Origin of the sequence: Algoriphagus aestuariicola, from assembly GCF_017254835.1 — a bacterium.
GTDB classification, from domain to species: domain Bacteria; phylum Bacteroidota; class Bacteroidia; order Cytophagales; family Cyclobacteriaceae; genus Algoriphagus; species Algoriphagus aestuariicola.
Map to the genome: position 1 here is coordinate 1 of NZ_JAFKCW010000005.1, position 57,671 is coordinate 57,671.

A 57,671-nucleotide genomic window follows, 5' to 3' on the forward strand; every position below is an offset into this window, starting at 1 on the left:
GAATAGTAACACTTGTAAAAACAGTAAGTGAAAAGTACTGTGCCTAACAATGCATATAAATCATGCCGGCAGAAGTTGATGATTAATTATTAATTTGGTCTGCCGGCACGCTTTATATGCGAACGTTACTTCTTCCTCAACTCCAGTACCGTGATCTCCGGCCATATCCCTACCCGACCCGGAAAGGCCAAAAATCCAAAGCCGCGGTTGACATGCAGGTAGCGGCCCAGCTCCTTGTATAGCCCCGCCCATTTGGGATAGCGGAAGGAGACCGGGCTCCACTTGATAAGTCCGGGGATCTCTATTCCAAACTGCATCCCATGGGTATGTCCGCTAAGCGTGAGGTGGATAAATTGGGAAAAGCTTTTGACCTGCTCATCGAAGTGGGAGGGATCGTGGCTCATCAGGATCTTAAAACTTCGCTCGTTGAGGTTTGCGGTAGCTTTTGGCAGGTCTCCATGCTGCGCAAAGCCTTTTCCCCAGTTTTCCACGCCAATCAGGTCTATGCTGGAATTTCCCTTTTCAATTTGGACACTTTCGTTGCGAAGCAACCGAAAGCCCAGTTCTTTCTGGATTTCATAGAGCCGATCCAAATTCGCTCGCTTGGCTTCTTGGCTCGGCCAGGACATGTAGTCTCCATAGTCGTGATTGCCGAGGATGGAAAACTTGCCCATCGGAGCTTTCAGCTTGTTGAAAGTGTCGATCCAAGGCTCCATTTCGCCAGCATGGTTGTTGACCAGATCTCCGGTGAAGAGGATGACATCGGATCCCTGCTGGTTGATCAGGTCTACACCGTATTCCAGCTTCTTTTTGTTGTCAAAGCTTCCGGAGTGGATGTCCGAGATTTGGGTGATGGTGAAGCCGTCAAACTCCTCCGGTAGGTCGTCGAATTCCAGCGTATGATTGACCACCCGGTAGCGGTATTTGCCGATCAATACGCCGTGTAGTATTCCCAAGAAAGGGATCGCGGAGAGTACCAAGGCCGTTTGGCTGATAAATTTTCGTCGCTCGGGCAAAAAGCCCTCCCTGTCATTTCCGCTGACGGATTGAAATATTCCGGTGACAAAGCGAAGTACGTCTTCGCCAAACAGGATGGCAAGGATAATTAGCTTGGGAAGGATGGAAAGGACCAAAAGGGATATAAGCCTGCCAAAATTCAAGCCGATACTACCCCGGTCGAAGGTCATGAAAACAAAGATGGTAAACAGGTAGATGGCGATGGAAAAGAGCCAGAAGCCCACCTTAACCCAAGTTTGGGTTGGAAATAGCGTCTTGAATGCCTGGTAGGAATACCAGTCGATTAGTCCTAGAAAGAGCAGGAATATGAGAATTCGAAGAAGAACAGGGATCACTGGAGCAGGAGCTTGTTATAAAGGAATAGGTTTGAAGGGGCAATGCGCATTTTGGGCTAGAATATCTGAACGCAGTGGGAGAAAGCAGGTTGGGAATTCTGAATGGTAAAGTGGGAAGGCTGAAATCTGAAGTCTGAAAGCTGAATGATAGTTGGCAGTAGCAGTTGGTAGATCTGGTAATCGGAAAGTCGGAAGTCACAAGTCTGAAAAACGTCATCGCGGGGGAGGGGCAGGGAATTTTGGCACTGGCAGGCATGCTATTGGCCATTTTACTGAATTATCAATTCTCTTTTCCTTTTCTTTGCAGCGGAATTTTTTTCCAAACCTATTGACCTATGAGACAGCTACTCCTTAGACCCGGTGCTGAAGAACTGAACTATGAAATCCGCGGGATTGTAAAGAAAGCGAGGCAGATCGAAGCGCTTGGCTACACCATGACTTGGGAAAACATCGGCGACCCCATCCAGAAACACAATACGGTGCCAGCCTGGATGAAGGAAATCATTGCGGATCTGCTTAAGGAGGATAAGACCTACGGCTACGCAGATTCCAAAGGAGTGCTGGAAACCCGAAAATTCCTGGCCGGTCTCAACAATGAAAAAGGAGGTACGCTGATCTCCGCTGAGGATATCCTTTTCTTCAATGGGCTGGGTGATGCCATCGCCAAACTGTACCAGTTCCTGATTCCGACCGCCCGCATTATCGGGCCTTCACCGGCTTACTCCACTCACAGTTCTGCCGAAGCGGCACATGCCAATACCGCACCGATCACTTACAAGCTCGATCCAGACAACCAGTGGTTGCCGGATATGGAAGACTTGTACTTGAAGGTGAAATACAATCCGTCCATTGTCGGCATCCTGATCATCAATCCGGACAACCCGACGGGGATGGTCTATCCTAAGGAAGTATTGGAAGACTTTGTGAAGATTGCCGAAGAGTTTAACCTTCTCCTGATCACCGATGAGATCTACCAGAATATCACCTATAACGGGATCAAGGCTGTGGCTCTTTCCGAGGTGATAGGAACTCGGCCTGCGATTTCTCTCAAGGGGATATCCAAGGAATTTCCCTGGCCGGGAGCTAGATGCGGCTGGATGGAGTTTTATAACCGAGAGGCTTCCAAGGAATTTTCCAAGCTTTGCCAGACTTTGGAAAACGCCAAGATGATTGAGGTTTGCTCCACTATCTTGCCTCAATTGGCAATCCCGAGGATCATGAGTCATCCGGAATACCAAGCCTATCGAGAGCTGGCCAATGAACAGATCGGAAAGCGATCCGACTGGATGCGGGAGATTCTTGGCGATATTCCGGGGATCAAATTCAATCCAACGCAAGGGGCCTTTTACAACACCATCGTGTTTGACGAGAATCTGCTTTCTCCAAACCAGTCACTACCCGTCGAAGATCCGAAGCTTCAAGTGCTTCTTGATACTTGGCTGGATGACCCGGAAATGCCTTTGGATAAGCGCTTTGTATACTATTTGCTCGTCTCCGAGCGGATCTGTGTGGTGCCGATATCATCTTTTTGCTCAGATCTGAGAGGCTTCCGAGTGACGCTGTTGGAGGAAGATGAAGAGGTGTTCAAAGACACGTTTAGGAGACTGGGAAAAGCGATCGGACAGTATTTGAAGTCAGAAAGCTGAAGTGTGAATTCTGAAAGCTGAAGCGAGAAATCTGAAAAAGGCTCTTAGGAGTTCTTTTTTGCGTTTATGACCATGGTGGTAAATATCGCAGTCAATTCATCAGCTTCTTTTATAAGTGGTGAGGTGATTTCCTTTGAGGGCAATTCGCTCTCTTGGATAAGTTCAAGCCAAAATACAGTTTCGTCCGCTTCTTCCTGAACAATGGACAATTTGGAAATGAATTCAGCTCTGCTACGTCCCCTTTGGGAAGAACGATAATTGGCGCCAATAGAGGTGGCGGATCTCAATACCTGCCTCCCAAGTTCAAATCCAGCGGTGGTTTTCGGGAGCTCTGAAACAAACTTGATGATTTCCAAGGCAAATATTTTGGTTCTTGTTTTCAAGTCTCTATCCATAAGGTTGAATTAGTTGTTGTGGATTGTGTCTTCCAAATTCGGCTTTTTGACTTCAGCCTTCTCGCTTCAGCTTTCTCACTTCAGCCTTCTCGCTTCAGCTAATGCTCCCTGACCTTCAGCTTAGGATCTGCGTTTGTCTTTTCTTCTTCTACCGCAGTCTGCCCTAGAGTTTTCAAGTCCGGTTGTCCGGCATTGATCCAGGCGGTGTACCAAAAGTCGGCGATCATCTTGATGGATTTGCGCATTTGCCGTTCGACCATTCCATCCAATGCCTTGTCATAGGATTCGGTGAACTCCCTGGCGTATACCCGGACTGTCAAGCCATTTCTCTCCTCATAGCTGTATTTCTGGTCCTCCGGAAATTGCTGGCTGAGTTGCCTTTCCAAAGCCAAGACGCTGTCGACCTGAGAGTGGGCAATTGCCACGGCATCCCAGATCGCCAATTGGGGCTTTTCTACATATTCCGCTTTCCCTATCCAAAGCGAATAGTCGGAGGCAAGCAGTTCCGGTACGCGGCTCTCCCAAAAACCATGGATACCCTCCTGCCCGGTGAGTTGGCCATTGTAGTTTTTGGTGGTGTGAAGTGGGACGTTGAGGTCGCCGAGGTAATGGCCCAGATCTGCCGAAAACCTTAGAATAGCTGAGGCATTCTTTTCCTCAAAAGCGCTAGTGAGGCTTAGCATGGTCCGATAAGCGCTCCAGGGTCCTATCCCATGATTGCGCAGGCTGTCCTCCGTGAATTTTTCAATCGCTTCCGGCCAATATTTGGGGGGCAAGACCAAAGCGCTGTCCCCGTAGATATCCAGATCGATAAAGTGTTTTTCGGCCTCTCCGGCTACCGCATATCTTCTTTTGTCGGGATTGACCGCATTTTCAGCGATGAATTCGATGTGGCTTTTGTAAAACCCGACCATCTCCGGAGGAAGGGAGAATACCGCTTGTCTATTAATCAGGGAATGGGCGTAAAATCCCCAATCCCCATCTCCCCGGGGTAGAAAAAGAAGGAGAAATGCCCAGATCGTATAAAGCCTCATTCCTGAAAATAGTCAAAACAATTGTCTTTTTAAGGTTTAAAAAAGTCTATATTTGCAGCCTGTTTTGCTGTTTGGGCCAAATATTCTGGTTTGGGATAAGGCGGATAGAAAAGGAATGTTTAAAATTCCTTTGGCAGAATTAATTATTTACAATAACTTTGCACTCCAATTCGGAATAGGGGAACGTAAAGAAATTTAAGTTAAAAACGAGATATGGCAAATCACAAATCAGCTCTTAAGAGAATTCGTGCCAACGAAGCGAAGCGTTTGAGAAACAGATATCAAGCCAAAACCACTAGAACTTTCATCAAAAAGCTGAAAGCTGCTACGGACAAAGTAGAAGCGATGGAGCTTTACAAGAAGGTTGTTTCTATGCTGGACAAATTGGCGAAGAAGAATGTGATCCACAAAAACAACGCTAGTAACAAGAAATCTAGATTGGCCAAGTTCGTGAACGCGATGGCTTGATTTCTAAAAGACTTTCTTATCAAAACCCTGCCCGAAAAGCAGGGTTTTTTTATTGTGCTTTTATAGGTAGATTTAGTTCAACTTTTTTTAGGCATTACCTATGAATCAGGCGACTTCGATCAAGATTTCCGAATTGGCGGAAGAGGATCGGCCCAGGGAGAAACTTTTGCTCAAAGGAAAATCCGTGCTTTCGGACGCAGAGCTGATCGCCATTCTGATCGGTTCGGGGACTAGGACGATGAGCGCCGTCGATCTCTCCAGAATGATCCTTCGTGAAGTGAACTACGACCTGGCTTCGCTAGCCAAACTATCGGTGAAAGACCTGATGAAATTCAAGGGAATCGGAGAGGCCAAAGCTATATCTATTGTCGCCGCACTTGAACTCGGAAGAAGAAGAAAGGAGCAGGAGCCCACTCCGCGCGTTAAGATTAGCAGTTCACAGGATATTTATGAGCTGATGAGGCCCGATCTTTACGATGAGGTGGTTGAGCATTTTTACCTGGTGCTTTTGACTCGTTCTAATTTCGTAATCAAAAAACATCTGATCAGCCAAGGTGGGACGAGCGGCACTGTGGTGGATGCGAAGGTGGTATTCAAGATAGCGTTGGAGCATCTAGCCCAATCACTTATTTTGGTCCACAATCACCCGAGTGGAAGTTTGTCGCCTTCCGAGCAGGACAAAAAATTGACCGAGCGACTGGTGAAAATTGGCCGTGACTTGGATTTGCCCGTCTTAGATCATGTGATATTTTCGGATCGTGGCTATTTTAGCTTCGCCGATGAAGGCATACTCTAGTTCATGAAACGCTCAAGCTGAAAGCTTTTGCAGATGGGTTAAGTATCCAGCGCGTTCCATCTGGCCATAGAAAAATCAATTACAGACAGATGAAAGCAAGTCAGATTATCCTAATAGTAGTGGGAATTGTGGTTGTGACCGCGGTGGGCTACATGTTTACCGCAGGGGAGACGCCTGAAGACTACATCGAAAAGATAGAAAAGGAGCGCGAGCGCCAGTATAAGTTCATCAGATTCAATATTGACTCACCGCTTACCGAGGAGCAGAAGGCCAAGTTTGCCTCTTTGACCTTTTATGACATCGATCCCTCCTATAAGGTAAAAGCAAGGCTACTGCCCATAGAAAACAAGAAAGTTAGGGAAGTGCCACTCACCGACGGCTCGATGCAGCGATACATCGAGCATTCCTACGCCGAGTTTGAATTGGGCGGAAAGACAAACAAGCTACTCCTTCTTCAGGCGATGGACGAGGCGGACAAGCGCAATTTTTTCCTGGCTTTTGCCGACGAGACCAGTGCCAAGGAGACCTACGGCGGTGGGCGCTACCTCAATGTGCGCCAAGATGGGAAGAACAGTATCACACTGGATTTCAATTTGGCCTATAATCCCTACTGCGCTTACAATCCAGACTACGCCTGTCCCATTCCTCCCAAGGAAAACCTTTTGGATATCGCGATAGCTGCGGGCGAGAAAAATTACAAGGAATAGACAAGCCCTCCTGCAATTCTTTTAAATTTGCCGGACTGATTTTGAAAAGGTGCCAACGCACCTTTTTTGTTAAAGACCAGGACTAATTTCCTGCTAAAATTAAGCTGATGAAAATCTCTATCAATAGACTCAAAACTTATATTCCACTCCCCGAAAGTCCCGAAGAAATCGCCGCCCTACTCACCCGGTCAGGCTTGGAAGTAGAGGGAGTGGAGAAGTTTGTTTCGGTACCGGGAGGCTTGGAAGGAGTCGTCATCGGAGAGGTGCTTTCTTGCGAAAAGCATCCTGACGCGGACAAACTAAGCCTCACCTCCGTGGACATCGGTACCGGAATCGTGCCCATCGTCTGTGGAGCTCCCAATGTGGCCAAAGGCCAAAAGGTAGTGGTAGCCACAGTGGGGGCAAAACTATACCCTTCAGAAGGAGAGCCCTTTGAAATCAAAAAAGCCAAGATCCGCGGGCAAGTTTCTGAGGGAATGATCTGCGCGGAAGACGAGATCGGAATTGGCTCATCCCACGCCGGCATCATGGTGTTGGACACCGACCTTCCCAACGGGACACCTGCTTCCGAGTATTTTGAAGTTTCCCAGGACCATATCCTCGAGATTGGATTGACTCCCAACAGGGCCGATGCGGCTTCCCACCTTGGAGTTGCGCGCGATCTTCAGGCGCTATTGGGAAGAGAAGTGGCTTTGGGTCAAGAAGAACCGTTGGCTGTTGAGAAATCTGGTCCTTCCATTACGGTAGAGGTAGAAAATGCGATCGATTGCCCAAGGTATGCCGGTGTTGTATTGACTGATTTGAAAGTTGGTCCTTCTCCCCAGTGGCTGCAAAACTTCCTCCGGTCCCTCGATCTTGAGCCGATCAACAATGTGGTGGACATCACCAATTTTATCCTGCATGATCTAGGGCAGCCGCTCCATGCCTTTGACGCGGACAAGATTGCCGAAGGAAAAATCATCGTCGGAAAGCTTCCCAAAGGGACTCCTTTCGTGACACTCGATGGAAAAGAACGCAAGCTTTCAGGGGAGGAACTCATGATCAATGACGCCCAAGGAGGGATGTGCATCGCCGGAATTTTTGGAGGTGAGCATTCGGGAGTAAGTGAGGGGACCACTTCCATCTTTCTGGAATCGGCTTATTTCTCGCCGGACGTGATTCGGAAAGGCTCTCAGGTCCATGGCCTGAAGACCGACGCTTCCTTCCGCTTCGAGCGGGGAACTGATCCCAATATGCCGGTATACGCTTTGAAGAAGTCAGTGGCTTTGCTTCAGGAACTCGCCGGGGCAAAAGTCGCCTCGGAGATTGTCGATTTGTATCCGGACCCTATCCAGGACTTTGTCGTGGAGGTGAGCTACGGCCATGTCAATCGACTGATCGGAAAGAAAATTGAACCTTCCGAGGTCAAGTCAATCCTAGAAAGTCTGGAGATCAAAGTAGCAAATGAGACGGCCGATGGCTTTACCGCCATCGTCAAGCCTTACCGTGTGGATGTCACCCGCGAGGCGGATATCATCGAGGAAATTCTTAGGATCCATGGATTCCATCAAGTTGAACTTTCAGAAAATCTAAAGACGGATTACCTCGCGGAGCATCCGGTAAAAGATCTAAACAAACTTCAGTACCGCCTCAGCGAGATGCTGGCAGGACAAGGGTATTTTGAGTTGATCACCAACAGCCTGACCAAGCCCGTCTATGCAGAGAAGTCGGGTTACCTCGATCCCTCGGTCAATGTGGAGATCTTTAACAAACTCAGCGAAGACTTGGGCGTGATGCGGCAGACCTTGCTGTTTAGCGGACTGGAAGTTTTAGCTCACAACATCAACCGTCGTCAGACCGATCTCAAGTGCTTTGAGTTTGGTACGGTCTATCAAAAAGCAACTGAGGGATACAAAGAGGGGCGTAGGCTGGCAATTTTTCATTCCGGCAACCGTTCTTCTGAGAGCTGGATCGAGCCCGAGCGGGCTTTTGGCTTCTCGGATATCTATGCCACGGTCGAGCGAATCCTCGAAAGGCTGAATATAGACTTGGGACAGGTGAGCATGAAAGAGTCCGCACCTTTGGCTTATGGCTTGACTTTAAAGCTAGGAGAGAAGGAGCTGGGGACTGTCGGCCTTGTGGATGAGAAGATCCTGAAGCTTGCCGAAGTGCGTCAGGAGGTTTGGTTTGCGGAGCTGGATTGGGATCTTTTGGCTAAGAAAGCTTCCGGATTGAAGAAGTATGGCGAAATCTCCAAGTTTCCCGAGGTGCGCAGGGATCTTTCCCTGGTGATCGACCGCTCGGTCACCTACGCCGAGGTCAAAAATGTAGCCGAAAAAGCGGGAGGAAAGCTGGTGAAACGGATTGGCGTATTTGATGTATATCAGGGGGACAAGATCGATGCGGGCAAAAAAGCCTATGCCTTGAGCTTTCACCTACAGGACCAGGAAAATACGCTTACCGACAAGGTAATTGACAAAACTATGAGTAAATTGATTCAGGCCTTCCAGGATCAGGTGGGCGCCATCATCAGAAGCTAAAAATGATTCACGAGGAACTGCAAAAATTGGAAAAGCTAGCCGTGCAGGCGGGCAAAAAAATCGAGTCCATGAGTGCTGACAATGAGCAGTTAAGGGCTCGAGTGGCTCAGCTTGAGCAAGAAATCCATCAAAAAGAGCAGGAAATCCATCATTTTAAAAATAAGATTAAAATTAGTAACATTGTGGACAACCGACCGGTGAATCCAGAGGATGCCACCGAAATGAGTGACTTAATCAATAATTATATACAAGAAATCGATCATTTGATCACTTACCTTTCCGAATGATATGGAGACGCTGGCCATCAGAGTGAAAATCGGAGAAAGGGAGTATCCCATGCGTGTGCGGCCTGAAGACGAGGCTAAAATCAGACATGCGGGAAAACTGATTAATGAAAAATTGAGGAAGTATAAAGCCGAATTTGGTCTGGATGACGTACAGGATCTGCTGGCCATGGTCGCCTTTGACTGTATGGTAGAGTCACTAGAGACCAACGAGGTCAATGCCGAAGATAGCGAGCATATCCGCAAAAGCATTTCCCATATCTCAGCCTTGCTGACCAAGGCTGTTTGATTATTGATATCCACTTATTTCTGGGATTTTCGGAGCCGGTAGGGAGTATAACTATATAAACACCTATGGCAGACGTACTATTTATCATCCTTGCAGCCCTGGCGGGGCTTGGCGGGGGTGCCGCATTGGCGGGATTTTTCATCAAAAATAAAAATGCAAAGCTGGAAGAAGAAACCAAAGAGAGGGTAAAATCCATGCTTAGGGAGGCGGAACTTTCCGCAGAGACGATCAAAAAAGACCGCATTTTGGAAGCTAAGGAAAAGTTTCTAAAGCTTAAGAGTGAGTTTGATGAGGAGATGAACAACAAGAAGAGCATCATCATCACCAACGAAAACAAGGTCAAGCAACTCCAGCAGCAAGTTGCAAAAGAACAGGAAGTACTCAAGCGCAAAGAGGCGGAATTGGATAGCAAAAAAGAGAACCTCAATGCGCAGCTGCATGCGGTGCAGGTGAAAAAGGAAGAACTCGACAGGGTCACCAACCAACGCATCGCCGATCTGGAAAAGGTGGCCGGACTGACACGGGAGGAAGCGAGAGACCAGATCGTGACCATGCTCACCGAAGAGGCACAGACTAAGGCTTCTTCCCAAATCAAGGATATCCTCGACGAGGCCAAGCTGACTGCGACCAAGCAAGCCAAGAAGATCGTACTCGACACGATCCAGCGTACTGCCACAGAGCACGCTGTGGAAAACTGCGTATCCGTCTTCAACATCGAGAGTGACGATATCAAGGGCAAAATCATCGGGCGTGAGGGACGCAACATCCGGGCCCTGGAAGCGGCGACCGGCGTGGAAATCGTCGTTGACGATACGCCTGAGGCAATCATCATTTCAGGCTTTGATCCGGTGAGAAGGGAGATAGCCAGACTTTCCTTGCACAGACTGGTGCAGGATGGCAGAATCCACCCAGCCCGTATCGAAGAGGTGGTAGCCAAGACCGAGAAAAATATAGAAGAAGAGATCGTGGAGATCGGCGAGAGAACCTGCATAGACCTCGGTATCCATGGCCTTCATCCGGAGCTGATCAAAATGGTCGGCAGAATGAGATTCAGGTCCTCCTATGGACAAAACCTGCTACAGCACTCCCGCGAGGTGGCAAAGCTTGCCTCAACCATGGCGGCTGAGATGGGCTTGAACGCCAAACTTGCCAAGCGTGCCGGCTTGCTGCACGATATCGGGAAAGTTTGGCCTGAAGAACAGGAGCTGCCCCACGCCATCCTCGGGATGGAGCTGGCCAAGCGCTACAAAGAACATCCTGAAATCTGCAATGCCATTGGAGCCCACCATGATGAGATCGAGATGACTTCGATGATCTCGCCGATTGTACAGGCATCGGATGCGATCTCTGGTTCAAGGCCTGGGGCTCGTCGAGAGATCATGGACAGCTATGTGAAAAGACTGAAAGAACTGGAGGAACTGGCTCTTGGATTTGATGGGGTAAACAAATGCTTCGCGATGCAGGCCGGGCGTGAGCTTAGAATCTTGGTTGACGCTGACAATGTCGACGATCAAAAAGCAAGCAAACTCTCTTTTGACATTTCCCAGAAAATCGAAAAGGAAATGCAGTACCCGGGTCAGATCAAGATCACGGTGATTCGGGAAATGCGCGCGGTCAATTACGCGAGATAAGGGCTGGATCGCTATCAAAGAAAATGGCAACCTCAAATCGAGGTTGCCATTTTTGTTCGGGCAAGAGAGTGGGGATTACTTGGAAGACTCTCGGATGATAAGTTCCGGTTTCAGAATTGTCTTCTTTGAGACAGCTTCAAGAGCCTTGCTGTTCAGGATTTCGAAGAAGGTCTCGGCGGTGATCTTGCCCATCGCAATGCTTTTTTGATCTACCGTGGTGATGGTAGGATCGGTAAAGGAGGTGAAGGGCTCGTTTCCAAATCCTACCAGTTTGACTTTTCCGGGCACTGCGATACCGTGGCTTTTGAGGACTTGGAGGGCCCCCATGATAGCGTAGTCGGCGGATGAAAAGATTCCGTCAAAGTCGAGTTTCTTCTCCAGGATTTCCTCGGTGAGTCTTCTGCCGTCTTCCAGCTGCATACTTCCGTAGAGGATCAATGCGGGGTCGACTTCCAGTCCATTGGCTTTCAGGGCGTCTTCGTAGCCACGTTTCCTTTCCGTGTAAATGTTGATGCGCTGTAGGTTGGTAAAGTGGACAATTCTCCTGCATCCGCTTTTGATCAGGTGGTCAACCGCCTGATAAGCGCCGAGGTAGTCGTCAAGTATGACGTGGCTTACATCCAGCACATCCGCCGTTCTGTCAAAGAGCACCAAAGGGATTCCTTTTTCGATGACTTTCAGAAAGTGGTCAAAATTTTCGGTTTCCTTGCCAAATGAGGCGATGATTCCATCCACTCTCGCGTTAAGCAAGGCCTCTACGTTTTGGACCTCCTTTTCATATTCGTCGTAGGACTGGGAGATGATGATCTTGTAGTTGAAGACATTGGCGAGATCTTCAATTCCCCGGATCACTGAGGAAAAGAAATTTCTGTTGGCGGTAGGGACGATGACCCCGATCAGCCGGCTTTTGCCGCTGCGCAGCGCTGAGGCGATGTGGTTGGGCTGGTAGTTGATCTGCTTGGCTACCTTCTGTACTCTCTTTTTGGTCTCTTCCGAAATCCGCGGATTGTTGTTCAGTGCCCTTGAGACCGTGCTGGCTGTGATGTTGAGTTTCGCGGCGATCTCATGGATGGTTGCCTTTTTGTTTTTCATTAGATAGGTATGGGCGATTGTTAATGGCGCGAGGTCTAGGCTATTGTTCCCCGACGGGCTTTCCTATGGTAGCGAGTATGCCCCCGTCCACGTAGAGAATCTGGCCATTGATGAAATCGCTGGCAGAACTTGCGAGAAATACGGCGGCGCCTCCCAGGTCTTCGGGGTTTCCCCATCTGGCTGCGGGCGTGCGGTTGATGATGAATTCATTGAAAGGATGTCCGTCCACTCGTATCGGAGCCGTCTGCTCTGTCGCAAAATATCCGGGACCGATTCCGTTGACCTGAATATTGTACTTTGCCCATTCAGTAGCAAGGTTTCGGGTCAACATTTTCAATCCTCCTTTTGCAGCAGCATAGGCACTGACAGTATTTCGGCCCAATTCGCTCATCATCGAACAAATGTTGATGATTTTTCCCCCAGATTTGCGATTTATCATGGATTGTGCAACCCGCTGTGACATGATAAATGGAGACACCAAGTCCACGTCCAGAATTTTTCGGAAATCAGCAGGATCCATCTCCAGAGCCGGGGTGCGTTGGATCATGCCCGCGTTGTTTACCAGTATGTCTATCGGCCCTATTTCCCGCTCGATCCTCCCGATCGCCTGATCTACGGTCAGCGCGTCGGTGACATTGAAGAGAAAAGGATGGGCGATTATTCCGACCTTTTCATATTCTGCCAAGGCAGCTTCCATCTTGGATGGTGTATGGCCATTGACCACCAAAGTGGCGCCATAGCTTGCCAAGGCTTTGGCCATGGCCATCCCGAGTCCGTGCGTCGCGCCAGTTACCAACGCAACTTTTCCGCTGAGATCAAAATTCGGCTTCATGGTTATTTCAGTTCTGTAGGCTTGACCGCATCCATGTCTCCGTAGTCCATGTTTTCGCCGGCCATTCCCCAAATGAAAGTATAGTTTGACGTTCCCGCCCCGCTGTGAATCGACCAAGGAGGGGAGATGATCGCTTGGTGGTTTTTCATCCAAACCACGCGGGTCTCATCCGGACGCCCCATGAAGTGCGCCACTGCGTTGTTTTCACTCAAGTCAAAATAGAAATATGCTTCCATGCGCCGGTCGTGGGTGTGGCTGGGCATGGTGTTCCATACGGAGCCAGGTTTGAGTTCTGTCATTCCCATCTGCAGCTGGCAAGTCTCCACGACGGAATTCACCAAGAGCTTGTAGATGGTGCGATGGTTGGAATTTTCCAAGGAACCAAGAGTGACGACTTCTGCCTCGGCTGTGGTTATTTTCTTGGTTGGGCAGCTTTTGTGGGCTGGCGCGGAGTTGAAGTACAGGTAGGTGTCTCCGGATTTGCTAGGGTAGAAGATCACTTCCTTCACGCCCTTTCCGATATACAGCGCTTCTTTGTGTCCGAGTTCGTAGGTAGTCCCATCTGCCGAGATCTGCGTTGGGCTTCCTACGTTGATGATTCCGATTTCCCGTCTTTCCAGAAAAAACTTGGCCTTGTTCTGTTCGATCGCCGCCAAAGCTACGGGCTGATCCACGGGATGGATTCCCCCCACGATCAGTCTGTCCTCCAAACTGTATACACCGCTAAGCTGGTTAGGTTGGAAGATATCCCCGAGGAGGAACTTTTCTCTGATTTCTTTGGTAGAGTATTTCTTGAAATCCTCCGGATGTGAGGAATATCGGGTTGAAACAGGGTTAGTCATCTTGAGTTTGATGTAATCGTTTGCGCAATATATGATAATTTTTCACAATTGGAAAAATTGAATTCAAGCATTTATATCGCCATATTGTAAAGCGTAGAAGCTTTATTTTGATATTTCCTATGTTTTGACAAACAATATGGAATAAGACGGCTGTATTGAAATTTTTGATGAAAGGTTTTTATTTATACAATCGATTGTACAACTTGTTGCCCTCGAAGCATAGTTCGATCGAGTGTCCAGAAAGTTTTTAAGTATATTTCATGAACCCAAGATACCAACGAATAGTCAGCCGTGCACTCTGTGCAGGCGTTTATAGCCTTGTTGTTTTGCAGGCGGAAGGCGCTTTTAGCCAACAGGCCGTGAAGGAAGTGTCTCTGGTACTTACCAATCCCACGGATCTTCCGCGAGAGCATGGGATGGTCACGCTTTCCTCCGACATTCTCCCGGGCATTTCCAAAGATTCCGTATTTGTAGTCTATCAAGACGACTTAGAGTTGCCATCCCAATGGATCAGCGAACCATCATTTCAGGGCCTTGGCTTTGTGGTCCCAATTATCAACTCCGCCCAGTCGGTGGATATTCGGCTTAGGGCTTTTGCAAAAGATGCCAAGAAAAACTATCCCAAAAGAACTCAGGCCGAACTGTCGCACAAAGTTGGGGGGCATTTTGAAAACCGGGAATATATTGGAGGCCACTTCGTAAATGTGGACTCCCTGCACGTGCCCAAGGAGCACACCGACCATTCTTGGTTTATCCGCTATGAAGGGCCCGGCTGGGAGTCGGATTTGGTGGGCTATCGCTTCTATCTCGACTGGAGAAATGGCATCGACGTCTTTGGTAAAAAAGTAAAGAGGCCAGTTCTCCAGGATGTCGGCCAAGATGGTTTTGACTCCTACCACGAGCCGGCAGAATGGGGGATGGATGTATTGAAAGTAGGAAAAACACTCGGACTCGGAAGTATTGCCGTCTGGGAAAATGGACAAGCCCGGAGGGTAGACGAGACGGACAGCCTATATGCGGAGATTACCGAAAACGGCCCGGTGTACTCCTCGGTTTTGACCAACTATTATGGATGGAATCTGCAGGGTGGCAAAACGGATATCCGTTCGCAAATCTCTATCCACGCGGGTACGCGGCTTTCCAAAATACAACTGACTTCTTCCGCCCCTATCCAGAATTTTGCCACCGGTCTGATCAAAGACCCCAAAGCTGAATTGTTCAAAAGCAATTCGGATCTGCCTTTTGGCTACATCGCCACCTATGGAAAACAAAGTTTGGCGGACGATAACCTTGGCATTGCTGTAATCTTTCCCAAGGCCGAGCTATTGGAGCTGACAGAGGACACGCTTTCCCATGTAGCCGTATTTACCGGTGAAAAGAAGACGCTCACCTACTACATCCTCGCCGCTTGGGAGCAGGAGCCAGGCGGCATTAGGAGTAAGGAGGAGTTTGAAAAATACCTGAATCAACAGCTGCTGGAATTATCCTATCCGCTCGAGGTGAAGAGATAGCCTGAAGTTTTTGTAAAACGCTAGAAATCAAAATTCAATAAATCCCAAAACAAGTCCTATGAATAAAATCCTTAACCCAAAACCGGTGCAAAAGCTGGCGGCAATGCTTGCTGCCTCTTATGCTTCCAAATTATGGGTGGCAATTTTCTTTTTTGTCGCCGTGCAATCGATTGCCTTGGCCCAAACTAAGGTAGTGACAGGTAGAGTAACCACGCCTGACGACCCGGAGGGCCTACCAGGCGTGTCGGTAGTTTTGAAGGGAACTACGACAGGCACTACTACTGACCTGGATGGTCGCTACGAAATCCAAGTGCCAAATACCGGTGCGACACTTGTTTTTTCCTTTATTGGATTTGTTACCGAAGAGGAAGCTGTGGAAAACCGAAGCCAGATTGACGTACAGTTGAGTGCCCAACTGCAGGATCTCGGGGAGGTCGTCGTCGTGGGCTACGGAGTCGTCAAGAAGTCAGACTTGACCGGATCAGTTGTTTCTGTGAGAAATGAAGATCTGACCGCCATCCCCGTGACAAACGCACTGGAGGTCATGCAGGGCAAGGTTCCGGGTCTGGACTTGACCAAATCGAGCGGGCAGGCTGGAGCTGGTCTTAACCTGCGGATTCGCGGCAACCGCTCCCTCAATGCAAGTAATCAGCCATTGGTGCTGGTGGATGGGATCATCTACGGTACTTCCATGGACGTCAACCCAAATGACATTGCGTCCATCGAAGTGTTGAAAGACGCCGCTTCGACCGCGATATATGGTACGCTCGGCGCCAATGGCGTAATCCTCATTACGACCAAGCGTGGGTCCAAGGGCAAAGCCAAAGTCTCACTCAACAGCTATTACAGCGTTCAAAGTCTGGAGAGCTACGACCACATCATGACCGCATCTGAGTGGGTGGACCTACGTAGGGAGTCGAGAAGGACAGTCGGTGAGTGGTCAGGGCCAGAGGATGATGCCAATATCTTTGTGCCCCAGCAATTGGAAAACTTCCAGAATGGAATCTATTCCGACTGGGCTAGCGAACTGCTCAGCAACGGATCCCAGCAAAACCATCAGGTGAGCGTGGCCGGAGCCGACGACAAAGTCAGCTACTACTTTTCAATGGAATACTTTGACGAGAAGAGCTTGTTCAAAAACGATGAATTCGAGCGCTACAGTGGCCGGATGGCGGTAGACTACAAGGTTTCCCCCAAACTCCAGCTTTCCACGAGCCTCATGTACACCCTGCGGGACCAGGATAGGAGAAGGGATCCGCTCAACTGGGCCAACAAAATCAGCCCATTAGGACCCGCCTACGACGAAGAAGGAAATGTCATCCCGTTGCCTTTGGGCGATGCGACGACGGTCAACCCACTCAATGACGAGCAGCCCGGAAACTATGTGGACAATGAGGTCAACCGTAGGTTTTTCGGAAACATCAGCCTCGACTGGAAGCCGACAACAACAGTCGCTTTCACGTCCAGGTTGGGACTTGACAACACCAATTCCAGACGTGGTGTCTTCATGGGCGTGAACACAATTGACGTGGGGCCTGACGGCATGACCGTCGCAAGGGCCACAAATAACCTGTTTTCGCGCCTGACTTGGGAGAATTTTGCGACCTACAGCAAGGGCTTTGGCGACCATGACCTGCAAGTGCTATTGGGGCAAAGTATCTGGAGAACCAATTCGGAAAGCTACTTCGCCGAAGGACTCGACCTCTTGTCACCTACCATGTTGTTTTACAATCTTGGGGCCGCACAGCAGGGCATCAGGATCAACAGTTCGCTGAGCGAGAGTGCCTTGGCGTCGTTTTTTGCCAGAGTCAACTACAAATACAAAAACAAATATCTGTTTAACGGAGTCCTGAGAACTGATGGCTCATCCGTCCTCGCACCAGGAAACAAATGGGGCTTTTTCCCTTCTGCTGCCGTCTCGTGGATCATGAAGGAGGAGGGCTTTTTGGCCAACAGCTCCACGGTCAGCGAGATGAAAATGCGACTCAGCTACGGCGTCTCCGGCAACTCCGGGGTGGATCCTTACCAGACCTTGGGTGGGCTGAGCAAAAGCACCTATGCCTGGGATCAGGGTTCTTCTGAAGTCGCTGCCTTCGGATACTACCCTTCTCTGATCGCTGCCTCCAATCTGGGCTGGGAAGAGACCGCTTCACTCAACATTGGGCTTGACTTCGGGTTTTTCAACAACCGTCTCACCGGTACCCTCGACCTCTATGAACAAAACACCAGCGGCTTGCTCATGGAGCGTGCCGTACCTGCCACCTCCGGTTTCACCAGCTCCTGGGACAATATTGGCAAAACCCGTAACCGGGGAGTGGAAGTAATGCTGAGCTCCGTCAACGTAGATTCTCGGAGCGGATTCAGCTGGAATACCGATGTGACTTTTGCACGCAACAAAGAAGAAATCATCGAGTTGGTCGAAGGCGATCGGGACCTTGCCAACGGATGGTTTGTCGGCTATCCGATTTCCTCCTACTTCGACTACGAGAAAATCGGGATTTGGCAGCTAGGCGAAGAAAGCCAGGCTGAACAAAACCAACAGGTAGTGGGTGAGATCAAAGTTCGCGACCAAGACGGGGACGGAATCATCACTCCGGACGACAGAAAGATTTTGGGAAGCAACGTGCCCAGATTCAACCTCGGTATCAACAACCGATTCGAGTTTAAAGGCATTGATCTTACGGTCTTCGTATTTGCCAGGGACGGCAATATGATCGTCAGTGAAGCCTATGGCTCCTACAAGATAGACGGAAGGGAAAATGGACCCCGCGTGGACTACTGGACTCCGGAAAACCCGACCAACGCCTATCCAAGACCCAATGCCGGCACCAGCCCTGGCAATGCGCGCTATTTCTCGACATTGCGATATGCGGATGGCTCCTTTATCAAGATTCGGGACATTACCTTGGGATATAACCTGCCACTATCCGTGCTAGAAAAGCTCTCGATCTCCAGGTTGAGGGTGTATGCTACCGCAAAAAACTTCTTTGTCTGGAGCAATATGGATGGCTATGATCCGGAGAGAGGTGGTAATCTCAGCTTCCCGATGACTCGACAGTTGATGTTAGGAATCAATGTCGATCTGTAAACCTCAATAACCCAAAAAATCGAAAACCATGAAAAAAATAGGAAATATCATTTTGGCTCTGAGTCTTTCCGCAGGCCTAGTCTCCTGCGAAGGATTCTTGGAAGAAGACAACAAGACTGGGCTGACTGCCGATGGCTACTATGTCACGGCGGAAGGGATTGAAGCTTTGGTCAACTCCTGCTATACGCCGATGAGGTTTTGGTATGGCAAGGAACATGGCATCACGCTTTCCGAGATGGGAACGGACATCTTTACGCGAGCCAATGGGATGGAAAATCCGCCTTTGGCACTGTACAACGCGGACCTCAACGGTCAAAATGGACAGATCAATTTCTATTGGACTAGGCTCTATTCCGCCCTCAATGCCACCAATGCCGCGGTAGGTAGACTACCCGAGTCACCTTTGACCGAGTCGCAAAAGACGCTGCGACTGGCCGAAGTACGTTTCCTTCGGGCATTTTACCTATGGCATATCGTGGAGACTTGGGGCGGAGTACATCTTTCGCTGGAGGAAGTGACTGAGGTACAGACCACCGCCACCCGAACTCCAGTTGATGAGTTTTATCGACAGATCTTCGAGGATCTCCAGTTTGCGATGGACAACTTGCCGGAGGTCAGCGAGCAGTACGGAAGGGTGACCAAGCCCGCGGCAGAGGCCTTTGCCGCACGCATGCACTTGACGCGCGGCAACCATGCAGAAGCTTCTCGCTTGGCGAAGAAAGTAATCGAATCCTATGGGTTTGAGTTGGAAGAATCCTATGCAGCGCTGTGGGATATCAACAATGTACGCAATTCCGAGGCGATTTGGATTGTAAACTTCACGGCTGACCTGATCTTGAACAGAGAACTGGAGTCTCCAAGCGGGGACATCCTGATCCGGGACGGAGGCAACAACACTCATCTTTTCTACCTGATGACCTATGATCAGCTTCCGGGTATGTCTAGGGATATCGCCAATGGCCGTCCCTTTGCCCGCTTTATGCCGACTACCTTTCTTCTGGATCTCTTTGACGAGGAAATCGACAGCCGTTACCATGCCACCTTTCAGACGGTATGGTATAGCAATCGCCCGGGTACTTACAACCTTCCTTTGACCTCAGGCACCGAGACGAAATCTGTGACTTTTGCAGCAGGCGATACGGCGATTTTTGCCACCAAGTATCCGCTGACCAATGCCCAGAAGGACGCTTTGCCCTACACAGTCATCGACCGAAACAGAACCTACGATGAAAATGGGCTTCCAAGAGTGAGGGATCGCTACATCTCGCTGAGGAAATTCCTCGAGCCCAATCGCGCTACAGTCGCTCAGCAGCAAGGACAGCGCGACGCTTTCGTTATCCGATTGGCGGAGATGTACATGATCGTGGCAGAGGCAGAGCTCAATCTGGGAAATGTAGGCCAAGCGGTAGAATATTTCAACGCTGTGCGAAGAAGGGCTGCCTATCCCGGGCATGAGGCCGACATGGAGGTAGCTGCGGATGCGCTTACCATCGACTTGATCTTGGATGAAAAAGCCCGTGAGTTTGCCGGGGAACAGATCCGTTGGTTTGATCTTAAGCGTACTGGAAAGCTCGTGGATCGCGTGAAAGCGCACAATCCCGATGCCGCTCCCAATATTCAGGCTTTTCATAACTTGAGGCCTATTCCACAGCAGCAATTGGACGCAATCACCAACAAGTCTGAGTTTACGCAAAACGAAGGATATTTCTAATCATTCAACTGTGAAACAAAGCCGAGGCTTGCCAGCAAGTAGGCCTCGGTATTCTCATTAAAAAAAAAACGATTCCCATGAATAAGCCCTCCTCGATAGCCCGACTTTTCCTGATCCCCTTGGTCTTGGGCATTTGTTCCTGTAACTCCAAGTCTCCGGCGGAAGAACAAGCGGAGGTTCCGACCCGGCAAGAGAAAAAATATTCCATTCGGATGGCCGATTCGGAAATCGCCCGAAACCCCGAAGGCTGGACCATAGATTTTAACCAAAAGCCCAAGTGGGAATACACCCACGGCCTCATCATGAGTTCCATGCAGGCGGTCAGCAAGCAGTACGGCGAGGCGCGCTTTTTCGACTACACTAAGAAGTTTGCGGACTTCATGGTCGACTCGGCGGGAAATATCCTCACCTACAAAAAGACCGACTACAACATCGACCGGGTTAATGGAGGGAAGTTTTTGATTAACCTTTATACCGAGACCAAGGAGGAAAAATACAAGCTGGCGGTCGAGGAACTCCGCGACCAGATGCGTGAGCATCCCCGCAACTCGGAGGGTGGTTTTTGGCACAAGAAAGTCTATCCCCACCAGATGTGGCTCGATGGCCTCTACATGGGTTCGCCATTCCTGGCGCAGTATGCGGCGACTTTCGACGAGCCAGCGCTCTTTGACGACGTGGCAAACCAGATCTTAACCATGGACAAATATGGCTACAGTGAGGAAACCGGACTTTATCACCATGCCTACGATGAAAGTAAGTCCCAGAAGTGGGCCGATCCAGCTACGGGACTTTCGACCAACTATTGGGGTAGAAGCATTGGCTGGTACGCGATGGCGATAGTCGACGTGTTGGACTTCCTGCCGGAAAACCATCCGAAGCGTTCGGAAATCATTGCCGTAGCGCAAAAGCTGGCCAAAGGAATCGCCCGCTACCAAAGCTCCGAAGGTGTATGGTATCAGGTAGTGGACCAAGGCACGCGCGAAGGGAATTACCTGGAAGCTTCGGCTTCGTCCATGTTTACCTACTTCTTGCTCAAGGGACACGCTAAGGGCTATCTCGATGCGGAAGATCTCAAAAACGGGCAAAAGGCTTATGAAGGATTACTCAAGGAATTTGTCGTGGAGAATCCGGATGGCAGCCTCACGCTGACCAAGATCTGCGGCGTCGCTGGTCTGGGCGGCAATCCCTATCGCGACGGCAGCTATGAGTATTATGTGGGCGAGGTGATCCGGGAAAATGACCCCAAGGGCGTAGGGCCCTTCATCCTGGCTTCCTTGCAATATGAGGAGTTAAATAAGTAAACCATGAAGCGAATCCTTTCAGTACTGACTTTGTGCCTGCTGTCCATGCTTGCACAAAGCCAGGATTTTGATTTTGTCGTGGCCAAAGACGGTTCGGGAGACTTTGCGACCATCCAAGAGGCTTTTGATGCGGTGCCGGACTTTCGCAAAAACGAAACCCGGATCCAGCTCAAGCCGGGCGTCTACAAGGAAAAGCTGGTTTTGGCCAATTCCAAGACGAATGTGGTGTTGATCGGTGAAAATCCGAAGACCACCATCGTGACCTTCGACGATTTTGCCCAGAGGAAAAACAAGTTTGGGGAGGAAATGGGCACTACGGGCTCTTCCAGCTTCTTCGTGTTCGGGGACGGCTTTTTTGCAAAAAACATCACCTTCGAAAACTCCGCAGGCCCTGTCGGCCAAGCGGTTGCCGTGAGGGTGACTGGAGATAAAGTAGTCTTCGAAAACTGCCGCTTTTTGGGATTCCAAGACACGCTCTATCCACAAGGGGATCGCAGTAGGCAGTATTACAAAGATTGCTACATCGAGGGGACAGTGGATTTCATCTTCGGTTGGTCCACCGCGGTATTCGATCATTGCGAGATATTTTCCAAAGCGCCCAGCGGCTATGTGACCGCTGCATCAACCAACGAGGGAACCCCCTTTGGCTTCGTTTTCTTGGACTGCAAACTGACAGGGGATTCTCCGGAGCACTCTGTCTACCTCGGCAGACCTTGGCGTGATTTTGCAAAAACAGCCTTTATCAATACAGAAATGGGTTCGCATATCAAGCCAGAGGGCTGGCACAACTGGAGCAAGCCTCAAGCAGAGCAGACGGCCTTTTATGCGGAATTTGAGTCAAAAGGAGAAGGTGCTTCTCCGCCTACTCGGGTAGCTTGGTCGCATCAGCTTTCTGCAGAGGAAGCGGAAAAATATACCGTTCAGAATGTTTTGTCAGGGGCAGACCAATGGAATCCTTTGGTGATAATAGAAAAATACAACAAGTAAAAAGTGAAGTTTAGTACAATCAAATACACTGCGATGGTGGTTGCAGTGATGGCCGTTTCCCAAAACAGCTTTGCCCAACAAAATCAACAAATATCCAAGGTTTGGGTAGCCGACCAGGGCGACGGTACTTACATCAATCCCATTCTGCATGCAGACTACTCCGATCCGGACGTGGTGCGCGTAGGGGAGGATTTTTACATGACCGCCTCCAGCTTCAACGCGACGCCGGGCCTTCCGATTCTGCATTCCAAGGACCTGGTCAACTGGACGCTGGTGAACTATGCGCTGCCCAGGCAGGTGCCGCTGAATCATTTCTCCAAGCCCCAGCATGGAAATGGTGTGTGGGCGCCGTCCATACGCTACCACGAAGGTGAATTTTACATCTATTGGGGAGATCCGGATTTTGGGATTTACATGGTGAAAACCAAAGATCCGCTTGACGCGTGGGAGGAGCCGGTCCTCGTGGAGGCCGGAACGGGCCTGATCGATCCCTGTCCGCTTTGGGATGAGGACGGCAAGGCTTATCTCTCTCATGCGTTTGCAGGCAGTAGAGCAGGGATCAAGAGCGTTCTCGTGGTCAAGCCCATGAACTGGGAAGGAACCAAAACAATGGGCTCCGGAATAATGGTGTTCGATGGTCACGATGCCCATCCGACAGTGGAGGGCACGAAGTTTTATAAGCGGAACGGATATTACTACATCTTCGCACCCGCGGGCGGAGTGGCGACCGGCTGGCAACTGATTCTGAGGTCCAAAAATCCCTATGGGCGCTACGAGGAGCATATTTCCCTAGCTCAAGGCGAGACGCCGATCAATGGCCCACATCAAGGGGCTTGGATAGATACCGATCAGGGTGAAGATTGGTTTGTGCATTTCCAGGATGTGGAGGCTTATGGGCGTATCACGCACCTACAGCCTATGGTATGGAAAACCGACTGGCCGACCATGGGTGAAGATCCCGACGGAGACGCCACGGGCCAGCCGGTATTAAAATACAAGAAACCGAAAGTGGGTGTCAAAGCGCAAATAGCCACGCCAGCTGACTCGGATGAGTTTGAGGGCGATGATATAGGCCTGCAGTGGCAGTGGCAGGCAAATCCTGAGGCGACTTGGGCCTTTGCCAACCCTGCCGATGGAAAGCTGAGACTTTTCACCGCAAAGCTACCCGAAGGAGCCAAAAACCTCTGGGATGCACCCAATCTGCTATTGCAGAAGTTTCCCGCAGAGGTATTCACAACAACAACTTCCTTGAAATTTACCCCAAACCCCAAACTGATAGGCGAGCAGGTCGGACTGATTGTGATGGGGATGAGCTATGCTTATCTGGCTTTGGAGAGCGGGGAAGAGGGAATCTATCTGAACTACGTCTCCTGTCTAGACGCCGAACACGGCAAGACAGAATCCAAAAAGCTAATCGCGAAATTGGAAGGGAATGAGATACAGTTTCGGGTGAAAGTGGGAAAAGGTGGAATTTGCAGCTTTTCCTATTCCGAGGACGGAAAGAAATTTACCACGATAGGCGAAACCTTCACGGCGGTTCCCGGAAAGTGGATAGGCGCCAAGGTCGGCCTTTTCGCCACGCGTACCACCCAGACCAACGATAGTGGCTTTGCCGATGTGGATTGGTTTAGGGTAGGGAAGTAGGAGGTTAGGAAGTCGGATTTCGCGAATTCGAAGGGTGGTTTCGGGAATTTGATCAGTAGGGCATCGACTCCGCTCAGCCTGACAATAACTCGACTTCGCTTCACCTTAAAAATAAATTGAAACAACACAACTAAGCATACCCAAAATATGAGACTACACAATTTGAAAATGGTTTTGGCGCTGGTGATGGCGGTGCTGGCAATGCCGGTTTTTGCCCAGATTTCTGATCAAGAAGTCTACGAAGGAATCGAATTTGACATGCCGAAGGTCAAGGAGACGAGTTTCCCAAATTTCTCCAAAAGCATCGCTGACTATGGCGCAGTGGGCAATGGTTTGATCAAAAACTCAGAGGCGTTCAAGTCGGCCATCGAGGAGGTAAACCAAAAAGGCGGAGGCAAGGTCATCGTCCCGCGTGGCATTTGGCTCACTGGTCCGATTACCTTGCTCAGCAACGTCAACCTGCACTTGGATGACGGTGCGTTGATCATTTTCTCCCGGGACAAAGACGACTACCCGCTGGTGGAGACCAGTTTTGAGGGTCTGAATACAGTCCGGTGCCTTTCTCCCATCAATGCCTACCAGGTCGAAAACATAGCGATCACTGGCAAAGGAACCATCGATGGTAGCGGCGATGCATGGAGATCTGTGAAAAAAGGCAAGATGACGGAAGATCAGTGGAAAAAGCTGGTGAAGTCCGGCGGCATCGTCGAAGGCTCCAACTGGTATCCATCCCAATCCTTTCTGGATGGATACAAAGCGAGTTCTTCCTTCAACGTGCCTGATACCAAAGACCGGGCACAGTTGGAAAAAATGAAGGATTTTCTCCGTCCTGTGATGGTAAGTATCCGCGAAAGTAAGCGTGTACTTTTGGACGGGCCTACCTTTCAAAACTCACCCGCTTGGAACATCCACCCGCTCATGTCCGAAGACGTGATCATCCGCAACCTGAATGTTCGCAATCCCTGGTATTCCCAAAATGGCGATGGACTTGATCTCGAATCCTGCAAAAATGCACTGATCTACAACAACACCTTTGACGTGGGTGACGACGCGATCTGCATCAAATCTGGCAAGGATAAGGACGGTAGAGAGCGAGCCGTCCCCACCGAAAATGTGATCATCAAAAACAACATCGTCTATCACGGACACGGGGGCGTCACTGTAGGCAGTGAGATGTCGAGTGGAGTGAAAAACATGCATGTTTCCGCCTGTACCTTTATTGGTACCGATATCGGATTGCGCTTCAAGAGCACCCGAGGCCGTGGGGGAGTGGTGGAAAATATCTGGATCTCTGATATCGATATGATTAACATTCCGACCGAGGCCATAGGATTCAACATGTTCTACACCGGCAACAGTCCGGTGATTGAGGAAGACCAAAGCGCAGATGACGAAGCCAGACAGGAAAACCTCGTTCCGGTGACGGAGGAGACTCCCGTTTTCAGAAATATCTGGATGAAGAACATCACCGTGACCGATTCCGAGATTTCCGCTTCTTTTATGGGACTGCCGGAGATGAAGCTGGAAAACGTGGTGCTGGAAAATGCCGTTTTAGAGGCTAAGAAAGGCATCACCGCAATAGACGCGGATGGCTTGCAACTGATCAATGTGAAAGTGATCTCCGAGGACACTCCGCTGACGATCTACAACAGCCAAAACGTCACTGTAGAGAAGTTTGCCTTTGGGGAAAATGACGGTCCTGCAGTAAAAGTCCTCGGCAAGTCTTCGAATATAAACTTGGACCATAAGGATTTTTCCGATCGCGCGAAAATCTCTGTAGGAAAAGGGCTGGACAGCGAGGTAAAACTGAAGTAACATGAAGGTCTTTTTGCTGAGTTTGGCGGTATCTGCGATGCTGCTTTTTTGGAAATCCACAGGAGGGGAAATCACTGTTTTCCTCGTCGGGGACTCCACCATGGCAGACAAGCCCTACACGGGTAGCAATCCGGAAAAAGGCTGGGGGCAGGTTTTTCCGCTCTATTTTAAGGAAGGTGTTCGTTTCGAAAACCACGCGATGAACGGACGCAGTACGAAGAGTTTTCGCGCAGAAGGGCGCTGGGACACGGTGATGGAGCGACTTAAGGCTGGCGACTATGTTATCATCGAGTTTGGGCACAATGACCAAAAAATCAACTCCGCCGACCGCTATGCTTTTGCCGATTCGACGTATCGGGACAATCTGACCCGGTTTGTCGACGAGGTGCGCGCCAAGGGAGGAAAGCCCGTCTTGGCCACGCCGATTTCCCGAAGGAGTTTTGACGAAAACGGCAACTTAACCGATACGCATGGACGCTACTCGGAGGTCGTTCGCGAGGTTGCCACGCAGCTGGACGTTCCGATCTTTGATCTCCATGGCAAGACCGTTGCCGTGATCGAGCAGTTCGGTGTTGAGAAATCCAAGGAGCTTTTCCTGCATTTCAAGCCCGGAGACTATGATAAATTTCCAAAAGGAGTCGAAGACAATACGCACCTGAGTCCAACCGGAGCTTTCAAAGTTGCCGATTTGGCGGTGGAGGAGTTGAAGCGGGAGTTGCCTGAGCTGGTTCCTTATCTAAAACCCTGAGCTTTACCTGATGCATTTCCTAAGAAAAAACAGATTCAACTTATTGTTGACCGTGCTGGTGCTGGTCACGTCGGCGTTTATTTCCCCGCGGGATGTCACCACCATTTACCTCATCGGCGACTCCACGATGGCGGATTATTCCACCTACGAAGGGGAAGACTACCTAAACAAGCGCTACCCGCTAATGGGTTGGGGCCAGGTTTTTCAGGAGCTTTTCGACCCAGCCTCCATCTCTTCGCTTAAGCACCTGATCCAAACAGATTCGGTACTAGTGGACGATCGGGCTAGGGGAGGCCGCAGTACGCGTACCTTTTTCGAGGAGGGAAGATGGTCTGCCGTGTACCGGGACTTGCGGCCGGGTGATCTGGTGCTCATGCAGTTTGGGCACAACGATGCCGCAAAGGATAAGACCGAGCGTTATGTAGCGACGGAGGGATACAAGGAGTACATTCGGCTTTTTGTGACCCAAACCCGGGAGAAAGGAGCCATCCCTATCGTACTCACGCCAGTCAATCGAAACTATCCCTGGAAGGACGGGAAGCTGGGAAATGTGCACGGAGAATATCACACCGCGGCGGTGGATGTAGCCAAGGAACTCGATGCTTTTCTGATCGACTTGACGCAGCGCTCGATGGATGCCTTTACGGAAAAGGGACAGGACTACGTCTCCGTACATTACTTCATGAATTTCGAGCCGGGCGTCTATCCCAATTACCCTGAGGGAAGCAAGGACAATACGCACTTTCTGCCCGAGGGAGCCAAAGCTGTGGCCCAGTTGGTGCTTGAGGGAATGCAGGAATTGAACTAAATCGGTTATGAAAGTTGCCCGAAAAAAGTTTTTGACACTGGCTGTGATGCTCCTGCTTTGTGTGGGCACAATGGCTTTTATGATTCAGGAAAAGGTCACCAAAATTTACCTTATCGGCGACTCCACCATGATGGATTACGACAAGTATCGGGAAGATTATCTGACCTCCATGTACCCTTTGTCGGGCTGGGGTCAGTTTTTTCAGGAACTCTTTGATGCCGAAACTGTCGATGCTCTGGGGGCTTTGATCCAGACCGATTCCGTGCTGGTGGACAATCGGGCCATTGGCGGACGTAGCACCCGTTCCTTTTTCGAAGAGGGGAGATGGGCGAAAGTATATCAGGACCTAATGCCGGGGGACTTGGTAATGATCCAGTTTGGGCATAACGACGCGACCCTGGAGCGGCCCTTGCGCTACGTGACTCCCGAGGCTTACAAGGAGTTTATCCGACTGTACGTCAACCAAAGTCGCGAAAAGGGTGCAATTCCGATTGTGATCACCCCGGTATCAAGAAACTTTCCTTGGAAAGATGGGAAGTTGGAAAATGCACATGGCGACTACTATACCGCCGCGGTGGAGGTCTCCGAAGAGCTCGGGGTACGGATGATCGATTTGACGATGAGCTCTATGGCGTTGTTTCAGACAAAGGGGGAAGAGTTTTCCGCCAAAAACTACTTCATGAATCTAGAGCCGGGTCAGTACCCAAACTATCCGGAGGGAAAGACGGACAATACCCACTTTGTGACAGAAGGAGCGAAGCAAGTTGCGAAGTTGGTGATGGAGGGAATGAAGGAGTTGAAGTAGTAATGGCGGATGACGTAAGACAGATGACCGAAGAATCGCCAAAGTTTGAGTTTAGTGTGGCTTGGGGTAGTCTATGTTTTTTGATACGAATCTGAAAATATGAAGCCATTTGCACACTTGTTTTTAATGATTCCGCTGGTTTTATCTGTTGTGGTTTCTTTTGCGCAGCAAAAGCCTATCGAGGCATTGGACGCAGAAAAGCTAAAGGGAAAAGTCGAGCATGACTTGGTCGTAGCCCAGGATGGAAGCGGACACTTTCGGACTATTTCAGAGGCGATCAAAGCCGTCCGCGTGTACCTTCCCAAGCCGATCACCGTCCATATCAAGCCGGGTATATACCGAGAAAAGCTGGTGATTCCAGGTCAGATTACGCATGTCACTTTTTGGGGCGAGGATCCCGGTAATACCATCATCAGCTTGGATGATTATGCGGCCAAGGACAACATGGGAACCTTTGAAACCTACACCCTGAAGGTCTTGGGGAGCGATCTGATTTTCAAAAATCTAACGATCCAAAATACCGCAGGGCCGGTTGGGCAGGCAGTGGCCCTGCATGCCGAAGGTGACCGCTTGGTGTTCGAAAACTGCCGGTTTCTCGGCAATCAAGACACGATGCTTGCTTCGGGCGAAGGCTCGAGGCAGCTGTACAAAAATTGCTACATCGAGGGTACGACGGACTTTATCTTTGGCTCGGCGACCGCATTCTTCGAGAATTGCACCATCCATTCCAAAGCAGATTCCTACATCACCGCAGCTTCTACTCCCCAGTGGGCGAGCCATGGCTTCGTCTTTATGGATTGCAAATTGACTGCAGACGATGGTGTGGGAAAAGTCTACTTGGGGCGTCCATGGCGTGATTTTGCGAAAACTGTTTTTGTCATGACAGAAATGGGGGAGCATATTCTTCCCATCGGCTGGCATGATTGGGGGCGGGAGGCAACAAAGTCCACGGTGTTTTATGCGGAGCTGCAAAGCCAAGGGCCTGGATCAGGCCCAGACAATCGGGCCGACTGGACCTACTTGCTTGATCCAAATGACTTGGAAAAGTATCAAAAGGCATCCGTCCTCTCTGGTCTCGGTCGCGACGCGGACTTCTACGGCAACCGCTGGTATGGTTACGAAAAAGACTCGTCCTTTAACCTCGAAGCCTCTTATCAGAAAGACAAGAAGAGCTTTCCCCAGATCATGCCAGTGCAGTTGGCTGTAAGGCCGGGGATCGAAATGCTCGAAAACAAAGTCTATAAAAGGCTCTGGGATAGAAGCTTAAAGCTGGACGTTTTCAAGCCGAAAATTATTGAAAAGACACTTCCCACGGTCCTCTTGGTGCATGGTGGAGGTTGGAAGTCTGGGGACAAAATCCTGCAACGATCCCTGGCTATACGCCTGGCTGAGCGTGGTTTTGTAGCAGTGCCAGTTGAGTATAGGCTTTCTCCCGAAGCCCAATATCCGGCGGCAGTGCAGGATCTGAAGGAGGCGGTTCGCTGGATCAAGGCCCATGCGTCTGAATTTGGGGTGGACAGTAGCCGAATAGCTATATCTGGTAGTTCGGCCGGAGCGCAGCTGGCCTCCTTAATGGGACTTTCCAGTCTGTCCGTCCATGAAGGAAATAGTGATCTTTCGCCAAGTTCTCGAGTGCAAGCTGTCATCAATATGGACGGCATCTTGGCTTTCCATCATCCGGAGTCGCTAGAAAGCAAAGTCGCTGCCGAATGGCTCGGCGGGCATTACGAGCAGATTCCCGAAATCTGGGAAGAGGCCTCCCCTGCTTACTTAAAGAACCCGACTTGGGTTCCCATGCTTTTTATCAATAGCCAGTACCCCCGCTTCCACGCCGGACGAGATGAGCTTGCGGAAAAGCTGAGAAAGGCTGGGGTTTCGGTCGAAATCCACACACTCCCAGATACCCCACATCCGTTTTGGCTATATCAGCCTTGGTTTGAACCTACGGTAGACCTGATCACCAGCTTCCTGAAGGAGATTTTTTGAGCTCGACAAAGAGTCATGTAATCGATTGTGCATTTGTTATTGATAAGCGTCGAAAATACCATACTAAAGCCTGTACTCCTTCGAATCTGAAGAATATCTAACCCGTATTTGGGCTATTTCGTGGAATTTTATGAAATAAATTGAAAAAAATCTTGACGGTTTCCGTACTTGTCACTATTATGCAATCGATTGCCTAAATCGATATCTAATTTGAAAAAGTTGGATGTACATTAAACCCAAAGACACATGCCTATTTCTCTCCTCTTCTTGTTCTGGCGTGGGAGTTCTCCTTGACTCCAGCAGACCTCTAGTCCTCCCCGGACTCCCGCAGAAATCAATTTCAATAAACACCTATAACCTCTAGAATTTGCAATGAATTTTACCAAACTCATTTTGGGTCTTCTGCTCGTGATGGGGATTTCGGTAGGCTGGGCTGAAGCACAGCAACTGAAAGTCTCCGGGGTGGTAACCAGTGAAGAGGGCGAAGTATTGCCGGGTGCATACGTTTTGCTCAAAGGAACCACTGTCGGCACCGTGACCGACATCGATGGCTCCTACACGCTCACAATCAGCGACCCCAACGGGACGCTGGTTTATTCCATGATAGGCATGGTCACACAGGAAATTCCTGTAGCCGCAAGGACGAAGGTCGATGTCGAGCTTCAGTTGGATATCTCTCAGCTGGAGACTGTCGAGGTCGTGGATTTTGGGTACGGCACTGTGAAGCGTACTGACCTTACAGGGTCGGTGGCATCCATGTCGGGCCGGGAACTAGCGAGGATTCCGGTGGCAAGTGCGGCTCAGGCTATAACAGGACGTCTTCCCGGTGTCAATGTGTTGACAACAGATGGCTCGCCGGATGCGGAAGTGGTCATTCGCGTTCGTGGCGGTGGCTCAATTACCCAAGATAATGCGCCACTCTACGTAGTTGACGGATTTATTGTAAGCAGCATCCGTGACATTCCGCCTTCGGACATCGAAAGTATTTCGGTACTGAAAGATGCTGCGGCGACAGCCATTTACGGCGCTCAGGCATCAAATGGCGTAATCGTGGTCACTACCAAGGCTCCTGTGGCAGGGCGAGTATCGGTGTCATACAACAACTTCTTCCAGTTTAAGAGCCTTCCAAAAAACAGGAAATACAAAGTGCTCGACTCCTACGAGTACGTGATGGCCAACTACGAGTACGCCAAGCTCCGTTCACAGTCTGACGTGGATCGATTTGAAAAGTATTTTGGGGTGTACGATGACTTGGAGCTCTACAGGCAAAAGCCAACTGCCGACTGGCAGGACGAGCTTTTCGGGGATCCCAAGCTTTCGCAATACCACAACCTATCCGTGTCCGGTGGGACCGACAAGACCAAGATTATGCTCAGCTTGACCAACAATACGGATGAGGGCTTGATGCTGAATTCGGGCTACAAGCGAAATGTGATCAATTTCAAGTTGAACCAGGAGCTGTCCAAAAAGTTGAGTGTGGATGCAGGTGCCAGAATCACCAATACAGTGGTAGACGGTGCTGGGACTTCCGGCAATGCCCAGATCAACATCAAAGATGCGGTCCAGACCCGACCTACCAATGGGATCGCAGACGAGCTGGACATCGACCTGACCCAGGTGAACTCAGAGGACGACTACCAGTCTTTCTTGCTGAGCATGGTGAGTCCAGTAGAACTCGCTGAGCAGGACTGGAGAAAAAGAACAGACAATGATTATGTATTCAATATTGGCCTGAACTGGAAAGTCGCAAAAGGCGTGGATTTTAAGTCCACCTTCAACTCTTCCAAGACTTTTCGCGAGGAACTCAGATTTTACGGCCCGCTGACTGGAGAGTCTTTCAACAATGGGGGTAGCATGCCGCTGGGTGTGAAGACTAACCGCAACTCCGATTCCTATCGCTGGCTGAACAGTGTCAATTGGAAGGTGAATAGACTGGGCAAAGATCATAGTCTCGACGTATTGCTGGGCCAGGAAGTTTACTCTACCGGTGGAAACTACCAAATGGTCCGTTCGGAGGATTTCAGGCTTTCCATCACACCCGAGGAGCTTTTTGCCAATATGACCTTCGGGCGCGTGGATCGTTTCGAGACTTCGGACGATACCGACATCAATAGATTTTCCCTTTTTGGCAGAGCCAACTACCAATTCAAGGACCGGTATCTCCTCACCGCAACCGTGAGATCGGATGCTTCCTCCCGCTTTTCGGAGGAAAACAGAGTCGGTATTTTCCCTGCAGTCGCCGTGGGATGGAAGATTTCAGAGGAAAATTTCATGAAAGACTCCAGGGTGTTTGACGAGCTGAAGCTCCGTGCGAGTATAGGCGAAACCGGAAATGACCGAATCGACGCTTCTGCGACGCAATTCCTCTTCCAAGGTTCTACCAACCGTGGGCCAGGATTTGGCAATGTGGACAACGCCTATTACACCCCAGCAAGCTCCGTACTCTACAATCCGGATTTGGTTTGGGAGACGACCATCAACAGAAATATCGGTTTGGACTTTACCCTGTGGAAAGCCAAGATCGCTGGAACTTTTGACGCCTACTACAACACCACGCGAGACCTGCTCCTGCAATCCGCTATCCCGGCAAATACCGGCTTCAGTACCCAGTGGGACAACATCGGCAGTACCTCAAACAAAGGGGTGGAGCTCGGGATCCAAGCCTATCTAGTAGACAAGGGTGACTTCTCCCTGTCCATCAACTTCAATACCGGCATCAACGTCGCCAGGATCGAGGAGCTGGACGGCACCAACGAGCGCTTCTTCCAGTCTAACTGGGCCAGCACCGACCTCAACAACATCAACGACTACTACCTGAGAGTGGGAGGGAAACTTGGCGATATCTACGGCTATGTCTCTGATGGATTCTACACTGCGGACGACTTCCAAGAATACAATGCCGTCACCGGCCAGTATCTATTGAAGGAAGGCGTGCCAAATTCAGGCGCTGCCGTCGGCAATACCAACATCCGTCCGGGCTACTGGAAGCTAAAGGATCTCAACGGCGACGGAGTCATCAATGCGGATGACCGCAAGGTAATCGGCAATGCGCTGCCCAAGAATCAGGGTGGGTTTGGCGTGAATGCCCGCTTCAAGGGCTTTGACGCACAGGTGTTCTTCAACTATCAATATGGAAACCAGGTGTACAACACTGGCAAGATCCAGTACAACCAATTCCGAAGAGTGACCTACGGAAACTTGCTGACCACTATGAATTCTGACAATCGCTACACCTACATCGACGTCGATGGAAGCTACACCGGCACTGCGGGTGAGGTGGTGACAGACTTGCAGCAGTTGGATGAGATGAACGCTGGCAAAACCATGTGGTCGCACAATAGCTTTGGCATCGCCGGAGCGGTGATCTCCGACTGGGCGGTAGAGGACGGGTCCTTCATCCGACTCAACGTCCTGACTTTGGGCTACTCTTTCCCCACGGATCTGATCTCCAAGATCGGGCTCTCCCAGCTGCGGATCTACGGCACGGGAAACAACCTGGCGATTTGGACGGATTATTCTGGCTATGACCCGGAAGTAAGCACCTCGAGAAGCAGTTCCTACGCTTCCTTGACTCCTGGAGTGGATTATTCTTCTTTCCCAAGAAGCCGCTCTTACACCGTAGGCTTAAATGTTACATTCTAAGGAACAAGAACCATGAAATCAAGCGCATATAAATCAATCATATTGGCTGCGGCTTCCTTCTTGGCGGTATCATGCAGCGACTTTCTGGAGCCCGAGTCACTATCCACTTTCGATGCGGACTACATCTACTCCAATGTGGATGACGCAAGAAAAGGCGTCAACGCCGTGTATAGCCATTTCGGACAGGATGCCTTTCGTAGCCGACTTTCCAACAACTTTGCGGGAAATACCGATATCGAACATCAAAGCGGATGGACGAGTACGGGAGACCGCTACCAAATATGGGATCTGAATGCCTTAGAGAGCAACCGGGATTTGGAAATAGTCTGGACCTATGCCTATCGGGCCATTCGTGATGCCAACATCTCCATCGAAGGACTTCAGGCCAGCGGCAAGCTGGAATCCGAGGACCCGGTCGAGAGAAGAACTATGAACCACCTGCTGGGCGAGGCGGTAACTCTTAAAGCCTACTGGTTCAGCATTCTGACTTTCTACTGGGGCGATGTGCCGTTTGTCGACTTCGCTCCCGTGGCCGGAGGGGACTTTCTTTTGCCGAAGGCGGACCGCAATGTAATCCTCACAGAGGTCATCAATGACATGATCGAGGTGGAGGAGAACATGATGTGGGCAGATGAGACTCCGTTTGGCATCGAACAGGTCACCAGGGAATATACCTTGGGAATGATCGCTCGTCTGGCATTGCAGCGTGGAGGATATTACCTCAAGGAGGATCTGACCATGGAGCGGGCTTCCGATTATCTGGACTATTACAAAATCGCCAGGGACTACACCGCGAAGCTCATCGAGCTCAAGGACCGCGAGCTGCCAAGAGACTACCGCCAGGTGTTCCTAAACCAGTCGAAGTTTATCTCGCCAGTGAATGCTGACGTGCTCTTCGAAGTGCCTTTCGCCTTGGGAAATGGGGACGTAGCTTGGAACATTGGCATTACGGTGGAAGGTGGTCCTACCGCCGCCCACACATTTGGTTCCGGCAACAACTACATGGCTATTCCTCCGACCTACTACTTCTCCTTCGATACTTTGGATGTGAGACGTGATGTCACTTGTGCACTTTATAAGGTCAATGCAAGTTTCCAAGAGGAATTCGTAAACAACCGAACCAACATCGCCCAAGGCAAGTGGAGCCGACACTTTCTGGAGAACCCTCCAGGCGCATCCTCCGCAAAGGGTACCGGTATCAACTGGCCCATGCTGCGCTACGCGGATGTTTTGCTGATGTTTGCCGAAGCGGAAAACGAACTCAATGGACCGACTGATGCAGCGCAAGAGCAGCTAAAGCGGGTAAGAAGAAGGGCCTTCAATGAGTCGCTTTGGTCTGAAAAGGTCGATGGCTATGTGACCTCCGTTTCTGGGAACAAAGAAGATTTCTTTGAAGCGATCGTCGATGAAAGAGCTTGGGAGTTTGGTGGTGAGATGATCCGAAAGTACGAACTGATTCGCTGGGGTAACTACTCCCAGAAAATGCAGGAGACTGTTGAAGGACTGAAGAAGATGGCCGACGATGCTTACAATGGTACTGGCAACTTGCCTGACTACATGTACTGGAAGTTGGACGAAAAGGGGGACTTTACCATCCTAAACCCGAATACAAAGGTGGTAGCTCCACCAGACGATTCTTGGAACCAAGTTCCTTTCTTGCTCAGCATGCACGACGAAACCTATACCTACTCCCAGTGGATAACCAAGGACTGGGCAAACTACATCGAAGGACCCAAGCCAGGCGTAGTTCGGTATATTTTCCCTATCCCGGCCAGCGCCGTGGCCAATAGCCAAGGCACCCTTGACAATACCGGATATGGATTCTAATCCCAAAAGCCAAAAAGCAACAACAATGAACCTATCAAAAATCAATATTTCCAGACTCCTTCTGTTGGCTGTGTTCGGGATACTCGGATTCACGGCCTGCAAGGAGGACGAAATGGTGTATGAGCAGACCCGGCTGTTTCGGCCGGTGCTCAACGAGGAGCTCTTTTCAGAGGCCAATACGATCATCGTCAATATGGGTAACCTCAGGCAGGCCGTGTCCTATACCCTGGAGGTGAGCAGGGATACGTTTAAGACTGTGGACTATCTGATAGAGACCGATACTGCCTACGTCGTGGTCGATAAAAACCTCGTAGGGGAAGACTTGTTTTGGAATACCCTGTATCAAGTACGTGCAACCGCACGAGCCGCAGATGCGCAATATGACAGCAAGGCCTCCGATCTTGGAAATGTCCGTACACAGCGTTTTCCAAGCATCATCAATGATCCCTCTACCTACGACGTGATTGACATCGCTGCCCGGGTGACCTGGGTCAAAGCTGGCGCTGCCGTCACCAGTACCAAAGTATTTGCCGGAGACGACCTCAAGCTGACTACTCCGCTGATGCCTGAGCAGCCGGTAGAAGGGGACTTGGCGGAGACGGTTGTGACGGGCCTTGAGCCAGATACACAGTATCAGATCGCAATCTACAGTGACGACGTTCTTCGCGGCTGGGCCGCTTACACCACTTTGCCTGCCGATATCGATCCCAATGCGCCGGGAGTGATTGACGTCCGAGAAAATACCAGCCTCTCCGCCGTAGCGGATGCCGTAGCTACGGCACCGGATGGAGCTACGATTCTTGTTAAAAAGGGAATGACCTATGACCTTCCCTCCGAAGCCTTGGACAAGTCTATTACCATTCGGGCGGCGTACGGATTTGGTGCGGATAAGGCCAAACTCTACACTACCGGCAACTGGAACATTGCGGCTGGAGCACAGATCGACCATATCCGCTTTGTGGACCTGGAGCTGAGGGGAGCCGACTATACTGGAGATTATGTGTTCAACCCGAATGCGAGCGGTATCCGGGTAGGTGAACTGCTTTTCGACAACTGTGAAATCGGCACTTTCAGAGGAATCCTCAGAATCCGTGGTACCGTGGAAATCGACCAATACATCATCAGAAATTCCATGGTAGACAGCATTGGAGGCTATGGTCTCTTGACCACGGATACCGATCCCAAGCCAAGTGATCCCACCGCCAGGGTAAACAACATCCTCTTCGAAAATTCCACCTTCAACAAAATCCAAGGGGGTATCACGTCGAGAAACAACTCCAATTCGGTCACCATCGAGTCTTGTACCTTTGCCAATTTTCCGGCGACTGGCGGCCTTTTACTCCGATACCGTGGCGGCGAGGGCAATAACAACGTGACCCAGGGTGTGAAGATCTACAATAGCGTTTTCGGACACGGATGGGATGAGGCTGGCGCCGACATTTATTCCATTCGCGGTATCGAAGGACTGGAAACCACGGTGTTTGACGTCATCAATGTCTTCAGCACGGCCGATTTTTCCTTCGCCTCAGGGCCGATCCCCGGATTCCCGATTGGGAACTATTCCAAGGGTCAAAACGACCTTTGGGTCAATCCGAATGCGAATGATTTCAATTTTAAAGACGGCGGTTTTTCCGGAAAATACACCACCGGAGATCCCCGATGGAGAGTTAAACTTTGACTATAAGCATGGGTTATTAATTGGATAAAGGGTGGGGCTGTAGCCTCACCTTTTTATTAAAAACCTATCCAGCTATTCTATGAAAAAGACCTTTTTGATTCTGTTTTGGGGAGTTTTGTTCTTTGGTTGTTCCGAGGGGGATGCCGTTCAGGTGCCAGATGTGCAGAAGGAGGAAGTCCTGCCTCCCTACACTGGTCCGGTGTATGCATTTCCCGGTGCCGAGGGATTTGGCAGGGAGACGACCGGGGGGCGCGGAGGAAAAGTCATCTACGTCACCAGTCTCGAAGATGATGGCAGCATAGGCACACTTCGCCATGCCGTAAACCAATCCGGCAAACGAACCATCGTATTTGCCGTGGGAGGGAACATAAAGCTGAAGTCTCGGCTCAATATCACCCAAGGCGACCTGACCATTGCCGGCCAGAGTGCCCCAGGCGGAGGTATCACCATCCGTGATTATCCGGTCGTCATCAATGCCAGCAACATCATCATTCGCTACATGAGATTCCGGATGGGAGATGTCGCTGCGCAACAGGCAGACGCATTGGAAGCCAGATTTCAGAAAAATATCATCATCGACCACTGTTCCCTGAGCTGGTCGACCGACGAGACTGCGACCTTCTACGCCAATGAGAACTTTACGCTTCAATGGAGTATTATTTCCGAAAGCCTGAGAACATCCGTCCACCAAAAGGGCTCCCATGGCTATGGGGGTATTTGGGGAGGGAAAAACGCCTCTTTTCACCACAATCTGCTCGCCCATCACGACAGCCGAAACCCAAGACTGGGAGAGGAGGCGGGGAAAGCCTTTGCACTGACGGACCTGGTCGACATGAGAAACAATGTGATCTACAATTGGGCTAGCAACAGTGCCTATGGTGGTGAGGCGATGAACGTGAATATTGTAAACAACTACTACAAGCCAGGCCCAGCGACTCCAAGCGGAAGCAAGCGAAACCGTATCGTTTCTATTGACAAAAACAAGATCGCAGGAACTGAGGTCTATGACATCTGGGGTAAATTTTACGTCGATGGCAACGTGGTAGAGGGGAACGCTCAAGTGCTTGCCGACAACTGGGGATTGGGTGTACTCAACCACTTCCACGGAAGCTATGGCCAGATCCCCCAGGGAGATTTGAATGCCATGCGACTGGATGCGCCACATGACATCAAGCAAAACGTCACGACACATAGCGCAGCAGAGGCTTTGGACTTGGTGTTGGCAAATGCCGGCCACTCCCTGCACCGTGATGCCGTGGATCTCCGTATCTTAGCGAATGTGAAGTCTAATTCCTTCGACTTTCCCGGCTCGCTGGGCAGTAACAACGGAATCATCGACTCCCAATCCGACGTTGGCGGATGGCCTGAGCTTGAGCCCGGGATGAGTACGCTCGATATGGACAAAGATGGCATTCCGGATGCTTGGGAGACTGAAAACAAACTGGATCCCAACGATCACGAAGATGGGGCCAAAGTCAAGTCGGGTACTCCATACACCTATTTGGAAATCTATCTGAACAGTCTCCCAAATGGATTTCCCTTGATCTGACAATATTATATTACTTATGAAATTTGAACATTTTGCGCTGAACGTCCCCAGTCCAAAGGCCATGTCGCATTGGTATGAAAAACACCTTGGGTTAAGGGTTCGAAAGAAGATGGCCTCGGCCCCTTACATGACGTTCCTGGTCGACGACAGCGGCACGGTGATGCTGGAACTGTATTCCAACCCAAGGGGAGAAACCTTGGAGTTTTCCAAGCTGCATCCTTTAGCGGTGCATCTGGCTTTGGTGTCCGAAGATCCGGCTGGGGACAAAGCCCGTCTGATCAAAGCCGGAGCGGAAGAGATTAGCGACGACATTTTGCCGGATGGCTCCCACTTGGTCATGTTGCGCGATCCCTGGGGAGTCTGCCTTCAGCTATGCAAGAGGGCGGTTCCGATGCTGGACGATATTTCCAAAGCAGGATGAGAAAATCCATTTTTTTGTTCCTGGGTCTGTTTTTGATCTTTTGCTCGGCGATCTGTGCCCAAACTCCCCGCGAAGTTTTGGCATTTCCGGGTGCTGAAGGTTTTGGGAAGTTTACGACGGGGGGTCGGGGCGGCAAAGTTTATGTGGTGACCAGCTTGGCCGACAAAGGGCCTGGAACTTTGCGCGAAGCGATCCAGAAAAAAGAAGCGCGCGTGATCACCTTTGCGGTGGCCGGGACGATAGCATTGGAGTCTTCCTTGGACATCAACTACGGCAATCTGACCATCGCGGGGCAGTCTGCTCCAGGGGAAGGGATCACGCTGAAGAATTTTTCCCTTAAGATCAAAGCTGACAACGTCATCGTGCGCTACATCCGCAGCCGCATGGGCGACGAGCGCCAAACGCAGGACGACGCCATGAGCGCCACTCGGGTGAAGGACGTGATCATCGACCACTGCTCGCTCAGCTGGGCGACGGACGAATGCGGCTCCTTCTACGACAATGAAAACTTCACGCTTCAGTATTGCATCCTGTCCGAGAGTCTCAACCATTCTGTACACGAAAAGGGAGAACATGGCTATGGAGGCATCTGGGGCGGAATAAAGGCTTCTTTTCTCTATAATCTCCTCTCCGATCACAATAGCCGCAACCCCCGCTTCAATGGAGCGCGCTACCACAAAGTGCCTGAAAAGGAACTGGCGGACTTCCGCAACAACGTCATCTACAATTGGATGGGCAATAGTTCCTATGCTGGCGAGGAGGGCAATTACAACATGGTCAACAACTACTATAAGCCAGGTCCCGCCACCCCTGAAAAGAATGTCCGGATTCTGGACCCATATAAACCCTACGGCAAGTTTTTCTTGAATGGAAATGTGGTGGAAGGCTTTCCCCAAATCTCCGAGGACAACTCCTTGGGAGTTTACAAGCCTGAAGAGGGCTGGAAATTGCTGGATGAAGAATTGGAATACGCTGGTGCAAAAACCTACTTGGCTGACAAAGCTCTAGAGGTGGTATTGGGCAATGCGGGTGCTAGCTTGGCGAGAGATGCCGTGGATAAGCGTATCGTTGAGGAAGCGAAGACCGGGACGGAATCGTTTGGTCAAAACGGGATCATCGACTCGCAATCCCAGGTTGGAGGCTGGCCCAAATTGGCTGGGGGTGCTCCATCCCAAGATACCGACAAAGATGGGATGCCGGACGACTGGGAGAAATCTCATGGGCTCGACCCAAAATCCCCTCTCGACGCTGGCCTTTTTTCCTTGCATGGGCAGTACTCCAACATCGAAGTTTACCTGAACAGCCTAGTCACCGCTAATCCGAAATAGAATTGGCGAATTGATCTAAGCTGGGTATCTTGGTTTCATACCGACCTTAGCCCATGACAGACCTCCTTATCCCTTTTCCAGAGCTGCATGACACGCTCATGCGAGTACTTGTAAAGGAGGGGTTTGCCGAGGATGCGGCTTTTCGCTGCGCCGAACTCTTCGCCAAAACGGATCTCGACGGCGTGCGATCCCATGGAGTCGAACGTTTTGGGAGGTTTCTTTCATACATCCGGCAGGAAATGGTTTTTCCGGATCGAAAGCCTGTGTTGCTTTCCAAGTCTGGCTTTTTTGAGCGTTGGGACGGGCAGCTCGGTCCTGGAAATCTCAATGCGCAAAATGCGATGAACCGCGCGATGGCACTTTCCTCCGAAAATGGGATCGGCTGTGTGGCTTTGGCCTTTACCAATCACTGGATGCGGGGAGGAAGCTACGGCTGGCAAGCCGTGGAGCAGGGCAAGATCGGAATCTGTTTTACCAACACCATGCCCAATATGCCCGCATGGGACGCCAAGGAACCCCGTTTGGGCAATAATCCTTTGGTAATCGCCATCCCGAGAGCAAGTGGTCCGGTGGTACTGGACATGGCCATGTCGCAATTTGCCTATGGCAAACTGAGTCGACTGGCAGCGGCTGGGGAAAAGGCATCATTTCCGGCTGGCTTTGATGGACAGGGCAAGTTGACCCAAGATCCGAGCACTGTTTTGCAGCATCAGTCAGCGCTGCCTATCGGACTCTGGAAAGGAGCTGGACTGTCCTTGATGATCGATTTGTTGGCAGCCCTCCTTTCTGGTGGAAACAGCGTCAGCGACATCGGATCAAAACCTTTGGAATCAGGGCTTTCGCAGGTGTTCATAGCGCTGGATCCGAAAGTATTGGGTTTGGAGGCTTGGTTTGAGGAAAAAGCGGAGGCAATCATCACAGACTATTTGGGTGCGGAGGCCCTTGATGGCAGATCGGTCTTTTATCCCGGTCAGCAGACTTTGCGGACCCGTAAGAAAAACCTGGAACTAGGCATCCCAGTCGCAAAGGACACTTGGGCGCAAATCATAAACGAACTGAAATGAGCAATACAAAAGGAATAGGAATCGTCGGCACGGGTGCCATTGCGATCAAGCATGCCCAAGCTATCGAAGAACTTACAGGAGCCGAATTGGTCGGACTTTTCAACCCCAATCCCAAAAGTGCGGAAGCAGCCAAAGAGAAGTTTTCCGCTCCCGTGTTTTCGGACATGGAGGAATTTTTGGCAGTGGATGGCTTGGATATCGTCTGCATCTGCACGCCGAGCGGCATGCATCTCGAGCCTGGACTTGCCGCAATCGAAGCGGGTAAGCACCTGATGGTGGAGAAGCCGATAGAGATCAACCCCGAGCGCGCAGACCAACTGATCAAGACCGCCGAGGAAAAAGGCGTTCAGCTGGCGGTGATCTTCCAAAACAGATTTTCCCCCGACTATCAAAAACTGAAAAAAGCCGTGGACGACGGAGTTTTTGGACGCCTGCTGATGGGGAATGCCTATGTCAATTGGTTTAGAAACTCGGCTTACTACTCGACCAGCAAATGGAAGGGAACGCTCAAAGCCGATGGGGGTGGAGCTTTGATCAATCAGGGGATCCATACCATTGACCTCCTTTTGGATCTCATGGGCGAGGTGAGAAATGTTTATGGGCAGGTACAGACCACGCTTTATCCGATCGAAGGAGAAGACTTGGGCGCTGCCTTGGTCAATTTCCAAAGCGGGGCTTTGGGCAACATCACCTCGGCGACAGCTCTTTATCCCGGATATCCGGAGCGTATCGAAATTTTTGGCACGGAGGGTAGCGCCATTTTGGAGGGCGGCAAGCTGACCGCTTGGAACCTGAAAAACCAACCGCCCTTGGAGATGTCCGTCGACTCGGCAGGGGGCGGCGGTTCCTCGGACCCCAACGCAATAGGAATCCAACTTCACCTTGATCAGTGGAAGCTGTTTTTGGAGGCTCTGGATTCAGGCCGTGAAGTGGTAGTGGATGGCAAAACGGCACGGAAATCCGTGGCCTTGATCTGTGCCATCTACGAATCCTCAAAAACCGGGAAGGTGGTCCAGCAGCCTTTTGGAGGCTGAAGAGATGCGCTCCATGCAGTGCCGAGGATAGAAAGTGTGCCTCCATGCGCTTCTAAATCGATTCCGTAGATTCTCAGCATGGTAAAAAGGGAAAGGCTAATATTGTTATCCCCAAGTCAGTAAAACAAAACCCAATGAAAAAAATCAGCCTCATAGTTTCTTTTTTGATCTCCTGCATGCTGTGGTCCTGTTCGGATCAGCTCGGTGTCAGGGTCATCAAGCTCGGTCACGCCCAAGTGGTCAACCACCCGGTTCATGAGGCGATGCTTTTCATGGGGAAAAGAATAGAGGAGAAGTCCGGAGGAAAAATCAAGGTCAAAGTCTACCCCAACCAGCAGTTGGGATCTGAGCGAGAACTGGTCGAACTGCTTCAGGTTGGTAGCCTTGCAATGACCAAGGTGTCCGCCGCAGCGTTAGAGGGATTTGCGCCGATGATGCAGGTTTATGGCATGCCTTACCTTTTCCGGGACGACGAGCATCAGAAGAAAGTATTGAACGGTCCCATAGGGCGACAGCTGCTGTTGGATGGAGAGGAATTCTGGCTTAGAGGCTTATGCTATTATGATGCGGGCAAAAGAAGTTTTTACACAAAAGACAAGCCGGTCAATACTCCTGCGGACTTGGCAGGACTGAAGGTCCGGGTGATGGAAAGTCCCACCGCATCCAATATGGTCAAGGCCATGGGAAGCTCACCAACTCCGGTTTCCTATGGGGAGCTTTACACCGCACTTCAGCAGGGTATAGTCGATGCGGCGGAAAACAATGCGCCAAGCCTCTATACTTCCAAGCACTACGAGGTCTGCAAGTTTTACAGCTTGGATGAGCATACCTCCATTCCCGATGTGGTCATCATGAGTACCAAAGTCTGGAACAAGCTTTCTCCAGAAGAGCAGGCTTGGGTCCAAGAAGCCGCCGACGAGTCGGCGGAGTACGAGTCTGTGCTCTGGGCAAAATCCGACGCGGAGTCAATGGCTGGACTTGAAGCCGCTGGAGTGACCATCGTCCGTCCGGACAAGGAGCCTTTCCGCAAGGCCGTCGAGGGTGTCTACGAGCAGCTCAAGATCTCCCAGCCCGAAATATACGCCGTCGTCCAGGCCATCCGAGAAGTCCAATAATCCCTCAAACCCAAAACGATCCTTTGATGTTTTCGAATCAAACCAAGACCAAACTGGACAGCGTTATCGCTCACCTTTTGGTCATCCTCATGGCCCTGATGGTCCTAAATGTCACCTGGCAAGTCACCTCCCGATACGTGTTTAAAAGTCCAAGTTCCTTCACCGATGAGCTGTCCCGATACATGCTTATCTGGGTGGGCATGCTGGGAGCAGCCTACGTGGCCGGAAAAAATGAGCATTTGGCCATAGACATTCTTTTGATGAAACTGAAAGGAAAGGCCCAGCAGAAGCTGATGATTCTGATCCACGTCTGCATCCTGGTTTTTGCGACGACGGTGATGATGATCGGTGGCTCCAATTTGGTGTACATCACTTTTATACTGGGGCAAAAGTCCGCCACGCTGCAGATTCCACTAGCCTACGTGTATGGGATCATCCCTTTCAGCGGCATTTTAGTCGCGTATTACCAGGTATTTTCCATTGTCCACCTTTCCCAAACCCTCAAAACCGCTGAATAATGGAAGTTTTAAGTGTACTGATTCTTGTTGTTTCGTTTTTGTTTTTTCTGGGAATAGGCGTGCCGGTGGCTTGGAGCCTGGGCCTGTCCAGTATGCTGACGCTGATGGTGACCGTGGCGACCATGCCTGCCATCACGACCGTAGCACAGCGGATGGGGGCGGGGCTGGATAGCTTTTCACTCTTGGCGATTCCCTTCTTCATCGTGGCTGGTGAGCTCATGAACCGGGGCGGTATCGCCAATCGCCTGATAGAATTCGCCAAGTCGCTCACGGGAAGACTCCCCGGTGGCCTGCTGCATGTGAATGTGGTGGCGGCCATGCTGATGGGAGCCATTGCGGGTTCTGCGGTAGCGGCGGCTTCGTCAATGGGCGGGATTTTGGGAAAAAGGATGGAAAAGGAAGGCTACCCCAAAGCACTCGGCGCGGCGGTGAACATCACCTCCTCGACTACTGGTTTGATCATTCCGCCTTCCAATGTGCTGATCGTATATTCTCTTGCTTCAGGTGGGGTTTCGGTGGCCGCGCTTTTCGTGGCGGGCTATCTCCCAGGCATGCTGATCGGTCTCTTGCTGATGATCACCGCGGCGGTCATGGTGAAGATGAAAAAGTTACCAGCAGGTGAACCCTCCTCCCTGAAATTGGTGACTACTACCTTTATCCATGCTCTTCCAAGTTTGTTTTTGTTGGTGTTGGTGATTGGCGGAATCGTAGGAGGAGTCTTCACCGCAACAGAAGCGTCTGCTATTGCGGTGGTCTACAGTTTGGTCTTGTCCCTCTTCTATCGGGAAATCGGCTGGAAGGACCTCCCGGCTGTTTTGCTGAAATCAGCCGAGACTACCGCCGTGGTGATGCTCCTGATCGCCACTTCCATGGCCATGTCCTGGGTGATGTCCAGCGAGGATATCCCGCAAAACATATCCTCCGCCCTGCTTTCCCTCAGCGACAACAAGATCGTCATCCTTATCCTGATCAACCTGCTGCTTTTGTTTGTCGGGATCTTCATGGATATGACTCCGGCAGTGTTGATTTTCACTCCGATCTTCTTGCCCGTGGTAAGTTCTTTGGGCGTGGATCCGGTCCACTTTGGAATCATGATGGTGACCAACCTTTGTATCGGGCTTTGTACTCCACCGGTGGGGTCAGTGCTTTTCATTGGAGTTGGGATTGCCAAGATTTCGATCCAGCAGGTACTTAAGCCGCTGCTTCCCCTATTCTTGGCGATGATTGTCGGCTTGGCGCTGATCATGATCTTCCCTGAGATCACTCTCTGGCTTCCAAGGATGTTTGGGTTGTAAAAGAGACGCTAGATTCAAGACGTTAGGCTAAAGTATCAAGATGATAGAGGATTTCACCCTCCAAGGGCTTCAAGTCCCTTGGAGGGTTTTTGTTTTGCCTATAAAAAGAAAAATCCGAAGTTGTTGACTTCGGATTTACATTCTTCAACTGGTTTGAAGCATCCACTTACGACTCACCACTTAACAAATCAAACCGTCGAGGTTCCCAAAAAACTCAAAGATCGTCCACGGTGCTTTCCGGACTTGTCAAGGGACTGATCACTGCAGCTGAGTACTGTTCTCTGGTGTTGCGTCGAACAGTTTGTTTATTCTGAGTTGTATGATCCAGATTCCGATCGGGAAAAACCAGATCAAGAAAAACTCTCCGGCATATTCTCCAAAAGCCACAGGTCTTTGCACTTCAACTGTTTTTAGTGCTTTTGCATTGAAATAGAGGCAATAAAAAAGACAGAACATGGAGAACAAGTGTAGAGGAATTATCAAGGCAAATATTGCCAAGCCAGTTTGTCCTTCTGGAATCAAACTGGGCATAATAGCAACTGAAAACAGCAGGTAGATGACCGGTATAAAAAGAAAGATTTTAAATCTGGTGACGTTCATCGACGCGGTATCTGGAAGCTTCTCGTGAAGGTGAGTGCCAAGCTGATAAAACCAGCCGAAGAACACACCCATAAAAGCTATCGCATCGATCGAAATGAGGTAGGGGAAAACACTACTATAGTTTCCCGAAAAAACCATGGCGAATAGGATAGTTTGAAATATCAATGGAAATCCCACCAGCAAGCCGAATAGTTGCCAGTGTTTTAAAGTCAGAAGTTTAGTCATCGTTGATTGGTGCCTGTTGAATCGTGATCGCTGGCCACCAGCGTCTGGTTCACTAAACTAGCCTTTTTTCGATCACAAACTACAGACTGTTAAAACTGACAAACTCAGACCTTCAAGGTTTTTACGAAACTCAATAGTTGTCCGCTCATCCCGAAGGTCTGCCTACTGAAAACTGCGACTGCCTACTGTTTGCGCTCCACTTCCCTCAGGTTTTCCAGTTTCTTGTTTCTCAGGAATCCATTGATATCTTCGAAGTGTTCTTTCACCCGCTTGTTTCCAAACTCAAATACCTTGGTCGCCAAGCCATCCAAGAAGTCCCGATCGTGGGATACCAAGATGAGCGTCCCGTCAAAAGCCTTCAGAGCATCTTTGATGATGTCCTTGGTCTTCATGTCCAAGTGGTTGGTTGGTTCATCGAGGATCAACAAGTTCACTGGCTCAAGCAGAAGCTTGATCATTGCCAGTCGGGTTTTTTCTCCACCAGAGAGGACTTTGACCTTTTTGTTGATATCGTCTCCTTTGAACATGAAAGCGCCGAGGATGTCTTTGATCTTGGTGCGGACTTCACCCACGGCGATGTTGTCGATGGTCTCGAATATCGTCAGGGTCTCATCCAGGAGCGAAGCTTGGTTTTGTGCAAAGTATCCGATCATGGCGTTGTGGCCTAGTTCGCACTTGCCTTTGAAGTCGATTTCTCCCATGATGGCCTTGATCATGGTGGATTTTCCCTCCCCGTTTTTTCCGACAAAGGCCACTTTTTGTCCCTGCTCGATGGTCATGGAAGCATCCTTGAAGACCACGTGGTCGCCGTAGCTTTTGCTCATCTCATCCACGATGACGGGGTATTTGCCGGATCGCGGAGAAGGGGGGAAGCGAAGCTTCAGCGCAGAACTGTCCACTTCGTCGACCTCGATGATTTCCATTTTCTCCAGCATTTTCACCCGAGACTGAACTTGGAGGGTTTTGGAATACGTGCCCTTGAAACGGTCGATGAATTCCTGGATGTCGGCGATTTGACGCTGCTGCTCTTCGTATTGCTTTTGCTGCTGCTCGCGTCGCTCCTTGCGCAGCTCCAGGTAATGGCTGTATTTGGCTTTGTAGTCGTAGATGCGACCCATGGTCACCTCGATGGTACGGGTGGTGATGTTGTCAACAAATGCCCTATCGTGGGAAATAACCACAACGGCCTTGGCTTTGGTAGTCAAAAAATCCTCCAACCACTGGATGGACTCGATGTCCAGGTGGTTGGTTGGTTCGTCAAGGAGGATGAGGTCCGGCTTTTGTAAAAGGATCTTCGCCAGCTCGATTCGCATCCTCCAGCCACCCGAAAATTCGGAAGTAGAGCGCTGAAAATCATCTCGGACAAATCCCAATCCCAACAGGACCTTTTCCACTTCAGCTTCATAGTTTACTTCTTCGATGGCGTAGAACTTTTCGCTCAGCTCGGATACCTGCTCGATAAGCTTGTAATATTCCTCCGATTCGTAGTCTGTCCGCACGGTCAATTCCTCGTTGATCCGGTCGATTTCGGTCTTCATACCCAAATAGGAAGAGAAGGCCTTGGCCGTTTCATCCATTACGCTGCAGTCGTCCGCCGTCAGCAAATGCTGGGGCAGGTAGGCGACCACGTAGCCTTTTGGCGCGGATACGGCACCGGAGGTAGGCTTGTTTTGTCCCGCGATGATCTTGAGCAGGGTGGATTTCCCTGCTCCGTTTTTACCCATGAGGGCGATCTTGTCGGTTTCGTTGATGTTGAAGGTGATGTTGCTGAAGAGCGGGCTGCCGCCGTGGATTACGGAGACGTTATCGACTGAAATCATGAATCTTGGAATTGAAGCGGCAAAGGTAAGGATTGCAAGATTTAAAAATTGGAAGATTGGAAAATTAGTCCCTCGTGCGACATGACTTCCGAAATTAGGAGGGCTATCGACCGTTGTCTGTTGACTGCAAAAAAGCTACCTTCGCCCCATGCTAGTCATTGTCACCGGCGTCTCGGGGACTGGGAAATCCACCCTAGGAGCGCTCCTTGCCGAACGGCTTCGGCTTCCTTTTTTCGATGCGGATCAATTCCATCCGGAGGCAAATATCGCCAAGATGAGCGCAGGCCAGCCCCTGACCGATGAAGACCGCATTCCGTGGCTGCAAGCCATGGCCGATCAGCTCATCAAGTCGGAAAAGAGCGGAGGGGCGGTGTTGACCTGCTCGGCTTTGAAAAATTCCTATCGGGAGAGGCTGGCCGTATCTGATGCTATACGCTGGATTCACCTCACCGGCGACCGGGATTTGATTTGGGAGCGGATGTCGGCTCGAAAAAACCATTTCATGAAGGCAGGAATGCTCGATTCGCAGATTGCCCTTTGGGAAAAGCCGATGACAGGCTATTTATTGGACATCACCGGGACTCCCGAGCAGCTGCTCGAGGCGTCTCTCAACTACCTAAAATCTCAACCTATGAAAATGAAAATGGGCGTGATCGGAATGGGTGTCATGGGCAAAAGCCTGGCGCTCAATTTGGCCGAAAAAGGCGTTTCCGTGTCACTTTACAACCGATTTGTAGCTGGAAAAGAGGAGGGCATCGCCCAGAAAGTCGTCGACGAAAACCCCGAGTTTTCCAATACCCAGGCTTTCGAAGATCTCCAGAAGTTTGTTGATTCTCTGGAAAAACCACGCCGGATCCTGATGATGATCCCGGCGGGCGCTGCTATCGATGCCCAGCTGGATACCTTGATGCCTATTTTGGAAAAAGACGACTTGGTGATCGATGGGGGTAATTCATTCTACAAAGATTCAGAAAGAAGGGTCGAAAGGCTGAAAGAAGTCGGCATGCATTTTCTTCCGATGGGCGTTTCCGGAGGCGAGGAGGGAGCCCGAAAAGGTCCATCCATCATGCCTGGAGGCAATGCGGAAGGCTATGCGATGGTGGAGGATTTCTTGGGCAGGATTTCCGCTAAAGACAAAGACGGCAAGCCTTGCGTGACCTACGTTGGGCCAGGCGGTTCGGGCCACTTCATCAAGATGGTGCACAACTCCATCGAATATGGAGAGATGCAGGTCTTGGCAGAGTTGGTTCACCTCTTGAGATTTGGCTTTGGCTGCACGCCAGAGAAAGTTTCTGAGATTTTTACGGAATGGGGACAAGGCGAACTCAAGTCATTCCTTTTGGAGATCACTGCAGATTTGCTGCTTTTCAAGGAAAACGGAGAATTGCTTCTCGATAAAATATTGGATCAAGCTGGACAAAAAGGGACCGGCGCCTGGTCATTGACTACGGCTTTGGAATACGGAATTCCGTATAGCCCACTGGCGGAATCGGTGAATGCACGTGGGGTTTCCGGAGAAAAAGCCATGCGTGTCGCTTTCTCCAAAACTTTCCATCACGAGTTCAAAAAAGTCGAGGGCTCTCTGGAAACCTGGCTGCCGAAGATCAAGGCGGCTTATTCCCTCGCCAGAATCATCAACCATGAGGTCGGTTTCCGCCTGATGAAAACCGTCTCCGATACCAAGGACTGGAAGCTCAATTTCAACGAAATTTCCCGAATCTGGACCAACGGCTGCATCATCCGCTCTGGTTTAATGGAGAACATCTCGGCCAATTACTCTGACTCGGTTTCATTCTTCGAGATGGAGGGGGTGAAGGAGCAGGTCATTTCCGGAAGAAAATCACTGGCCGAATTGGTTGGTTTGGGATTGACCCACGGCTTTGCCCTGCCGGTGATGAGTGCTGGGATCAATTACCTTTTTGGTAGAATTACCGCCGAATCCTCCGCCTCGGTCATTCAGGCGCAGCGGGATTATTTTGGTGCACACACGTATCAGCGCAAGGACGACCCCAGCGGGAAGGCTTACCACACGGAATGGAGTAAATAAGATTTTGTACCTAACTGCAATAACGAGGGCTGGAGTGATTCAGCCCTTTTTGATTTTTAGTTTTTACCGCTGAGTTGCCTAGGCTTGAAGTCTACGGATTTCTCTGCGTCTTTCGCGTCTTTGCGAGAAAGTGATTTGTGTTCGTTAGGTTTTTATGTTCTTATTATTAATTTTTCCCTGCCTCCTCTGCTCCTTTGCGGTGAATCCAAAAAAATCCACCTGCGGATTGGTTTCGAAAGTGGAAAGGGCGAAATTAAGTTTTGAACCCGAAGCGCCCTACTATGAAATCTTTTAAAATTCTGCTGTCATTCCTGTTTTTGGCAGCTTTTTTTGCATCTGCTTTTTCCCAAGAGCTCCTCATCAACCATGTCAATGTCCTTACCATGCAGGATGACCGGGTGCTGCAGGACCATTCTATCTATGTCAAAGATGGTGTGATCATGGAGATCGCGCCAGCACAGGAGGTTTCCCGTGCAGGAGTTCAGACCTTGGACGGACGGGGCATGTATGTGTTTCCGGGACTGGCGGAGTTTCATGCGCATTTACCCAACCCGGATCAGTTTGGTCCGGAGTTTCAAGAGGAGGTTTTGTGGCTTTATTTGGCGAATGGCGTGCTGAGGATTCGCAGCATGCTCGGCCATAAGTCGCATTTGGCGCTAAAGGAAAAAGTAGAAAAAGGAGAAGTTCCAGGTCCGCGGATGTTCATCTCCGGCCCTTCGCTCAACGGTACCTCGGTCGCAGATCCGGAATCGGGGCGTCAGATGGTGCGGGAGCAGAAGGAAGCGGGATACGATCACTTGAAACTTCACCCCGGGTTGGATACTCCCAAGTTTCTGGCGATCGCTGACGAAGCCAAGAAAGTCGGGATCTACTATGGCGGACACGTCTCTCTGGACGTGGGTTTGGTGACTTCCGTAAAGAACGGCTATCGCTCAGTGGAGCATATCGACGGATTTCTGGAAGCCATGCTGCCGGAAGGGACAATGATCGACCCGACGGTCTCCGGTCCATTTAATATGAATTTGGTGGGGCAGGTGGATCAGGCCAAGCTCGCGGGATTGATTCAGCTTTGTCTTGAAAACAAAACTTGGATCGCTCCTACGATGACTCTTTTTGAACGCTACTTTGGCTATCAGCCAGCCTCCGAACTTCGACAGCAGGCGGAAATGCAGTACCTTCCCGGACAGATGGTGACCCAGTGGTTTAACACTAAGAGCCAACTTGAAGCAAACGGCGTCTTGGCAGAAGCCAAGGTCAAACCTTACCTCGATTTTAGGCGAAAGCTTTTTCTGGATCTGCACAAGGCTGGCGTGCCGATGGTCATGAGCTCGGATTCCCCGCAGGTGTTCAACGTACCCGGCTTTTCCATCCATAGAGAGATCGAATCCATGTCTATCGCCGGCATGTCCAATTATGAGATTTTGAAAACCGGCTCGGTCAACTGTGCGGACTATTTTGAAGAAAGCGGTGACTGGGGTGTACTGCGGGCCGGAGCAGCGGCGGAGTTTGTGATGGTTCAAAAAAATCCGCTTGAGGATTTGGCTACCTTGCAAAATCCCCAAGGGATTATGATTCAGGGCAAATTTATCCCAAAGGATGAGCTGAGCCGACAGCTGAACCAGATCCGCCAAAAATATCTCAGAAAGTAGGACTATGGTTTTCGATTTACCATGTAAGAGTCCTCAACTGCGCTCAGGCTGACATAAAGGGCCAGTTTTCCATTATTCCAATTTTGTAATTTTCCAATTCCAATAAACCATGAAATACCTTTCGATGATCGGCCTCGCGGCCATGCTTGCTGGCTCCTACGCCTGCTCCCAAAAACCAACCCAAGAACCTATTAAAGAAGAATCCAAACTCATGATCAAAGCAGAACAAGTGGCCGAACATGCCGGTCAACCGGTTTTCCGTTACATCCTGGACAACGGAACAATGCAAGTAGAACTATCCAACTATGGTGGACTGATCACCAAAATCATTGTTCCGGACAAAGACGGAAAGAAGGAAAACGTCGCCCTCACCTTCGATACAGTCGAGGAATACCTGACCAAGGATAATCCCTTTTTCGGGGCGACTGCGGGACGGGTAGCCAACAGGATCGGCGGTGCCAAGTTTGAGTTGGATGGAAAAACCTACGAGCTGGCAAAGAACAATGGGAACAATACACTCCATGGTGGCAAGGAAGGCTTCAACAAGAAAGTGTGGACTCCTGAAACTTACACCAACGATTCCACTGTAGGCGTGAAAATGAGCTATCTCAGTGTGGACGGAGAGGAGGGCTATCCCGGCAATTTGCAGACCACGCTTTGGATGGAGCTGACCGAGGGCAATACCCTCAGAATCCGATTTGAGGGCAGTACAGACCAGAAGACTATCCTCAATCTCACCAACCATACCTATTTCAATCTGGGTGGCATCAAACGCGATGTGCTGGACCATGAGTTTCAGTTTTGGGCTGATGCCTATACTCCCGTGGATGATGAGTTGATTCCCACTGGAGAGGTCAAAGACGTCACCGGTACTCCTTTTGACTTCCGTACTCCAAAAGTCCTGGGCGATCAGATCGCCGCCAACGCGGGAGGCTTTGACCATAACATGGTAATGAAAATGGAGCCTTCGGACGAGATGAAACACTTTGTCCGGGTTCGCCATCCGGAGAGCGGGAGGGTGATGGATATGTACTCGGACAATGTGGGTGTACAGTTCTATACCGGTAATTTCCTTTCCAAATTTGCTGGAGCTGAGGGCAAAACCTATGACAAACACTGGGGTTTTTGTCTGGAATCACAAAACTGGCCAGACGCAATTAACCACGACAATTTCCCAAGCCCGATCCTGAATCCGGGAGAGAAATACGAGCATACGATTGAGTATAAGTTTTCGGTGGAAAAATGATGCCTGACAACTCTCCAAGGGTTTTAGATCCCTTGGAGAGTTGACTTTTTAGCTCCTCAGGATCTTTTCCATTTTTCTGCCTTTGGCCAGTTCGTCGACTAGCTTGTCAAGGTAGCGCGTTTGTCGGGTGAGGGGATTGTCGATCTCCTCGATCCGGTAGCCGCAGATCATTCCGGTGATTAGGTGGGCGTTGGGGTGGAGTTTCGCTTGGGAAAAAAAGGATTCGAAGGTCACCTTCTCCTCAATCAGCTGCTGGATCTTCTTCTCGTCAAAGCCCGTCAGCCAGGTGATGACCTCATTCAACTCGTCCTTAGTTCGGCCCTTTTTTTCCACTTTTGTGACGTAGTGGGGATATACGGAGGAGAAAGTCATCTTGGCAATGCGTTCGTTGTGGGTATCGGTGGGCTTCATAGTGACTGGGTTTATAGGCTCAAATTATCGATGCCGAGCCAAATTAACAATTTTGGATTTTCGGGGTCTCAATTCAGTACTGAATGGCCTTAGCCTTTCCGAAGGATCTTCACGATCCGGTTGTAAAAGATCTCCGATACATTCCACATCGTTCCTCCGCTGGTATTGACAAACTGCACCACCACCGCGTCGATGTCTGGATGGTAAAAGGCATGGCTTTGATAGCCGGGCAGCAGTCCCGTATGTCCGTAATCGTAGATGGCTGAATAGATCGCCTGCTCCTCATCGTTCAACAGGGAACCGTCATTCAGTGCTCGGAGAAATATCCCAACTTCCTCGGCTGTCGAGATCATAGAGCCTCCAGGTTGGATGAAGTCATTGCCCTTGATATCCGGCTGATAGTCTACAAAGTACCCGCTCATCACTTCGTCCAGATTCACTTCTTTCAAAAGACTGTAGGTGTGGCTCAGACCAATTGGATCGAGTATTTTCTCCCGGATATAACGATGATGGCTGTAGCCTAGGGTTTTGTCAAGGATTTCCCCGATCAGGAGATAGTTGGTGTTGGAGTAGCTGTATTTGCTATCAGGAGCGAAGTCGGCGGGCCGATCAAAAACAAGCTGATAGGTATCGCTATTTTTCTTGAACGGATCGGCCCAAGGATAATCCGGATGATCGGTGTAGTTGGGGATGCCGCTACGATGTCGTACCAGCATTCGAAGAGTGATATGCTCGGAATTTTCTATCCTATCGGTAAAATCAGGAAGATAGTCTGCCAAGCTTTGGTCAAGGGAAAGAACACCCGCCTGGGCAAGTTTGGCAACTGCCACCGCAATGTAAAGCTTGCTGATACTGGCAATTTTAAAAAGACTTTGCGGATCTGCGGGGATATGATTTTCCCGGTTTTTCCAGCCAGCAGCGTAGAGCGCGGGCTCCTTTCCTGCTTGGTCTACATACACGATCATCCCGTCGATACCGTAAGAAATGGCTTCTTCTACCTGCTCCCGCACCGTGTCTGGCAGAGGCATGATCCAGGCCTTGACCAGGTTCCAAGGCGGAAAAATAATCAGGCTGATGAGGCCTACTAGGGGCATTACAATCTGAAAAAATCGCTTGGTTTTGCTTTTGGTCATCCCGCCAAGTTATAAAAGCTCAAGAGTTAATGAAAAAAACAAGGAGGATTCGATTCTACTGGCGTAGTACATGCTTTTGCCGAGCTGAGAGGGCTTGAAGCCAAAAATGGGATAGCGTAGTCCTCAGAATTGTCGAGAACCATGAATAGGATGTTCTTTTTAACTTATAGCTTTCATTCCCAAGGCTCTTTCTTCAGTATTCCTGATCTATTCCGGATTTTGGGTAGATTAGAGAACCTGTTGATTTTTTGAGTTTTATCCACCTTCCGAAAATGATCAAGAACAAATTCAAACAAGCCAAAGCCTGGATTAGGGCCAAGTTACTTCTAGTCAAACCCGGACAGACCTCCATCAAGGGAGCTGCTGTGGGATTGCTGATCGGAAGCATTGGATTGATGCTACTTTACTACCTATTGGTAGCATTCAATATCCGAGACCCTTGGGCTTTTTTGTTGGGAATCCTGATGATCGGAGCGACTATTCTGGCAGCATTTATTTCCGTTTGGCTTCTGAAGCTGATCTATCAAATTCCGAAATGGTATAAGATTGCCTTATTGATTGCTTTTCCCCTCTTTTTCATGATTTATTTTGGGGAGATCAAACTGATTGGCTGGAGTATTTTGCTCTTTTCCCTCTTGGGAGCAGCTTGGTTTACTTTTTCAAAAACAGGCTTCAAACCCCTCAAAACACCCAAGAAGGTGGTTTTCATTCTAGGTGGTCTCTTGGGAATTGCCGGCCTGGCATTGAGCATTTACTACTATTCGGTGAAAGGCCTGGAGATGGATAAAATTGAAAATGCCGTGCGCTATTCCAAAGTCGAGATTCCCCATATTCCTGGCGAATCACCTGCCAAAGCAGGCTCTTATAAGGTCTTGACCCTGACCTATGGCAGCGGAAAAGACAAGCATAGGCCAGAATTCGGCGAGGAAGTCACCTTCAAAACAGATTCCGTCAACGGGGTCGCTTTTTTGGACAACTGGAAAGGGTTTGGCGGTTGGTGGAGGGAGAAGTACTGGGGTTTTGATTCCAAATCTCTCCCGATCAATGGCCGGGTCTGGTATCCAGAAGGTGATGGGCCTTTTCCCTTAGTGTTGGTGGTCCATGGCAATCACTCCATGCAGGATTTCTCTGATCCCGGATATGACTACCTCGGTGAGTTGTTGGCTTCGCGGGGAATGATCTTGGTTTCTGTCGATGAAAATTTCATCAATGGTTCTTGGTCTGACATGTTTGGTGGATTACAGAAAGAAAATGATGCCCGAGGCTGGCTTTTGCTCGAGCATTTGAAAGTTTGGGAGCAGTGGAATGCTTCGGAAGATCACCCATTTGCAGGAAAAGTAGACATGGATCGCATTTCCTTGATGGGACATTCCAGAGGTGGGGAGGCGGTGGCCCATGCTGCGATGCTCAATGATTTGGATTTTTACCCGGATGATGCGACCATCCCATTGGGCTATCATTTTAATATTCGGTCCATCGTTTCCATCGCTCCGGTGGATGGGCAGTATCAGCCTGGCAATACCCGAACCAAGATCAAGGACATCGATTATTTTGTCTTCCATGGATCTCAAGATGCCGACGTGACCTCATTCATGGGCTCCATGCAGTTTGAGCGGGTGACCTTTGAGGACAGCGCATATCATTTCAAAACAGGGCTTTATATCCAAGGCGCCAATCATGGGCAATTCAATACTTCCTGGGGGGATAATGATATCGGAAATCCCTTCAAAGGACTGCTCAATTTGGAACAGCAGCTAGATGCAGAAAGCCAACAAGAAATAGCCAAGGTCTATATTTCCGCATTTTTGGAGGTTTCGCTGAATGCCAAAAAGGAGTATTTGCTTTTATTCCTGGATGCAAGAGCCGGAAAGGATTGGTTACCGGTGACGATTTACCTGAGCCAATTTGAAGATTCAAATACCCGCTATTTGACGGACTTCAATGCTGATTTTGATGTGGCTACTGATGGATTGGGAGGCAAGATTTCCGGAGAAAACCTGAAGGTTTGGAGAGAAGGGGAGGTAGATCTCAAGGATTCCAAAAAGGGAACCCGAGCGGTTTTCTTGGGCTGGAACTATGAAATCGCTGATTCACTAAAAGAGGAATCTGTCAAAGAAGTGGTGGCTGACTCCTTGATCGCCAGCTATTCGATTTTCTCGGATTTCGGGAAATTCCAATTGGATTCCATTTCGGTTTTCGTGTTTGAAATGGCCGAATCCAAAGAGAGTTCAAATCCCAAAACGGAAGGAAAATGGGTCTCTGACAATGAGACTGAGGAAAATGTGGAAGAATCCAAAGAAGAATCCGGGGAAGAGGACAATTCCAACAACTCGGAGGTGGAGGAGAAAGATGAGGAAGTAGAAGAGGAAAAGGAACCAGAGAAACCTTTGGATCTACGAATTTTGATGAGAGACACGACGGGAAACCAAGTTTCGTTTTTGCTCAGTGAATTCTCGGCTTTGCAGCGACAGATCAAGGTAAATACCTTGAAGTCGGAATTTTTGGAAGGTGAGGGTAAGTCGGAGATCGTCTTCCAGAAGTATGTTTTCGACTTAGATAAGCTGAGAGATAAGAATCCGAATTTTGATCCTTATAAAATCTCAGAAATCCAGTTTGTCTTTGACCAAATCGACCACGGCGTGATCGTTTTGGATAAAGTCGGCTTTAGTAAAAAGATCGAATTGGTGGAATTGTAGGGTCAAAGCAAAGGCACCCAAATTTGCTCCTTTCGAAATCCCTGATAGCAAAACAATAATCAATCTAGAAGATAAAAAGACC

At 50.0% G+C, this 57,671-nt stretch carries 44 protein-coding genes; 34 read left to right on the forward strand and 10 right to left on the reverse strand.

Translation table 11 applies throughout. The features are described 5' to 3' along the window. Positions 1–125 precede the first annotated feature (125 nt). Positions 126–1,352 carry a metallophosphoesterase gene (locus J0A67_RS19330; protein ID WP_206571041.1) on the reverse strand — a complete coding sequence of 409 codons (1,227 nt, stop codon included), beginning with the start codon at positions 1,350–1,352 and terminating at the stop codon, positions 126–128. Between the two features lie 335 nt (positions 1,353–1,687). On the opposite strand from J0A67_RS19330, the gene J0A67_RS19335 reads away from it, so the two are divergent. Continuing rightward, entirely contained in the window at positions 1,688–2,998 is a 1,311-nt protein-coding gene (locus J0A67_RS19335) for a pyridoxal phosphate-dependent aminotransferase (protein ID WP_206571042.1), read from the forward strand. 44 nt (positions 2,999–3,042) lie between these two features. Here J0A67_RS19335 and J0A67_RS19340 read toward each other — a convergent pair whose 3' ends face one another. Then, on the reverse strand, positions 3,043–3,393 hold the full coding sequence (locus tag J0A67_RS19340) for a four helix bundle protein (RefSeq protein WP_206571043.1): 351 nt from the start codon (positions 3,391–3,393) through the stop codon (positions 3,043–3,045). Positions 3,394–3,491: 98 nt separating this feature from the next. Further along, positions 3,492–4,427, reverse strand: a complete 936-nt coding sequence (locus tag J0A67_RS19345; RefSeq protein WP_241265263.1) for a zinc dependent phospholipase C family protein — start codon at positions 4,425–4,427, stop codon at positions 3,492–3,494. Positions 4,428–4,640: 213 nt separating this feature from the next. Here J0A67_RS19345 and rpsT point away from each other — a divergent pair, with 213 nt between their 5' ends. The 7 genes from rpsT to rny all read left to right on the forward strand — a co-directional run bounded on the left by rpsT (position 4,641) and on the right by rny (position 11,121). Next, positions 4,641–4,895 carry a 30S ribosomal protein S20 gene (gene rpsT, locus J0A67_RS19350; protein WP_206571044.1) on the forward strand — a complete coding sequence of 85 codons (255 nt, stop codon included), beginning with the start codon at positions 4,641–4,643 and terminating at the stop codon, positions 4,893–4,895. A gap of 100 nt (positions 4,896–4,995) precedes the next feature. Further along, positions 4,996–5,691 (forward strand): RadC family protein, encoded by a 696-nt coding sequence (gene radC, locus J0A67_RS19355; RefSeq protein WP_206571045.1) that lies wholly within the window; start codon positions 4,996–4,998, stop codon positions 5,689–5,691. A gap of 89 nt (positions 5,692–5,780) precedes the next feature. Beyond that, complete coding sequence (locus J0A67_RS19360; RefSeq protein WP_206571046.1) at positions 5,781–6,398, forward strand: DUF1684 domain-containing protein; 618 nt, start codon at positions 5,781–5,783, stop codon at positions 6,396–6,398. 107 nt (positions 6,399–6,505) lie between these two features. After that, positions 6,506–8,917: a phenylalanine--tRNA ligase subunit beta gene (pheT, locus tag J0A67_RS19365; protein WP_206571047.1), complete on the forward strand. Its 2,412-nt coding sequence runs from the start codon at positions 6,506–6,508 to the stop codon at positions 8,915–8,917. 2 nt (positions 8,918–8,919) lie between these two features. Beyond that, positions 8,920–9,204, forward strand: coding sequence for a hypothetical protein (locus J0A67_RS19370; protein WP_206571048.1), 285 nt, complete (start codon positions 8,920–8,922; stop codon positions 9,202–9,204). Between the two features lies 1 nt (position 9,205). Further along, the gene (locus J0A67_RS19375) at positions 9,206–9,490 is read left to right on the forward strand and encodes a cell division protein ZapA (RefSeq protein WP_206571049.1); all 285 of its coding nucleotides are present in this window, start codon (positions 9,206–9,208) and stop codon (positions 9,488–9,490) included. Positions 9,491–9,555: 65 nt separating this feature from the next. Further along, positions 9,556–11,121: a ribonuclease Y gene (gene rny / locus J0A67_RS19380; RefSeq protein WP_206571050.1), complete on the forward strand. Its 1,566-nt coding sequence runs from the start codon at positions 9,556–9,558 to the stop codon at positions 11,119–11,121. Between the two features lie 75 nt (positions 11,122–11,196). On the opposite strand, the gene J0A67_RS19385 is transcribed toward rny, so the two are convergent. The 3 genes from J0A67_RS19385 to kduI are packed head-to-tail and all read right to left on the reverse strand — an operon-like array spanning position 11,197 to position 13,887. Beyond that, positions 11,197–12,213 (reverse strand): LacI family DNA-binding transcriptional regulator, encoded by a 1,017-nt coding sequence (locus J0A67_RS19385; protein ID WP_206571051.1) that lies wholly within the window; start codon positions 12,211–12,213, stop codon positions 11,197–11,199. Between the two features lie 40 nt (positions 12,214–12,253). Continuing rightward, positions 12,254–13,045: a gluconate 5-dehydrogenase gene (locus J0A67_RS19390; protein WP_206571052.1), complete on the reverse strand. Its 792-nt coding sequence runs from the start codon at positions 13,043–13,045 to the stop codon at positions 12,254–12,256. A gap of 2 nt (positions 13,046–13,047) precedes the next feature. Further along, complete coding sequence (kduI, locus tag J0A67_RS19395) at positions 13,048–13,887, reverse strand: 5-dehydro-4-deoxy-D-glucuronate isomerase (protein WP_206571053.1); 840 nt, start codon at positions 13,885–13,887, stop codon at positions 13,048–13,050. A gap of 260 nt (positions 13,888–14,147) precedes the next feature. On the opposite strand from kduI, the gene J0A67_RS19400 reads away from it, so the two are divergent. From J0A67_RS19400 to J0A67_RS19505, 22 genes are all read left to right on the forward strand, one after another. Next, positions 14,148–15,398: a DUF4861 domain-containing protein gene (locus J0A67_RS19400; protein ID WP_206571054.1), complete on the forward strand. Its 1,251-nt coding sequence runs from the start codon at positions 14,148–14,150 to the stop codon at positions 15,396–15,398. A gap of 58 nt (positions 15,399–15,456) precedes the next feature. Continuing rightward, positions 15,457–18,486 carry a SusC/RagA family TonB-linked outer membrane protein gene (locus J0A67_RS19405; RefSeq protein ID WP_241265264.1) on the forward strand — a complete coding sequence of 1,010 codons (3,030 nt, stop codon included), beginning with the start codon at positions 15,457–15,459 and terminating at the stop codon, positions 18,484–18,486. Between the two features lie 28 nt (positions 18,487–18,514). Beyond that, the gene (locus tag J0A67_RS19410; RefSeq protein WP_206571055.1) at positions 18,515–20,197 is read left to right on the forward strand and encodes a RagB/SusD family nutrient uptake outer membrane protein; all 1,683 of its coding nucleotides are present in this window, start codon (positions 18,515–18,517) and stop codon (positions 20,195–20,197) included. 77 nt (positions 20,198–20,274) lie between these two features. Continuing rightward, positions 20,275–21,498: a glycoside hydrolase family 88/105 protein gene (locus J0A67_RS19415; RefSeq protein ID WP_206571056.1), complete on the forward strand. Its 1,224-nt coding sequence runs from the start codon at positions 20,275–20,277 to the stop codon at positions 21,496–21,498. 3 nt (positions 21,499–21,501) lie between these two features. Then, the gene (locus J0A67_RS19420) at positions 21,502–22,485 is read left to right on the forward strand and encodes a pectinesterase family protein (RefSeq protein ID WP_206571057.1); all 984 of its coding nucleotides are present in this window, start codon (positions 21,502–21,504) and stop codon (positions 22,483–22,485) included. A gap of 33 nt (positions 22,486–22,518) precedes the next feature. Next, positions 22,519–24,129 carry a glycoside hydrolase family 43 protein gene (locus J0A67_RS19425; RefSeq protein ID WP_206571398.1) on the forward strand — a complete coding sequence of 537 codons (1,611 nt, stop codon included), beginning with the start codon at positions 22,519–22,521 and terminating at the stop codon, positions 24,127–24,129. 186 nt (positions 24,130–24,315) lie between these two features. Beyond that, positions 24,316–25,944, forward strand: coding sequence for a glycoside hydrolase family 28 protein (locus tag J0A67_RS19430; RefSeq protein ID WP_241265285.1), 1,629 nt, complete (start codon positions 24,316–24,318; stop codon positions 25,942–25,944). 1 nt (position 25,945) lies between these two features. After that, the gene (locus J0A67_RS19435; RefSeq protein WP_206571059.1) at positions 25,946–26,692 is read left to right on the forward strand and encodes a rhamnogalacturonan acetylesterase; all 747 of its coding nucleotides are present in this window, start codon (positions 25,946–25,948) and stop codon (positions 26,690–26,692) included. A 10-nt stretch (positions 26,693–26,702) separates the two neighbouring features. After that, positions 26,703–27,500 carry a rhamnogalacturonan acetylesterase gene (locus J0A67_RS19440; RefSeq protein WP_206571060.1) on the forward strand — a complete coding sequence of 266 codons (798 nt, stop codon included), beginning with the start codon at positions 26,703–26,705 and terminating at the stop codon, positions 27,498–27,500. A gap of 7 nt (positions 27,501–27,507) precedes the next feature. After that, a complete protein-coding gene (locus J0A67_RS19445; RefSeq protein ID WP_206571061.1) occupies positions 27,508–28,305 on the forward strand; it encodes a rhamnogalacturonan acetylesterase in 798 nt (265 codons plus the stop codon). A gap of 99 nt (positions 28,306–28,404) precedes the next feature. After that, on the forward strand, positions 28,405–30,291 hold the full coding sequence (locus tag J0A67_RS19450) for a pectinesterase family protein (RefSeq protein WP_206571062.1): 1,887 nt from the start codon (positions 28,405–28,407) through the stop codon (positions 30,289–30,291). Between the two features lie 372 nt (positions 30,292–30,663). Then, positions 30,664–33,933 (forward strand): SusC/RagA family TonB-linked outer membrane protein, encoded by a 3,270-nt coding sequence (locus tag J0A67_RS19455; RefSeq protein WP_206571063.1) that lies wholly within the window; start codon positions 30,664–30,666, stop codon positions 33,931–33,933. Between the two features lie 12 nt (positions 33,934–33,945). Continuing rightward, entirely contained in the window at positions 33,946–35,760 is a 1,815-nt protein-coding gene (locus J0A67_RS19460) for a RagB/SusD family nutrient uptake outer membrane protein (RefSeq protein WP_206571064.1), read from the forward strand. A 25-nt stretch (positions 35,761–35,785) separates the two neighbouring features. Beyond that, entirely contained in the window at positions 35,786–37,438 is a 1,653-nt protein-coding gene (locus J0A67_RS19465) for a DUF4957 domain-containing protein (protein WP_206571065.1), read from the forward strand. A 79-nt stretch (positions 37,439–37,517) separates the two neighbouring features. Then, positions 37,518–38,987 carry a pectate lyase family protein gene (locus J0A67_RS19470; RefSeq protein WP_241265265.1) on the forward strand — a complete coding sequence of 490 codons (1,470 nt, stop codon included), beginning with the start codon at positions 37,518–37,520 and terminating at the stop codon, positions 38,985–38,987. A 16-nt stretch (positions 38,988–39,003) separates the two neighbouring features. Beyond that, positions 39,004–39,408, forward strand: a complete 405-nt coding sequence (locus tag J0A67_RS19475) for a VOC family protein (protein WP_206571066.1) — start codon at positions 39,004–39,006, stop codon at positions 39,406–39,408. Then, on the forward strand, positions 39,405–40,736 hold the full coding sequence (locus tag J0A67_RS19480; protein WP_206571067.1) for a pectate lyase family protein: 1,332 nt from the start codon (positions 39,405–39,407) through the stop codon (positions 40,734–40,736). Before J0A67_RS19475 ends, J0A67_RS19480 begins: the two co-directional genes overlap by 4 nt. Positions 40,737–40,789: 53 nt before the next feature. After that, positions 40,790–41,800 (forward strand): 3-dehydro-L-gulonate 2-dehydrogenase, encoded by a 1,011-nt coding sequence (gene yiaK, locus J0A67_RS19485; protein WP_206571068.1) that lies wholly within the window; start codon positions 40,790–40,792, stop codon positions 41,798–41,800. Further along, entirely contained in the window at positions 41,797–42,834 is a 1,038-nt protein-coding gene (locus J0A67_RS19490) for a Gfo/Idh/MocA family protein (RefSeq protein WP_206571069.1), read from the forward strand. The genes yiaK and J0A67_RS19490 overlap by 4 nt, the downstream gene beginning before the upstream one ends. A 134-nt stretch (positions 42,835–42,968) precedes the next feature. Continuing rightward, entirely contained in the window at positions 42,969–43,949 is a 981-nt protein-coding gene (locus tag J0A67_RS19495; protein ID WP_206571070.1) for a TRAP transporter substrate-binding protein, read from the forward strand. 26 nt (positions 43,950–43,975) lie between these two features. Beyond that, positions 43,976–44,467 carry a TRAP transporter small permease gene (locus J0A67_RS19500; RefSeq protein WP_206571071.1) on the forward strand — a complete coding sequence of 164 codons (492 nt, stop codon included), beginning with the start codon at positions 43,976–43,978 and terminating at the stop codon, positions 44,465–44,467. Beyond that, on the forward strand, positions 44,467–45,762 hold the full coding sequence (locus tag J0A67_RS19505) for a TRAP transporter large permease (RefSeq protein WP_206571072.1): 1,296 nt from the start codon (positions 44,467–44,469) through the stop codon (positions 45,760–45,762). The genes J0A67_RS19500 and J0A67_RS19505 overlap by 1 nt, the downstream gene beginning before the upstream one ends. Before the next feature lie 258 nt (positions 45,763–46,020). Here the strand turns inward: J0A67_RS19505 and J0A67_RS19510 are convergent, their stop codons facing one another. Together J0A67_RS19510 and J0A67_RS19515 are read right to left on the reverse strand one after the other, a co-directional pair. Continuing rightward, entirely contained in the window at positions 46,021–46,587 is a 567-nt protein-coding gene (locus J0A67_RS19510) for a hypothetical protein (RefSeq protein WP_206571073.1), read from the reverse strand. A gap of 182 nt (positions 46,588–46,769) precedes the next feature. Continuing rightward, positions 46,770–48,407 (reverse strand): ABC-F family ATP-binding cassette domain-containing protein, encoded by a 1,638-nt coding sequence (locus tag J0A67_RS19515; protein ID WP_206571074.1) that lies wholly within the window; start codon positions 48,405–48,407, stop codon positions 46,770–46,772. Positions 48,408–48,555: 148 nt separating this feature from the next. Between J0A67_RS19515 and gnd the strand changes: the two genes are divergently transcribed. The 3 genes from gnd (at position 48,556) to J0A67_RS19530 (ending at position 53,349) form a co-directional block, all read left to right on the forward strand. Further along, a complete protein-coding gene (gnd, locus tag J0A67_RS19520) occupies positions 48,556–50,454 on the forward strand; it encodes an NADP-dependent phosphogluconate dehydrogenase (RefSeq protein ID WP_206571075.1) in 1,899 nt (632 codons plus the stop codon). Positions 50,455–50,735: 281 nt separating this feature from the next. Continuing rightward, positions 50,736–52,103, forward strand: coding sequence for an amidohydrolase family protein (locus J0A67_RS19525; protein ID WP_206571076.1), 1,368 nt, complete (start codon positions 50,736–50,738; stop codon positions 52,101–52,103). Between the two features lie 109 nt (positions 52,104–52,212). Beyond that, positions 52,213–53,349 carry an aldose epimerase family protein gene (locus tag J0A67_RS19530; protein WP_206571077.1) on the forward strand — a complete coding sequence of 379 codons (1,137 nt, stop codon included), beginning with the start codon at positions 52,213–52,215 and terminating at the stop codon, positions 53,347–53,349. 48 nt (positions 53,350–53,397) lie between these two features. Here J0A67_RS19530 and J0A67_RS19535 read toward each other — a convergent pair whose 3' ends face one another. Both J0A67_RS19535 and J0A67_RS19540 read right to left on the reverse strand, forming a co-directional pair. Then, positions 53,398–53,760: a DUF2200 domain-containing protein gene (locus J0A67_RS19535; RefSeq protein ID WP_206571078.1), complete on the reverse strand. Its 363-nt coding sequence runs from the start codon at positions 53,758–53,760 to the stop codon at positions 53,398–53,400. A gap of 89 nt (positions 53,761–53,849) precedes the next feature. Beyond that, entirely contained in the window at positions 53,850–54,893 is a 1,044-nt protein-coding gene (locus J0A67_RS19540) for a serine hydrolase domain-containing protein (protein WP_206571079.1), read from the reverse strand. 272 nt (positions 54,894–55,165) lie between these two features. Between J0A67_RS19540 and J0A67_RS19545 the strand changes: the two genes are divergently transcribed. Further along, a complete protein-coding gene (locus J0A67_RS19545) occupies positions 55,166–57,589 on the forward strand; it encodes a poly(ethylene terephthalate) hydrolase family protein (protein WP_206571080.1) in 2,424 nt (807 codons plus the stop codon). Positions 57,590–57,671: the final 82 nt, after the last annotated feature.

Bases quoted from the DNA above. Each gene is read 5' to 3' on its own strand.
- pheT (WP_206571047.1), top strand. From the start codon at position 6,506: ATGAAAATCTCTATCAATAGACTCAAAACTTATATTCCACTCCCCGAA.
- J0A67_RS19495 (WP_206571070.1), top strand. From the start codon at position 42,969: ATGAAAAAAATCAGCCTCATAGTTTCTTTTTTGATCTCCTGCATGCTG.
- radC (WP_206571045.1), top strand. From the start codon at position 4,996: ATGAATCAGGCGACTTCGATCAAGATTTCCGAATTGGCGGAAGAGGAT.
- J0A67_RS19390 (WP_206571052.1), bottom strand. From the start codon at position 13,045: ATGAAGCCGAATTTTGATCTCAGCGGAAAAGTTGCGTTGGTAACTGGC.
- J0A67_RS19370 (WP_206571048.1), top strand. From the start codon at position 8,920: ATGATTCACGAGGAACTGCAAAAATTGGAAAAGCTAGCCGTGCAGGCG.
- J0A67_RS19530 (WP_206571077.1), top strand. From the start codon at position 52,213: ATGAAATACCTTTCGATGATCGGCCTCGCGGCCATGCTTGCTGGCTCC.
- yiaK (WP_206571068.1), top strand. From the start codon at position 40,790: ATGACAGACCTCCTTATCCCTTTTCCAGAGCTGCATGACACGCTCATG.
- J0A67_RS19340 (WP_206571043.1), bottom strand. From the start codon at position 3,393: ATGGATAGAGACTTGAAAACAAGAACCAAAATATTTGCCTTGGAAATC.
- J0A67_RS19500 (WP_206571071.1), top strand. From the start codon at position 43,976: ATGTTTTCGAATCAAACCAAGACCAAACTGGACAGCGTTATCGCTCAC.
- J0A67_RS19475 (WP_206571066.1), top strand. From the start codon at position 39,004: ATGAAATTTGAACATTTTGCGCTGAACGTCCCCAGTCCAAAGGCCATG.
- J0A67_RS19425 (WP_206571398.1), top strand. From the start codon at position 22,519: ATGGTGGTTGCAGTGATGGCCGTTTCCCAAAACAGCTTTGCCCAACAA.
- J0A67_RS19410 (WP_206571055.1), top strand. From the start codon at position 18,515: ATGAAAAAAATAGGAAATATCATTTTGGCTCTGAGTCTTTCCGCAGGC.
- J0A67_RS19445 (WP_206571061.1), top strand. From the start codon at position 27,508: ATGAAAGTTGCCCGAAAAAAGTTTTTGACACTGGCTGTGATGCTCCTG.
- J0A67_RS19510 (WP_206571073.1), bottom strand. From the start codon at position 46,587: ATGACTAAACTTCTGACTTTAAAACACTGGCAACTATTCGGCTTGCTG.
- J0A67_RS19450 (WP_206571062.1), top strand. From the start codon at position 28,405: ATGAAGCCATTTGCACACTTGTTTTTAATGATTCCGCTGGTTTTATCT.
- J0A67_RS19505 (WP_206571072.1), top strand. From the start codon at position 44,467: ATGGAAGTTTTAAGTGTACTGATTCTTGTTGTTTCGTTTTTGTTTTTT.
- J0A67_RS19515 (WP_206571074.1), bottom strand. From the start codon at position 48,407: ATGATTTCAGTCGATAACGTCTCCGTAATCCACGGCGGCAGCCCGCTC.
- J0A67_RS19405 (WP_241265264.1), top strand. From the start codon at position 15,457: ATGAATAAAATCCTTAACCCAAAACCGGTGCAAAAGCTGGCGGCAATG.
- rny (WP_206571050.1), top strand. From the start codon at position 9,556: ATGGCAGACGTACTATTTATCATCCTTGCAGCCCTGGCGGGGCTTGGC.
- J0A67_RS19435 (WP_206571059.1), top strand. From the start codon at position 25,946: ATGAAGGTCTTTTTGCTGAGTTTGGCGGTATCTGCGATGCTGCTTTTT.
- J0A67_RS19345 (WP_241265263.1), bottom strand. From the start codon at position 4,427: ATGAGGCTTTATACGATCTGGGCATTTCTCCTTCTTTTTCTACCCCGG.
- kduI (WP_206571053.1), bottom strand. From the start codon at position 13,887: ATGACTAACCCTGTTTCAACCCGATATTCCTCACATCCGGAGGATTTC.
- J0A67_RS19335 (WP_206571042.1), top strand. From the start codon at position 1,688: ATGAGACAGCTACTCCTTAGACCCGGTGCTGAAGAACTGAACTATGAA.
- J0A67_RS19540 (WP_206571079.1), bottom strand. From the start codon at position 54,893: ATGACCAAAAGCAAAACCAAGCGATTTTTTCAGATTGTAATGCCCCTA.
- J0A67_RS19460 (WP_206571064.1), top strand. From the start codon at position 33,946: ATGAAATCAAGCGCATATAAATCAATCATATTGGCTGCGGCTTCCTTC.
- J0A67_RS19375 (WP_206571049.1), top strand. From the start codon at position 9,206: ATGGAGACGCTGGCCATCAGAGTGAAAATCGGAGAAAGGGAGTATCCC.
- J0A67_RS19535 (WP_206571078.1), bottom strand. From the start codon at position 53,760: ATGAAGCCCACCGATACCCACAACGAACGCATTGCCAAGATGACTTTC.
- J0A67_RS19455 (WP_206571063.1), top strand. From the start codon at position 30,664: ATGAATTTTACCAAACTCATTTTGGGTCTTCTGCTCGTGATGGGGATT.
- J0A67_RS19440 (WP_206571060.1), top strand. From the start codon at position 26,703: ATGCATTTCCTAAGAAAAAACAGATTCAACTTATTGTTGACCGTGCTG.
- J0A67_RS19415 (WP_206571056.1), top strand. From the start codon at position 20,275: ATGAATAAGCCCTCCTCGATAGCCCGACTTTTCCTGATCCCCTTGGTC.
- J0A67_RS19385 (WP_206571051.1), bottom strand. From the start codon at position 12,213: ATGAAAAACAAAAAGGCAACCATCCATGAGATCGCCGCGAAACTCAAC.
- rpsT (WP_206571044.1), top strand. From the start codon at position 4,641: ATGGCAAATCACAAATCAGCTCTTAAGAGAATTCGTGCCAACGAAGCG.
- J0A67_RS19400 (WP_206571054.1), top strand. From the start codon at position 14,148: ATGAACCCAAGATACCAACGAATAGTCAGCCGTGCACTCTGTGCAGGC.
- gnd (WP_206571075.1), top strand. From the start codon at position 48,556: ATGCTAGTCATTGTCACCGGCGTCTCGGGGACTGGGAAATCCACCCTA.
- J0A67_RS19545 (WP_206571080.1), top strand. From the start codon at position 55,166: ATGATCAAGAACAAATTCAAACAAGCCAAAGCCTGGATTAGGGCCAAG.
- J0A67_RS19360 (WP_206571046.1), top strand. From the start codon at position 5,781: ATGAAAGCAAGTCAGATTATCCTAATAGTAGTGGGAATTGTGGTTGTG.
- J0A67_RS19470 (WP_241265265.1), top strand. From the start codon at position 37,518: ATGAAAAAGACCTTTTTGATTCTGTTTTGGGGAGTTTTGTTCTTTGGT.
- J0A67_RS19430 (WP_241265285.1), top strand. From the start codon at position 24,316: ATGGCGGTGCTGGCAATGCCGGTTTTTGCCCAGATTTCTGATCAAGAA.
- J0A67_RS19525 (WP_206571076.1), top strand. From the start codon at position 50,736: ATGAAATCTTTTAAAATTCTGCTGTCATTCCTGTTTTTGGCAGCTTTT.
- J0A67_RS19465 (WP_206571065.1), top strand. From the start codon at position 35,786: ATGAACCTATCAAAAATCAATATTTCCAGACTCCTTCTGTTGGCTGTG.
- J0A67_RS19490 (WP_206571069.1), top strand. From the start codon at position 41,797: ATGAGCAATACAAAAGGAATAGGAATCGTCGGCACGGGTGCCATTGCG.
- J0A67_RS19420 (WP_206571057.1), top strand. From the start codon at position 21,502: ATGAAGCGAATCCTTTCAGTACTGACTTTGTGCCTGCTGTCCATGCTT.
- J0A67_RS19480 (WP_206571067.1), top strand. From the start codon at position 39,405: ATGAGAAAATCCATTTTTTTGTTCCTGGGTCTGTTTTTGATCTTTTGC.